Here is a 57,671-nt window from a genome sequence, read left to right as displayed (position 1 = left end):
AATAAAAACCATTGCTAATGCTTGTTGCCATGTATACCCCATCCCAAAAACGACCGTAAACGTAAAGAAAGCATTGAGTCCCATTCCCGGTGCTTGAGCGTAAGGTACATTAGCAAACAGCCCCATAATTAATGTACCGATGATTGAAGCAATAATGGTCGCTAAAAAAACAGCCTGAAAAGGCATCCCTGTTTCTGAAAGAATGGACGGATTAACAAATAAAATATAACTCATTGCAAAAAAAGTCGTGACCCCCGCCATTATTTCAGTCGACACCGTTGTCTTGTTTTCCTTTAATTTGAAAAACGTATTCATAATTGCACTTCTCTCCCTTAAAATCCATGTTTTCGAATAATTACTCTTTGATTATAAGAGAATCGCTATCTTTTTACAACAAAATATTAACTATTATATATATTTTTCTATATAATGTTCGTGTTTTGCGGATATAAAAAAAGAAAAAGCTTTACATTGCTTCTTCTTTTCCTAATAATTGGATTAACCCAAACAACAGCATCTGTAGAAACATCATTAATAAAATAAACATTAATTTTTGAAGGGACCAGTCAAAAAAGATAATTTTCACTGTTTCAATTGGACTCATAAAAAGATAGACACTGTGTAATCGATCAAAACGTCCAACATAAATCGCCAAAGCAGACAAGAAATGAAGGCTGGCTTGAAAGACTACAATTGTTCTATAGCCGCAATAACTTTGCAATTTCTGGCTAACAGTTGTTACTGTTTTCATCCCTAAAAGCCCATATATAACAATCCCGCTGGTTAAGCAAACAAACGCCCACCAATCACCAATTTGGTTTGCAAAAATCGTATTAAAGCCTCGATAAATAGATAGCGTTTCTAAATGAAAAAAATCCGTAAATAGGTACGGCGCATTAGGATAAAAAATTAACCAAGCAAAACCTATCAACCAATCCCTTTTACGTTTTTCTGCGTTTAAAAGATAACTAAGTTCAATTGGAATATAGGCTAACAACACGTTCAACGCCATAAAATGAAAATGCGTAGCAAATAACCACATATAGATACAATAGATTAAGGTGATCACTCGTAAATAATTTCTAGAATTTTTCAAGATGCTCTGCGCTCCTTTTTCAAACGGTTTATTTTAGTGTAGCATACTTCTTAAGCTTTTTTTTAAACCTTATAAATGAACATGCTTCTCCCCTTGATAATCTTCGGTTTTATGCTAGACTGAGTAAAAGGCATTTAGGAGGAATTTTTACTTGAAAAAATTAATTGCTATTGATTTAGACGGCACAACATTAAATGCACAGTCTTTAATCAGTCCAAAAACCGAACAAACACTAAAAAAAGCGATTGACAACGGTCATTACGTCAGTATTGCCACTGGACGTCCCTATAGAATGAGTCATCAATTTTACCAACAACTTGGCCTAACGACCCCTATGGTTAACTTTAACGGTGCTTTAGTCCACATTCCAGAGAAAAAATGGGACTTGGAAAGCGAAGCCAATATTGAGCGTGACCTAGTCTTTGACATTTTGGCACAGAAAAAAGAATTACAATTAGATTTTGTTGCTGCTGAAAACAAAGAAACATTTTATATCGATACGTTAGATGGGTTCGATCCGAAATTTTTTGCTTCCAAAGCAACCTTAGATAATTTACTTACTGCTAAAAATTTACGAACAAATCCTACCTCAATGATGGTTCGGACCACACCAAACCAAGCTGAAAAAGTTGCTGATACATTGACAAAACAATATGGTGATTATATTGATGTCCGCACTTGGGGCGGTCCAATGCCTATTTTAGAAATGGTCGCAAAAGGAATTCAAAAGGCCCATGGCGTTGATCAAGTGGCGAACTTTTTATCTGTCAAACCAGCTGATATCATTGCTTTTGGCGATGAACATAATGACGAAGAAATGTTAAGTTATGCTGGTTGGGGTGTTGCTATGAACAATGCCACGGATAAAATTAAATCCGTAGCCAACGATGTCACTGAAAAAACAAATGATCAAGATGGTTTAGCAGATTACTTAGAAAATTATTTAGATCTATAAAAGGCTAAAATAAAAGTATTTCTTTAAAAAGAACTCACTTTGGTTTAGCTGATAATCTTAAGATTACAAAAGTAGGGCATAAGTCGAAACGACTTATGCCCCACTTCCGTTTTTTTATTCCTTCAATGAATTTTGAAACGTGCTGATTTTTTCAGCCAATCTTTGATAAGTAGTAAAAGACGGATGCTGTAGCTCTTGTTCTTCGTTAACGGATAAAGTTTGTTGTGTCGTAATGGCCTTTGTTAGTGCATCTACAAAATGAATAAAAGAATTGTTGGTTTGTTTATTATATCCTGGTGAATAATATTTCGATTGACGATAAAAAGGCCGCAGAGCTGTTTCTGTGATTTTTTCCTGTTCATCTGAAAAGTATTCATCATAGCTGACATGTTTTATTTTCTGCTCTTCTGTTATCACTTGAAGTCGAGCGATTAGGCCATTGCCTAAATCTTCTGCGTAACCGATATACGTTTCTTTCGATGGCTCTTTTAGCCAAGTGTCCATCTCTGCTGCTAAAGGCATTAATCCTTCACGCGCAGAAGTTGATGAACCGCGTACCGTATAAAAATTACCTGTGACACGATTTTCGTCACGCATTTGTTTTTCTACATAAGTAATACCATTAACAACGGTGACTAACGTATCGTCTGTGCGTGTGTTGCTTGCTTGAAATTCAGGATAATCCGACAGGCGTTTGTTGACACCCGAATAGCGTGTATCATAATAAGGGTCACTAGCAAACTCTGTAAACTCAACATTCAGAATCCTTTGCGTTTCAGGTTCCGTAATAATCTCTACAATGCCGTAATTTCCGCCAGTAAATACACCTTCATTTTTATAATAGTTACCCGTCATTAATCCCAAAGGCGGTTGATTGGACCAAAACATTTTTTCCTTTTTTTCTTCTGGTGTATATTTTGCTGGTGGGGTTGTCCCAAATGTCGTTTGTGTGGCCCCTGTAACCACTTCGTAAGTGTATTCATGAGAATCAAAAGTCAATTGATTAGCAATCAGTTCGTCATTTTTAGCCGGCGCTTGTTTTTCCACCGCAGAAGTCGTTTGATTGGTGACGGTAACTTGCTTCACTTGCTTTGTCTCTTGCGGACCACTTGTTGTTTGTTTCGTTGGCTCTTGATCTGGCGCACAACCAACCAAAATAAATAATCCGATAAAAACCAACATTCCTTTAATATGTTTCATTCACTTCTCTCCTTTTTATAAACGCTTAATTTCCTCTTATCTTCAGTGTAGCAAACATTTATAAACCAAAACTGACGGAAAAATGAATAAATAATAAACAAAAACGCTAAGTCTCCTGCAGCTTAAGAGACTTAGCGTTTTTTTATTTAATTGCTTGGCGCTTTTGGCGCAACCACTCTTCTTTAATGTGTTCAGATAGGCGAATCATTCGTTTACCAACTTCACTATACTGGTTAGTAGCTAAATTGGCTAAAGAAATTCGAACTGACCATTTGTCACTCCCGAAAGCATCCGCTTTTAAAAGCATTAATTTTTCTTTTTCTGCTAAAGAGGTTAATACTTTTGTGATCGTCCACGATTTCGTTAAATAACTTGAAAATTCTGGGCCATAACGTTTTTCTGTCCAATCTCTAAAGTTAATTTCACAATAATATGCTGTATTTAAACTTGCTAAAGGCTCTTCAATGCCTAAGGTGCGGAACAAGAGCTTTTCACGCGTATGACAGATATCCATCACTTCGTCTTTATATGCTTGACCGTCTTTTAACAAAGCATACAAACTAAATAAAGCCATCATTGCTTGCTGAATAGAAGAAAGTCCCGCTGCATGGTTCAACGCAATATCGCGGCTGTCTGCGACTAAGCGGCTGATAAAGTTAATTTGGCTTGTGTCTGCATTCAATGTAGCATAACGTGCCTGTAATTCCATTTTTCGAGCCACTGGCAATTCTTTTAATAATTGGTCAAAGATGTTCTCTTGGCTGACCGCAATGGTCCCCACACGCCAACCGGTAGCGCCAAAGTATTTAGAATAAGAATAGATACAGGCTGTATTGTAAGGTAACTCCGTAAATAGTGAACGAAAAGCTGGCACAAAGGTTCCGTAAACGTCATCTGTTAAAATCATTAGCTTAGGGTTATCCACTGCAACGATTTGTTTGATTTGTTCAATGGTAGGTTTTCCCATAGCATTAGCAGTTGGATTGCTGGGATTTACGACAAAAACCGCTTTGATGGACGGGTCTTTTAGTTTATCAATTTCCTTGTTTGAGTATTGATACGTCGTTTTTCCATCAATGATCATTTGCTCTGCTTTGATTTTAACCACGTCAAAATCATAACGTGGTAGTTCTGGAATTTCTAGATAAGGAGCAAACGTTGGTAATAACAACGCAATACGATCACCTTTTTCTAGTAAATAATTATTTGCCAACGTATCAAACAAGTAACAAATCCCTGCTGTACCACCTTCAACGGCAAAAATATCAAACGGTTGTGCTTCGCTGGAAAATAATTCTTGATTTAAATATGCTTTAATCGGTTGTTCACACGCCTTCAAGCAACGAACAGGATTCGGATAATTATCCCCAATCACATAGTCTAACATGGCATCTAACCACATTTCCTTATCCATCCCAAAATAGTTATGCTCTGCTGTCCAAATTTCTTGTAAAAAGGTTGCCCCTTTGCTAGGATTTTCTGCTAAAAAGTTTAAGAAGCGTTGCGTTCTACCAAAACTTGGCTGAATCATACCAGCCGTTTGTTCGCTCCCCTCTCTTAACGTTTCTTTTGTAGCAAATTGACCTAATAAAAAAAAGGCTTCCCTTGGTGTTGGCGCCGTCCAATTAGGATTGCCTCGCCCTGCATTTAACAATGTTTCTAAATTATGATTTTCTTCATGTAATTTCTTCTCTAAAAATAGACTTAATTCAAACGGACTAAGGTTTTCTGTCAATTCATCACTTGTTATCATTTTATCCTCCTGAAGCACACACAGTCATTTAGTATTTAGTATGTAGTCTATACTACTCTTCTACCTCCAGATGTCAACCATTTAAGCGGAATATTCTGACAATTAATAAAAAAGAAACAATCCTTTATAAAAAATAAAGGATTGCTTCTTTTTTGATGATTAACCAAAGAACCGTTGCATCTCAATTTTTGCTGATTGAACAGAATCAGAAGCATGGATTAAATTTTTGGTGACAGACAACCCATAATCCGCTCGTAAGGTGCCACTTTCAGCATCTAACGGATTCGTTGCTCCAACTAATTTACGCACTTTTTTAACCACATTGTCCCCTACAACGACCATCACAACCACTGGGCCACTTGTCATATAGGCTAATAATTCAGGGAAAAATAGTTCATCTTTTAAATGCTCATAGTGTTCCTTCACTGTTTCTACTGTTAGTCGTTCGAATTTAAGGTGCAATAAGTCAATACCTTTATCTTCAAAACGTTGAATGATTTTGCCAACTAACTTCCGTTCAACGCCATCTGGCTTAATAATTACTAAACTTGTTTCCTTCATTTTTTCCATCCCTTTCAAAACTTCCTTTTGCCCTTTCCCAAGGGGTAGCTACAGAATAAAATGAAAGCGGATACTTTGTCAATGATAAATTTTCTTTTCCTTTTGATTAAATAAAAAATTAAAGATTATTCACAAGATTTGTGAATTGTTCTTTCAGTTCTGTATTGCTTGTTTCTTTTAAAAACAAATAAGGTTGCTCCTCTACTGGCTGTTCTTTACTCACATAGACTTTGGCTTCACCATTCACTAAAGTAAATAAATAGACATGCTTCTGGGCAACTTGTGTCGCACTGTCAGAGTATACTGCCACCAGACAATAACCCCCTTCGCTGCCTGTTTCTGACCAATTTAACCAAATGGGATTGTTCCCAATAGCTGGTTGTATTTTAGGTTCATAACTCAATAAATCATCAGGCACTTGAATCGTGTAAAAAGCTACAGAGTGACCTGGTTGGTACGCTTGATAGTTCTGATTGCGTTCTTGACCCCAGATTTCCATGTATTGTCCTAACTGTTTTGCTTTTTGCTGATTCCAAATCGTCCCTTCTTCTGTAACTAATTCAGTTAATTCTTGTGTTTGCGTTGTTTGCTCTAATTCCAACGCCGTGGTTTGACTAACTTCGGTTGCTGAAATTGCTCTTGTTTCTTCAGTATTTACATTGTTTGTTTGTACGGTTTGTACTTTCTGTGATTCCTCTTTCGATTTTTGCCAACCACAGCTAGATAAAACGCTTCCAACAACCGCTATCATAATAATCCCGTTTAGTTTCATTCCTTAAACTCCTGTTTTTATTTTTATTCTATCGAAATAAACCTAAAATCTCAATCCCTTTCTTTGGATAGTTGAAAACCATTTGGGAACTAGTAATTCTCCACAATTATAGTCCTCTAGTAATTGTTGGTATTGCTGTTCCATAGTCCTGATTTCTTTTTCACCAAAGCTCAGTGCCCAAACTAAAGAATAGAGTCCTGCGTGAAAAGTATAAAGCTTTTGAAACTGCCAAAATAAGGTAGGAACTTTCCCAGCAAAATAACCTTGTAATTGACCATAAGCAAACAATGGCGAAACATTTCTTGAAAAAAATTGTAACTTGTAAAATTCTTCATAAGGATCCCCAAAATCCCATCGATTAAAATCAATCACACCGACCTGCCTAGTTGGCAAGTAAATAAAATTTCCTACATGGAAATCTCCATGCTGATAAACTACAGGCCGTTGTTGCAATAACGGTAATTGTTTTTCTAAATATGAAATTATTGGCTGCTGGTACGGCATACAAAATTGAGATTCCTTATACTTATTTAGTTGGCTCTGCTTTTTTTCGTATAAATTTCGCGCAATCTCTCTTTGACTAATCCTTTCAGGCAACAAAAGCTTATGGATTTTGTTTAAATAGCGGCCTGCCTCTACGCCTAAGTTCAGTTGTCCTTTGGGAGAAAGAGCGGGTAAAACACCGCTTAAGTCTTCACCTTCTAGATACGTTAATAACATGTATCCTTGTTCACTTTCAGGAATAGGTGCACATAAAAAAGGTTTAGAACTGGGAAATCCTAACGCCGCTACTTTTTTGATAAATTGATATTCTTGTTGTTTGGCTAATAACTCTTCTTGTTGAAAAATTCGCAATAAAAAGGTTTCTTGATTTTTGGTAACTTTAAACTTTAAATCAGTTGACCAACCACGGTGAATAGCTTCAACTTTTTGCCATTGCTGAAACGCTGGAATCTTCTCAAACGCCCTCATTACTTTCGCCTCCATTTCCCTATTGGTTTTAGTATACCAAAGAAAAAAGGCTGGAGACAATTGGGGATAAATTGTCTCTAGCCTTCACTGGTTATCATTTTCTAGTTTTCCTTATATAAATCGTTCCACTCGTTACTAAGAAAGCTCCTCCTAAAACAATCCAGAAAGTACTAGGTACTTCTGCACCTGCTTTTGGTAATACTTTTTTGGGAAGCTGTTCTTGTTTCCCAATCATACTTTTATTAGAAAAAGCATGCGTACTTTCTGTTGATTTGGTTCCCTGATTTGCTGATGAATTCAGCGAATTATCTAAGGATGACTCACTAGTAGTTTTTCCAGCTTTGTCTGGATTTTGGTTTTGATCTTTTCCTTCGATTGGTCCTTCACTTGTTTTTGTTTCTTTGTCTTTATCTGGTTTGCCACTTGCATCTGAGTCTTTATCTTTTTCTGGTTCGCCACTTGCATCTGGCTCTTTGTCTTTTTCTGGTTCGCCACTTGCATCTGGTTCTTTGTCTTTATCTGGTTCGCCGCTTGCATTTGGCTCTTTGTCTTTGTCTGCTTCGCCACTTGCATCCGGCTCTTTGTCTTTATCTGGTTCGCCGCTTGCATTTGGGTCTTTGTCTTTGTCTGCTTCGCCACTTGCATCTGGTTCTTTATCCTTATCTGGTTCGCCACTTGCAGCTGGGTCTTTGCCTTTTTCTGGTTCGCCACTTGCATCTGGCTCTTTGTCTTTGTCTGGTTCTTCTACATGTGGTTGATTTATCTTGTGGTTATTTTCAAATAAAGCACCTAATTGTAGCAATGTTCGGTCTTCATTTAATGCACTATTAAATTGAATCCCCAAAGGCAGTCCTTCTTTTGAAACGTAAGTTGGTACACTTAATGCTGGATGTCCAAATAAATTTGCTTGTTGTGTAAACGGTGTATATGTGAACGCCGTCAGCCATTGGTCATAAATCAATTGTTTTTGTTCTGCTGGTGATAATTGGTCAATTTTTTCCATCTGTGCTGCATGTTCTGGTTTTAGTAACGGATTATCAATACTAGGTGCCGTGGCAGCCGTCGTTGGTGTTAATAAGATAGGATACTGTTGATAAAATTCGTCCATCGCTTGTGCTTGTAAAGCAATATCTGTCCAAGCCGCAGTTGTCTCTTCACTCGTTATATTTTTTCCTGTTTGAAAAAGCGCCCATGTTAACAGTTCTACATCATTTCGTTCAAGCGGTCTTTTTAATTTCTGCCGCGCCATAAAATCGGCAATTCCTGCTGAGCCAGCAGCTACAGTATAATAATTTTTCATTAGACGTTCCCCATCAACAGGGTGCTTCACTTCAACCAATGTGTACCCTTGGTCTTTTAAAAAAGCAACAGCTTCAGCGACCGCCTCTTTTGCTTCGGCACTTACAGTCGTTCCGGCAGGGGATTCTGTTGTATAAGCAATGGGTTGCGCTTGACTTAAATGTCCCGCAGGAAGATCTTTTTTGGTTAATAAGGTTTCAAATAATGCATTTGTATCCGCCACGGTTCGACTTAAACCAAAGTGAACAGTTTGACCTTTTGCACTATTAGAATTGCCAATGATTACTCCTCTAGAAGGTTTCAAACCTACGGTGCCTGTCCAAGAAGCAGGGATGCGGATAGAGCCACCAGCATCACTTCCAGAAGCAATGGGAACAAATGCCGCGGCGACACTAGCACCCGCTCCGCCTGAAGAACCACCTGAATAATGGTTAGGATTCCATGGATTGACGGAAACGCCATATAACTTTGAATCTGAAATATTCTTCCATCCTAATTCTGGATAATTCGTTTGACCAATGATTATGAATCCAGCATTTTGTAGTGCTTTGACAAAGGTCGATGTCCCACCAGCTACTTGATCTTGGAGAAAACCAAAACCGTTCGTGTTGCTTTCACCTTTCAAGGATTGTCCTAACCCTTTTAGTAAGAGCGGCACACCTAGAAATGGTTGACCTGTATCTTGTAAAGCTTTTGCTTCTGTCAAAGCCGCTTCTTCTCGTAAAGTAATGACCGCATTTAATGTAGGATTTTCACGTTTAGTGATGGCCAACGCAATTTTTACTAATTCTTCGCTCGTCACCTTTTTTTCTCTTACTAAAGTTGCTAACTCCAGTGCAGTTGCTTGTTTATAATCTGCTTCTGAAAAAACACTCTCTGCAGAAACAGCTTTTCCATCTGTATCACTATTTTGTATCTCATTTGTGGTTTCAGTGGTTACTGCAACCACATTTCGGCTACTGCTTTCGGCGATTGCCGAAGAGGATTCTTTTTCCTGCATCACCGTTTGGCTAGTAGTTTCAGATTCCAAGTTAGCTACAGTCTGACTGGTTTCTGTTGTTACTGATTCCGTCTCTGTTTGAACGGTTGTTTCTAGTATACTTTCTTGTGCCAACATTGGTACCCCTACCAGTGTTTGGCTAATTAATAAAATAATCCCTAACTTTTTGAACAAAATCGACTTCTTCATAAGTCACATCCTTTATCTATTAATACAGTTAAAAAATCTGTATTACTTATAGCATAAATGAAAGCGATTAAAAAGTAAAGTTCTCTTGAAAATTCCCATGTTCAACTTTTAGGCTAGGTTCTTTTTATATGCTAAAATAGAATAGAAACGGAGGTTTTTTAATGGAATGGATTGAAATTAAGCACGCAACACAAAATAATTTGAAGAATATCTCTGTCAATATCCCTAAAAAGCAACTAACTGTTGTTACTGGACTTTCGGGTTCAGGAAAGTCCTCCTTAGTATTTGACACATTAGCCGCTGAATCACGTCGTGAACTAAATGATACATTTAGTTCGTTTGTTCAAAATTACTTACCCAAATATGGTCGTCCAGAAGTTGAAAAAATCGAGAATCTTCCTGTTGCAATTGTCATTGACCAGAAAAAAGTAGCAGGTAATTCTCGTTCGACAGTGGGAACGTACACAGATATTTATACGTTTTTACGTTTGCTGTTTTCACGAGCAGGTTCTCCATTTGTTGGTTATTCAGATACTTTTTCGTTTAATCATCCGGATGGAAAATGTCCAACATGCGATGGCTTAGGAAAGATTACCGAAATCAATCTTCATCAGCTAGTTGATTATGACAAATCATTAAACGAAGGGCCTATCGATTTCCCCACATTTACAGTTGGCAACTGGCGGTGGAAGCGTTATGCCCATAGTGGTCTATTTGATTTGGATAAAAAAATCAAGGACTATTCTCCTGAAGAGTTAGCATTATTTTTATATGCTCCACAACAAAAACTAGCTAATCCACCCAAAGAGTGGCCTCATACAGCTTTGTATGAAGGAATCGTCCCGCGCATGCAACGTAGCATATTGCATACAGACGAAGGCAAACGTCATCAAAAATACCTTAATCACTTTGTTACCGTAAAAAGATGTCCTGATTGTTTAGGAAGTAGAGTCAATGAACGTGTTCGTAGCTGCAAAATTAATCAGAAAAGTATTGCTGATGCTGTTGACATGCCACTCACTGAATTACATTCTTTTATTCGTTCAATGGACCTATCCTTAATAAAAACTATTCAAGAAGAGCTACTTGTACGTCTAGAAGCATTAATTAATATCGGTCTCTCCTACCTCACATTAGGACGAGCAACTGAAACACTTTCTGGTGGTGAAGCACAGCGGATTAAAATTGCTAAGTATGTAAACAGCGCCTTAAATGATATTATGTATATTTTAGATGAACCAAGTGCTGGCTTACATCCAAAGGACATCGAACGGATCAGTCGTGCATTGCTCAATTTAAAAAATAAAGGAAACACCGTGGTTCTCGTGGAACATAATCCACAATTAATTAGAGAAGCTGATTTTATCATCGATATCGGACCTTTCGCAGGCGAAAATGGTGGCCATGTCCAGTTTTCAGGAACGTATGACGCATTTTTAGCCTCCAAAACCTTGACTAGTCAAGCGCTTCAAGAGCCGCTCCCTTTAAACGACCAACCAAGAAAAGCAAGGAAGTCTTTATCAATCGAACATGCGACACTGCATAATTTAAACAATCTATCTGTCGAAGTTCCGTTAGGAGTTTTGACTGTTATTTGTGGGGTCGCTGGTTCAGGTAAATCATCATTAGCGGAAGAAATTTATCAAAAAGCCCAGGCTGATAACCAAGAAATTATTCATCTTTCACAAAAAAGCATTACCGCAAATTTACGATCCACACCTATGACCTATCTTAATATTTTTGATAAGGTCCGCAAACTGTTTGCGGAAGAAAATCATGTTAGTCCAGCTTTATTTAGCTATAATTCCAAAGGCGCCTGTCCTACTTGCAAGGGGAAAGGCATAATTGTCTCCGATATGTCTTTTATGGAGGATGTTACTAGTATTTGCGAAACCTGTCACGGAACGCGTTACAAAGAAGAGGTGCTTCATTATCTGTATAACGGAAAAAATATCGTTGAAGTACTAGCTTTAAGCGTTAAAGATGGCTATGATTTTTTCAAAGACCAGCCTTTTGCTCTTTCATTAAAAAATTTACTGGAAGTTGGCTTAAGCTACCTTAAACTCAATCAATCGCTCTCAACATTATCTGGTGGCGAATTGCAAAGGGTAAAATTAGCAGACACACTTCACCAAAAAAAAGCTATCTATTTAATGGATGAACCTACAGATGGTTTACACTTAATTGATATCCAACAAAGTCTTCAACTTTTCAATCGAATGGTAGAAGAAGGAAACAGCTTGATTTTATTAGAACATCACATTGATGTGATTAAAAGTGCCGACTGGTTGATTGAACTAGGTCCCGAAGGTGGAGAAAATGGCGGACAGCTTCTTTTTACAGGAACCCCAGCAAATATGCTAAATTCCACTCATTCTATTACTAAAGGCTATCTGTAAAATAAAAAGTACAAACGGTGCAAGCAACAAGCACCGTTTGTACTTTTTCTATTTTAACCCAACTTCCATCTTCACAGGTTGGTGATCTGTATATTTAAATTGTTCGTCCTTTGTTTTCACGCTATGAACAGCCACATTATCAGAAACAATAAAACCATCAATTACATACACTTGAGATGTTTCATAAGAGCCAGTGTAAGGCTTATTAAGCACCCGCACAGTCGGTTGTTGATCATCATAAGCAAGTGAAAAATGTTTAGGTAAGTCTGCAGGATCAATTTCTCCTGGTGCCCAACCAGCTTCACCTAGGTTAGGATATCGATGACTGCCTTTGAAAACTTGATTAAAGTCACCTCCAGCAATTACATAGTTTCCTTTAGCGTATTCTTGGGATAATACGTCAGCTAACTTTTTGCTTTGAGCAATCTTCCCATCCCCATTGTCATAGGCTTCCAAATGTAAGTTAAAAACCACTAATTCTTTGTCTGTGCCTTTAATTGAAAAGCGCGTTTCTAGAAGCGCTCGTTTTAAGTTACTAATGCTAACGGGCCAACGAAAGGGATTGGGTAAAGCAATGCGTTTAGCCTCTGTTATTTTTTCATTTGATAATGTTAATAAACCACTTTCTACTCGTCCAATCGGCGGCCAAGGAATGGGCACATAATCTACCTTAAAATTATAAGCAAATGCGCTGTTCAGCTGTAGCTGTTTTTGTAATTCTTCCTCTTGATTGACTTCATAAGAACGTTGCGAGCGACGATCGACTTCTTGGAATAAGTAAATCATCGCTGGTAATTCTTTTAAGGTTCCTTCAATGCCTGTTAAATTCTGTTGGACCATTGCCTTATTAACTGGTTGGACAGTTTTGCCACCGTCCATAAAAAAATCTTCTGTTTGTCCTAGGCCGGCATAGCCTATGTTATACGTGACTAAAGAAATTGATTGCTGTTTTTCGATGGTTTGCTCTGAAAATTGTTTATTTATAGCAACTGGTTCAACCGCTCGTGGTCGAAACTCTCGGAAGGTTAAATATCCTATCAAAATTAAAGCTATGCTTAAAAGAAGGACCATCAAGCTACCGAGATATTTAAAAAACTTTTTCATTGATTCCGATGTTCCTTTCACATTATGTCAAACCAAAAGTAGTAATTATCTTCGTTGCTACTTCTTCTGGTGTCATGTTCGAATTATTTATTTTCGTTATTTTTACATTTGGAAATGTACTTTCTAGTTCACCTTCGTGGCTTACTAATCGATGTTCTTTAAAGGTATTGAGTAATTCTTTTCGAGAAAAGTCGACATCGCGTTTTGAAGGTTTTGCCTCTAGCCGCTCTGGATGAACATTCCGTTCTAGGCGGATTTCTGTTGAAGAGACGAGTTCGACGAAATAAACGGACTCATGTTTATTAAGAAAAATTTCTGATATTTCTTCTAAAAATTGAAAATCCTGTTCTTGATCAAAAGCAATCACCACTGTAAAAATAATATTTTTTGTTGTATTTGTGGCTGGATTTTCGACAAAGGCCTGAAAAAGTCCCTTTCTAACGGAATCAGACAATTGAAATGCACGTTCCGTATACCCAAGATAGTTTGCAAATAAGTCAATGGTTTGATGATTAAATAGTAATTTAGCATCTAACTGCTTTTCTAAAGCCTTGCCAACGGTCATTTTCCCGACAGCTTGGGCACCAATTAAAACGATTAAAGACATCAACTTTCCCTCCTCTAGTCTAATTTTTAGGTGGCTATCTTCTACTATATCACACTATATTACAACACCTTACAAAACTGTTCGGAAAATTTTCTGTTTTTTATTACAAAAAAAAGACAAAAGACTCTATAATGAGAGAGGACTCGATTGATTATAGATGAGATAGGTGACGGAGAATGGCAATAGAAAAATATTTTCAAACAATAGATGGCAGTCAAATTTTTTATCAAATTTTTGGCAAAGAAACAAATTACCCCCTTGTGTTACTTCATGGTAATGGCAATGATCATACTTTTTTTAATTATCAAATTTCTTATTTCTCCAAGGAGTATCAAGTTATTGCGGTGGATACCCGCGGACATGGACGTTCCACCAATACACAAAGTCAATTAACTTTTCCGCTTTTGGCAGAAGATTTAGCTGGTATTATTCAACAAGAACACTTAACAAAAATTAATTTATTGGGCTTTAGTGACGGAGCAAATATTGCCATGGTTTTTACCCATTTATATCCTGATTTCGTCAACAAACTCGTCTTAAATTCTGGAAATGTCACCATGTCTGGTCTGAAAAAATATGTAACGATTGCCACTTATTTTCAATATTGGTTTTGTCGTATTGGCGCTTTTTTTTCAAAAAAATTGCGCACACGGCTCCCTATCGTGGCTCTGTTATTTGAAGATACTGGACTGACAAAACAAGATTTAGAACACATCCCCTGTCCTACTCTTGTTATTACTGGCAGTCGAGATTTAATTGCGCTTTCCCATTCACGGGCGATTGCTGATGCCATTCCTGATGGTAAATTGGTCTTGGTAAATAAACAGGGTCATTTATTTGCCAAAAACTCACCAGATATTTTTAATAAAACAATCGAAAAATTCTTAAAGGAAATGAAGGTGTCTAAATGAAACAAATTATTCATTGGATCAAAACGCATACAGGATTACTAAAAACACTGTTTGTTATTGCGGTCTCAATTATTGTTGTTGCCCAACTTTTATCAATTGGTAAAACGATCTCATTTGAACAGTTAAAACAGATTTTTGATGAGATTCCGCTATGGAAATTGTTATTGATGATGGTTATCGGTTTAGTTTCCGTTACTCCGATGCTAAATTATGACTTAACATTAAATCGCATTTTAAACTTGAAAGTCTCAAAACGGGAACTCCTTGAATCTAGCTGGATTGTCAATACCATCAATAATATTGGTGGATTCGGTGGTTTGGTCAGCATGGGACTTCGTTCTGAATTTTATGGAAATAAAACAGAGGAAAAGAAAATTTTACCTGCGTTAACCCATATTTTACTTTTTGTGTTATCCGGTCTATCTATTTATAGTATTCTTTGCTTTTTCCTTGTTCAGTTTGATCCAAAGATGGCTTATTTACAGCAATATTGGATTTGGTTATTAGGTGGCGGTCTTTATTTCCCGTTACTTTATCTTATTTTACATTTCCAAAAAAATAGTTCCTTTGGTAACCTCGATGCAAAAAATCGCTTATCTTTAGTTGTTTCTTCGTTTTTAGAATGGACAGGTGTTTTAATTACCTTTATCAGTATTGGTTACTTATTAGATGTACCGATTCCTTTAATTGATATTGTTCCTTTATATGTAGCAGCTTCGATTATTGGGATTGCTTCGATGATTCCAGGGGCTTTAGGTAGTTTTGATGTCATGATGATTTTAGGACTAAGCAACTTAGGTGTTGATCGTGAAATTATTGTTTTGTGGTTATTGCTCTATCGTTTATTCTATTATATTATTCCTTTCTTAATTGGCTGTTTGTTCTTTACAAAACACTTAAGCCAAAAGTTGGATACTCATTATCGTCAATTGCTAAAACAAATTACTTTGGAAATTGCCCACAAGCTGGAAGTGGTTTTACTTTATTTTTCAGGAATTATGATGGTGCTCCTAGCCACTATTCCAGAAGCCTTCACTCAAGTGCATTGGTTAAGAGATATTAACCCCTTCCGTTCTCATATTATTATTCAAATTCCGAGTATTGTCTTAGGCTTTGCATTATTAATTATGGGACGTGGGATTGCTGATCGTGTTAAAAGAGCCTATTATCCAACGATTATTTTATTAATTGGTGCTATCTTGTATTCATTTGTTGTTGACTTTAGTATGTTTTCCATTTTCTATTTAGCTATTTTATTATTTATCGTTATTTTTTCAAAATCAGAATTGTACCGTGAACAACTGGTTTACTCTTGGGAGTGGATGACGATTGATGGCTTTATCTTTGGCTTGTTGACTTTGTTATACCTGGTAATTGGTGTTTATAATTTACCGAACTTCCCACACCATCGTCATCATTTTGTGGAATTTTTCTTGTTCCCTTCCGAACGGATCTGGTTGTCAGGATTTATCGCTATCCTCTTAGTTATGAGTTTTAACTTTCTATTTGTTCGCTACCTCCAAGGGAAAAAACACCAAGTGGGTGAGTTTCCAGAAGATAGTATCTTGCATAATATCTTAACAACTTATGGCGGGAATATTGACAGTGAACTTGTCTTTCTTCATGATAAACAGGTTTTCTTATATCCCAAAGAAGAACCGACTGTCTTTTTACAATTCAACACCATTAATAATAAATGCGTTGTGATGGGCAACCCTTCTGGGAACAAAGAAGATTTTCCTGCGGCGATTGATGCATTCCTTAAAGAAACAGATCGTTTCGGCTATGTACCCGTCTTTTACGAAACCAATGAGGACAGCGTGATGTTACTACACGAATATGGCTACGAATTTATCAAAATGGGCGAAGAAGCCTTAGTTAATCTAGAAACATTTACGATGTCTGGGAAAAAATTCAAAGGTACCCGCGCAGTGTTTAATAAAATTACCAAAGCCGGCTATTCATTTGACGTACTCCAACCTCCTTTTAGTACCGAACAAATGCACGAATTAAAAGCTATTTCGGATAGTTGGTTAGACAATCGAAAAGAAAAAGGCTTTTCACTAGGATTTTTCGATGAAGCGTATCTTCAAAGAAACCCAATTGCTGTTGTCCGAAATGCTGAAGGAGAAATGGTCTCTTTCGCTAATATTATTCCTAGTTACACAAATGAAGTTGGTACCATCGACTTGATGCGTCACCATAAAGAAAAAGCCCCTTCTGGAAGTATGGATTTCCTATTTATTCATTTATTTGAATATATGAAAACAGAAAATATTCATTATTTCAATTTAGGGATGGCTCCGTTAGCCAACGTTGGTCAATCAAGAAAAAGTTTTATTCAAGAACGGATTGCTGCGTTAATTTATGAATTTGGTTCAGAAATTTACTCCTTCCAAGGATTACGCGAATACAAGGAAAAATTTGCTAGCAAATGGCAACCCCGCTATACACTTTATTCTAAAAGTAGCTGGATTGTCTACGTGATGATTGCTTTACTCATTGTCGATCAAAAAAATATTGACTAACAAAAAGAATCCCAATTAAGTATAAAAAGCTTGGCAACTTCACTGAAATTTAGTGAGGTTGCCAAGCTTTTTAATTTCTTTCATCTAGTTTTTCTTTAATTAAAAAGGCTGTTTCTTCGACAGATTTTGCGGTTACATCAATCACTGGGATACCATACTTCGCAAAAATTTCTTCGGCATAAGCTAATTCTTGTTCAATCCGTTCAACATTGGTATAACTGGTCTCATTACCTAAACCTAAGGAAGCCAACCGACTGCTACGAATCTGTCCTAATGCTTCTGGCGAACAAACTAAACCAATCATTTTTTGTGGATCCATTTCTTCCAAAATTGGCGGCAATGGAACTTCTGGAATTAATGGTAAGTTAGAAACGCGGTAGCCTTGATTCGCTAAATACATACTGACTGGCGTCTTTGAGGTCCGCGAAACGCCTAACAACAATATATCAGAATCAAGAAACCCTTGAGGATTTTTGCCATCATCATATTTTACAGCAAATTCAATCGCTGAGATTTTATCAAAATAGGCACGATCTAGCTGGTGGCGTCGTCCAGGCTCTTCAATAGGATCTACTCCGGCTTTCGCTTGAATTAATTCAAAAAATGGCGCCATTAAATCTAAATATAACAACCCTGTTCGTTCACTAAATTCTTTCGCCGCTGTGATTAGTTGTTTACTGACTAATGTACTGACAACTAAGGCTTTATCTTTTAAGGCATCTTTTAAAATCTCCAATAATTCTTCTTCTGTTGTGACAAAAGAAAAATTGTATCGATTAAGAAAAGAAATATCTGGATATTGTGCGCTTGCTGCAGCTAACAATTTTTGTGATGTTTCTCCAAGTGAATCGGAAATAGTATAAACAATGATCTCTTTTTTCATAATTAAGCTCCCTTATCTATTTTGTGCGGCTTCTTTCGCTTGTTGCGTAATATAGGTTAAAATTTTCGTTTTCGTAATTTTTCCAATAACTTTTTTAGGATTTTCTTTTTCAACGACTGGCAAAGAATCCACTTCGTATTTTTGCAAAGTGTCAGCAGCTTCAAGAATAGTAAATTCTGGTGTGCAGGTTTTCACATGTGGCACTCTTGTCATACAAACAGCAACAGGTGTGCCATCAATATTTGTATTTAAAGAGGCCCGTAATAAATCTTTTCGTGACAAAACCCCTAATAATTCTTTTGCTTCATCCATGACATAAAGAGAACCGACATCATACATAAACAAGTTGGTAATCGCATCTCGAATTGAGGTGTCTTGGGCAACCATCAATGGTGGACTCATGATCTCCTGAACTTTTGTTTGAAAAACATCAAAAAAGAAAAAAGCCTCCATATTATCACTTTCGTAAGTATAACCAACTTTCGGACTTGCTTTTAAAATTCCTGAAAGTGTTAAAAAAGACAAATCAGAACGCAATGTCGCACGTGAAACGGCTAGTATGTCCGAAATGCGTTCACCACTAACTGGCTGATGCTCTTTTACAACAGCGATAATTTGCTCTTGTCGTTTACTTAATTTCATCATTTCCTCCTCAATTCCTCTTAAACAAATTGTGCATTCGCTTACAATTATACACATATTTATTGTTTTTTCAACATATTGACAAGAAACTTTTTCTATTGACAAACTTATTTCCGTCCATTATGATGTTTATTGAACATATAAGACACATATTAAACGGAGGTCACGCATGAAAAAGTTTATTTATTCTTTTAACGAAACACACAATGAAGGTAAAGAGACTCTTGGTGGTAAAGGGGCGAACTTGGCAGAAATGACACGCTTAGGTTTGCCGATTCCGCAAGGATTCACGATTACAACCCGTTGCTGTATGGACTATTTGGCAGATGCTACTTTCTTTGAAGAACACTTACAATCAGAAATTTTGAAAGCGGTTAAAAATCTAGAAACTGAAACAGGCAAATCTTTTACCGCGGACAATGAGATTCTCTTAGTTTCCGTTCGCAGCGGTGCTGCCTTCTCGATGCCTGGTATGATGGATACTATTTTAAATTTAGGTTTAAATGATCAACGTGTGAAAAAATTTGCGACCTTAACCTCTCCTGGTTTTGCTTTTGACTGTTATCGCCGACTTATTCAAATGTTTGGAGACGTCGTCTATCACATTCCCAAAGAATTATTTGACCAACAAAAAGAGCGCTTGGAACAAGAGCTAAACAAAAAAATTACCGCTTTTCAAGAAGCAGATCATTTCGCCTTGATTGTCCGCTACCAAGAAGTTTTTGAACAACATCAGGTGGTCTTCCCGCAAGACCCTGTCGCACAACTTTTTGAAGCAATCAAAGCTGTTTTTGATTCATGGAATAATCAACGTGCGGTGGTTTATCGGAACTTACATCATATTGCACATGATTTAGGTACAGCTGTCAACATTCAAGAAATGGTTTTCGGCAATCGTGGACTAGACAGTGGCACTGGCGTTGTTTTCACTAGAAATCCGGTCACAGGGGAAAATCAACTGTTTGGAGAGTTTCTTTTGAACGCGCAAGGAGAAGATGTAGTGGCTGGTATTCGGACGCCAGAACCCATTCGTCGTTTACGTTTAACTATGCCAAAAGTTTATCAAGATTTTCGCCATTACGCAGAACTTTTAGAATATCATTATCGTGACATGCAAGATATTGAATTTACCATTGAAAATGAAAAATTATATATTTTACAAACAAGAAACGGGAAACGAACCGCCGCAGCTACGGTTAAAATTGCTTTAGACTTAGCCAAAGAAAATCGCATTACTAAACAAGAAGCACTGTTGCGTGTGACACCTGATACGATTGATCAATTAATTCATCCCGTGTTTGATCAAGAGAAACGACAACACATGGAACGTTTAGCTATGGGACTTCCTGCTAGTCCTGGTGCAGCAAGTGGCCAAATTGTTTTTACAGCAGAAAAAGCCAAAGAACTGACCAATCTAGGAAAGAAAGTCATTCTTGTTCGTCAAGAAACTTCACCAGAAGATATTGAAGGCATGGTTGTAAGCGAAGCAATTGTGACCAGTCGTGGCGGAATGACTTCTCATGCCGCTGTGGTCGCACGAGGAATGGGAACTTGCTGTGTGACTGGTTGTGAAAGTTTAACCGTCAATGAAGAAACCAAACAACTACACTGCGGGCCACAGGTCATCTTAGAAGGAACAATCATTTCCGTCGATGGCTCAACGGGGGAAATTTATCTTGGCGAAATTCCTACAATTTCTGCTGATAATAACGATGACCTTCAAGAGCTCTTGTCTTGGGCAGATGCATATGCTGATTTAACTGTTCGTGCCAATGCAGAAACTACACAAGATTTAGAGACTGCTATCCGTTTTGGCGCAGCGGGGATTGGTTTAGCGCGAACAGAGCATATGTTTTTCGGTGAAGAGCGTGTCTTGGAAATGCGTCGCCTGATTTTAGCAGAGTCTGAAAAGGAAGCAACCTATGCGTTGGAGCAACTTCTTCATTTTCAACAGGAAGACTTTTATCAAATGCTGAAAGTAGTTCAAGACAAGCCCATGGTGGTCCGCTTGTTAGATCCGCCGATGCATGAGTTTTTGCCTCATGAAAAGAATGATATTCAATTATTGGCGAAGCAACTACAACGGTTCCCAGTGACCATCGCCAAACAAATTGAACGGTTACAAGAAACCAATCCAATGTTGGGCCATCGTGGTTGTCGCTTAGGTGTGACCCAACCACAAATATACAAAATGCAAGTTACAGCCTTATTTACTAGTGCCATTCGATTAGTCAAAGAAGGAATTACTGTTTATCCAGAAGTGATGATTCCTCTAATCGCCGAAAAAGAAGAACTTCTCTATCTCAAACGCATTTTAAAAGAAACGATTGACGGTCTCTTTGAAGAACATAAAATGACTCCTTTCCCTTACGAAATCGGGACAATGATTGAACTACCTAGAGCTTGTCTGATTGCGGATCAGTTAGCAGAAGAAGCAGACTTTTTCAGCTTTGGAACAAATGATTTAACACAAATGACCTATGGTTTTTCTCGTGATGATATCGGTAAATTCATTAATACGTATCGGGAAAAGAAAATCATTACCCAAGATCCGTTTCAATCACTAGATCAAACAGGTGTTGGTCAACTGATTCAATTAGCTGTAGAGAAAGCGCGTCGTACTAAACCAAACATGAGTATTGGCGTATGTGGAGAAGTCGGTGGTGATCCGCAATCCATCACGTTTTTCCAAACACTTGGCCTAAACTACATCTCTTGCTCACCTTATCGGGTACCTATTGCGAAACTCGCAGCTGCCCAAGCCAAAATTTTAACCGAACCGGCTGTGACTGAAGAGCAAATGGTCCTTCTTTAATTTAACGTGTGTAACAAATGATTCATCCTTACAAGATAAAAAGTGCTAGGAACATCAGTCGAAACGGCTGATATTCCTAGCACTAAATTTTAAGATCAATGATTGCACTCTAGTTATTTTCTTATAAACGCGGCATCTTTTGTCAAGGGGTCTGTTACATCTGATACATATCTTTCTACTTTCATATGCAAATCATATTTTTCTCTAAGTTCCATAATACGGGTCATCATTGGAGAAGCGTGGTGTTTGTCTAATGCTTCCTGATCTGTCCAACTATCAATCAGCAGAACTGTTTCTTCATCGTCCATTGGAAAAAAGTATTCATAGCGACTATTCCCTTTTTCTGCACGAATTGCCTCTACAATTCCGCTGGCAATCATTTCTTTGGCAAATTCTCTTGCACCTCCATTTGTCCCACTATAATAAATATTTATAGTAATCGCCATCTGTCTTCCCCCCCTAAATTTACTTGCCTTTTTACGTTCCCAACTAAGGTTATTCAGCATTTTACTGTGTTTTTCTGTGTTCGAAATCACTATAATATAGCAATTCTGTTTTGTAAAGAAAAATAGAATTCTAAAATTTTTGGCACATTTTTGGCACAAATAAAACAAAACACCTATCAAATAAACATTTGGAAGGTGTTTTTTACGTTCCCGACTGGAATTGAACCAGCGACCTACCGCTTAGGAGGCGGTTGCTCTATCCTACTGAGCTACGAGAACAATCTGTTTTAATTTTAGAAGTCTTCACTACATCTGTCAATAGACAAAAAGAAAGTATCCCGCATAAACAATTATGCGAGATACTTTCTTTCAGTGAAACACGTCGTTCTTTTATCTATTATTTTTTTTGCCGCCGATCAAGAATCATTTTTCCTAAATAATAAAGTCCTGTCGCAATAGCTATATATTGCCCAATTTTATTATTGCGTGCAACTTTTTCTTGTTTCGTTTTCGCCATTGTCCCCATCACCTTTCTAAAATAATTCTTTTTACATTTTTATTATAGTAGGTTCTGTCATTTTTTGCGAATAAACACACTTTTAAAAATAATCTTCTAAAATTGGCATGCCTTTGACTAAACGTTGGCCTAAACGTTGAACTGTCGTTGCATCTCCTTGCAAGCGTTCATAAAAAGATAACGTTTCTGCTGAACGATAGCCCAAGAATAGTTGCGTCCACGTTTGGATATCTGCTTTCAAAGCAGCAGTCCCTTCTTTTTCCACAGCACCTTTAGTCACTGTTGCTTTTCCTTGTTCGTCAATTGTGATTGTCCAAATGCCTTCATTCCATGGCCCATAGGAATCTTCAATCTCTAAAGAATACGTTTCTTTTTCTCCTGATTGAAATGGATACTTTTCCAGAAATGTTTGTAACTCAACGATTCGTGCCATCATGTAAGGTAAAATTTTTACAGAAGCTGCTGGCGTTGGCATTAAATCATTTAAATCTTTTCCAGCAAAACCATTAATCCAATGGAACGATTGAACGGAACCACTATGTGAGCCAATAAACCCAGCTAAAGCTTTAAAAGCTGTATTAGTTAAATAGTTCCATTCTACGATTTCAAAGGTGCCAGCAGCTATCCGATAAATCACATAGCCTTCCGCTTTCCCTTCTGACGAATAATAAATCGCTTGATTATTTGGTTTACTTGCACGATTCAGCGTATAATCCAGCCACCAAGTTTCACGGATCACACCACCAGAGTGCGCTCTTTGATTTTCAAGGTATACGTCTTTAATGACCTCTTTACCGTCAGCCCAAGAAACTCGTTTAATGGTACCCGGAACTCGTTTAACACGTGGCCAATCTTCCGTTTTAATTGTATACTCTGCTTGTTCAAATGTTTGTTCATAGCCATATTGACGATAAAATGGATATGAAAACGGTGCTAAGTAAGAAAGGGCAACCTTTTGTTTCGCTAAATCAGCCAACATTTCTTTCATAATAGCAGAGATGCCGCCTTCACCACGATATTCTGGATAAGAAGCCACATAGCCAATTCCAGCCATGGGATAGCGGACACCATGGAAATTCACTTGAAAAGGTGTCGCCATCACTTGACTTGTTAATTGCTCATCAATTAGGAAGCCATAGCTTTGCGTATGTGACAACAATTTTTCAAAACGTTCTTGGCGTTCCGCCGTGGGTTCCTGATTAAAAGCATAGATAACAAGATCAAACATCTCTTTCATTTCTTCTTTGCCCATTTTTTTGACTCTTTTAGTTGTCATTTTCTTTCCTCCTCGCACATTGTATCAATTCATTTTATCACAGAAACGATTCTCTTTCTAAAAGCCGTTATTTGCTGTCATTTCTTTGAACCAACGACCGCTTTTCTTAATGGTCCGTTTCGCATCATCATCTAAATCCACAGCGATGAAGCCATAACGATTTTTATAGGCATTGAGCCAAGACCAGTTATCCATACACGTCCACATATGATATCCTTGAACATTACTACCTTCTTGAATCGCTTGGTGCACCCATTTCAAGTGATCTTGCACGAATTCAATCCGATAATCATCTTCAATGATTCCTTGTTCATTGACAAAGCGTTCTTCTCCTTCTACGCCCATGCCATTTTCTGAAATGTAGCAGCGAATGTTGCCATAATTTTCTTTTAAATTCATTAATGTATCATAAATACCTTTTTCGTAGATTTCCCAGCCACGGTAAGGATTCATTTTTTTGCCAGGCATATCGTAGACATCATAAAAATCTTCTGGAAGTAAGCCTTCTGGTCGTGTTTCAACAGGTGTTTCTTTTGCTTTGGCACGACGTGGTTGATAGTAGTTTACTCCTAATAAGTCCACAGTATTTTCAGCAATTATTGCTAAATCTTCTGGCGTTGTTTCTGGCAACAAGTCATTTGCTTTCGCCCAAGCAACCATATCTTCTGGAAAATGACCTTTAACAGCCGGGTCTAAAAACGAACGGTTAAAGAAACCATCGACAAATTTAGCCGCATTTACATCGGCTTCGTTGTGCTCATCACGAGGATAAGTCGGCGTTAAGTTTAAAATAATGCCAATTTCACCTGATAAGTTCATAGAATGATAGACGGCAATCGCTTTGGCACTAGCTAAAGCTTCATGATAGAGTACTTGAATCCCTTCTTTTAGATTCACTTTATCAGGATAATGCCAGCCATAGAGATAACCACCTTCAACTGGTACAATTGGTTCATTGTGCGTAAACCATTTTTTCACGCGATCGCCAAACAATTCAAAACAGGTTTTGGCAAAGTCAACATACAAATCAACCACTTCACGGCTTTCCCAACCGCCTTTTTCTTGAAGTACCATCGGCATATCAAAATGATACAAGTTCATAAAGGGCTCAATCCCGTGTTCTAATAAATCATCAATCACTTGATTATAAAAATCAACTGCTGTTTGATTGACTTTTCCTGTTGTAGGATCTGGAATTAAACGGCTCCATTGAATGGATGTTCGAAAAGAGTTATGTCCCGTTTCTTTCATTAACTGAATATCTTCTTGGTATTTTTTATAAAATTGTGAGGTCTTATCTGGACCGACTTGTTGAAAGAATTTTTCTGGCGCTTCTTGATACCAAAAATCCCAAATGTTTTGACCTTTACCATCACCTTCAAAAACGCCTTCTGTTTGAGGACCGCTGGCTGCAGAACCCCACCAAAAATTTTCTGGAAATTGATATTTCATGTTATTTGCTCCTTTACGATTTAATCATTAAAAAAAGGATTGAACCCTCCGTAAGAGTCCGGACGATTCAATCCTTCGATTTTTTACTCAGCTGCTTCTGCGGCTGCTTCTTGTTTCAAGTATTGATCTGTTGCTACTTTTACGAAAGGCATGTAGATCAAAATAGAAATCAATAAGTTAACAGCTGCTAAAACTCCGCCGGCGATACTCTTCGTTGCTAAAAATCCGCCAATAATTGGTGGTGTTACCCAAGGTGGCATAAAGGTTGCAGCTGGTACTAAACCAGTTGCTGTCGCCACATACGCAACAGTTACAAGAACCATTGGGACTAAAATGAATGGGATAAACATGATTGGGTTTAAAACAATTGGTAAACCGAACATGACTGGTTCATTAATATTAAATAGTCCTGGTGCTAAACTTAAGTTTGTAATGACTTTGTATGGTTTGTTACGACGACCAACGATAAAGATAGCAATTAACAGACCTAATGTTGCCCCTGTTCCACCTAAGTTTACAAATGAATCAAAGAAAGGTTTGTTTACAATATAAGGAATTGCTTTACCTGCTTCTAAAGCTTTAATGTTCGCATCAATCGCTGGTACGTTGATTGTTTGCATTAATGGGTCAACCATGTTGGCACCATGTAAACCAAAGAACCATAAGAATGGTGTAATGAAAGCTAACAATAATGCTGATGGGTAGCTGTTTGCAAGTCCCATAAATGGTTGTTGAACTGCTTCATAGAATGAAATAACGATATTGTCAATTCCTAAAGCAAATAGAATTGATGTAATTAAACTAAATAAACTGATTGTAATCATTGCTGGTAATAATGCCGCAAATGATTTTGCTACTGCTGGTGGTACACCATCAGGCATTTTGATAACTAATTTAGGATTGCCAGATAAACGTTGGAATAGTTCTCCTGAAATAAGTGCAATAATCAAAGCAATAAATAATCCAGTTGCGCCCATGCCTTCTAAGCCGCCAACTGCGAAGAATGAAGCTACAGAAACTGTACCGGCTGCAATGCCGTCTTTTCCATAAGATTTAACTAAATTGTGTGCTACTAAAAAGGCTACTAAAACGGCAAAGATTGCGAATGTACCGTTCCAAATGTTACCACCAAAGCTTTTCCAAATTGGTGCATCGTTATACATCATTGGGAAAATTTTGTTTAAAAAGTCCTCATATCCTGGAATTGGAATATTATTAATTAATACCGCCAAAGCCCCTAAAATCATTAATGGCATCGTTACGACAAACGCGTCACGAATTGCTACCAAGTGCCGTTGCGCTGCGATAACTGACGCTTTCGGCATAAAGTGTTTCTCCATCCATTGAACAAATCCGTCCATTGTTATTCCTCCTAATTAACGCTTTCTCAAGCGCGTTTTTCTTATAAGACGCATTGACAACGAGATTACTCGTTATCAATACGGCGATAAAGATCGATAATTTCTTTTGCTAAATCTGTAAATGCAATCGCAGTCATTAAATGATCTTGACTGTGCACTGTTAACAATGTTACTTGCATGTTATTGCCTTTTGCTTCTTCTGTTAACATTCCTGTTTGCGAATGATGTGCATGTACAAGTGATTCTTCTGCATCTGCAATTTTTTTGTCTGCTAATTCAAAATCCCCCGATTTTGCTGCGGCAATCGCTTCCATTGCATCGCTTTTAGCATTTCCGCCATACATGATTAAACCCATGATTGCTTCTAAGTTCTGTTGTCCGTCCATTACCTCTACCCCATTTTCTGCTCTAGTTTGATGATCCCATTAATGAAATTGCTTGATCTAAAACTTTTTCGCCATTCATCATGCCATAGTCCGCCATGTTAATGACATCTAAAGGAATCCCTTTTGGTTGTAATTTTTGTTCAAATTGCCCTTTCATGAAACGAACTTGTGGACCTAAAAGTAAAACATTCACCTCTTTATTTTCCAAGTTTGTATCTGCTTCAGAAGCCGATACTGCAAAGATGTCTGCTTCCATGCCACGATCTTCTGCTGCTTTTTGCATTTTTGTTACTAATAAACTTGTGCTCATTCCTGCGGAACAAACTAACATAATTGTTTTTTTTGCCATTTTCCTTCATCTCCTAAATTCTCTTTGTTTTGCTTTACACCTTTATATAAGCAAGAAGCGTGCCAAGTTTTAACACATTGAAAACCTTGATATGACAACATTTTCCAACATAGAAAGCGTGTACACACTAAAAATAAAACGATTACACACAGCTTTTTTGTGTGCGTTTCCAAAATAATAGGGCAACAAAAGAAAGTGAGCGATAAGTCGAAACGACTCATCGCTCACTTTCTAAAGCTGAAGAGAATCAACTGGACAAAAGCCACTTTTTCCCTTTAAGCAGTTTCCATCATTTTAAGCATTTTATAAAACTGTTTCTTTTTAAAATAACTTAAAAAGATACCTAATACTGCATCATTCAGTTTTTGTAACGCCCCATAAGAAACCATTGTTTCTGTATAACGCAGTTCACAGCTTTTTTCATCAATTGGCTGGAGCTCATACCGCACCGAGAAATCATTTTTAGTTGTGGATGTTCGAAATTGATAGGTCTTATTTTCTATAGCTTCTTCAATAACTATTTTCGCGCGACTATTTTTACTATATTCTTTGATGTATTCAAACTTACGCAACTGCTTTCTTGTAAGAGTTTTGCCTGTTTGCTTACGGATATCAAAAATAACAGAATTCATTAATTGCGTGTAAAATTCATCTGCTGAAATAGTTAATGTTTTCGTAATTTCCATTACCGTTTCACCTCATCCTTTGTCGCCTCTTCTTCAGCAACTTTTTTTCCTTTAAAAAACAGGTAACCACCAAGTCCAATGAAAAAAATCCCCGTTGTCAGACTTAATAAATCATAGTTTAAGGAGCTGGGATTCAACGAATACAAAACAATCAAGAAGCCAATACTACATAAAAATAATCCATTTCTAATCATTTTCATCCATCCTATCTTTTTAGACTACCGTTGCTTGGAAGTATAAAACGCTACCCCAAGGTTGTTCCTTAATCAGCTGTTTTGCAACTTGTGCAGCAGTTTCAGGGTCTCCTTCAACTTCAAAAAATAACTTAATACCATTTTTTTCTTTAAAAGTAAATGTTTCATTTTCCCCTTGATATGCCTCTAATAAAGTAATAATTTCCTCTTGCTTCATTGCACTTGCAATCGAAATCATGCCGCTCGCTCCTTTCTATACAAGTAATTGCTGTTTTTATTGCTTATTGCTCACTTTCGCCTAATGCAGGATCCATTTTGTTAGCAGCGATAACAAACGGTGTCCAAATCAAGAAAGTGACTACCATACATACCAATGCTACGATTGGTGCGCGCCAGTCGGCACCTGTCGCTAAGAAAGATAATAGCAACGGCGGTGTCACCCATGCGACTTGTTGAGAAACTGGGGCGACTAGCCCAAGATACGTTGCAACCCAGCCAATTGTAGTAGCAACTAATGGCGCAATTACAAATGGAATAAACATAATTGGATTCAGAACAACTGGTAAACCAAACATAATCGGTTCATTGATATTAAAGATCCCAGGTCCTAATGATAATTTACCAACTGTTAAATAATCTGCTCGTTTGGAGAATAACAAGATTGCAATAATTAGGACAATTGTACCGCCTGAACCACCAAACCAAGCAAAAGCATCAAACGAACCACGGACCCACATGTAGGCTTTACCGTCGTCAATAGCGGCTAAAACCGCAGCTGTTCCTGTTTTTCCTTCATAACCTTTTTGGAAAATATCAATATTGATTAATTGTGCTTGTCCCCAAATTCCTTCAAGAACTGGTGCCAAAACGTTTGGCCCATGAATACCAAAGAACCAGAAAATTTGAACAAAAACCGTTACGATTAACACAGCGCCTAGTCCTTGTGATAACCCAAGGAACGGTTCCGCGATATATTTTTGAATTAAGTCAATTAATAATTGACCGCCTGAAAGTTTTGACACCGTAAAGTTAATAATTGCTACGACATACAATGCGATTGTTGCTGGTAAAATTGCCGCAAACGCTTTTGAAACTGCTGGCGGAACAGAATCAGGCATTTTTATTGTTAAATCCGCTTGCATTAATTTACAAAAAATAATGGTTGATAAAGCGCCCATAATCATCACCGTAAAGAAAGCGTTACCATTTAAATGGTTGAGATTTAACCAACCCCATGGATTGACAGTCAATTGATTATTAGCAATTGACGCACCAATTTCTGCCCCATTAATTGCGTTGGCAATCTTTTCTGGCACTTTCACAGCTAATTCAGCTGTGTTATTTGGTGCAAAAGCAACACCTGAAATTAAGGTAGCTAAACTGACAATCCCACCAGCTAGCTCATTCACATTGTATGCTTTCGCTAAGTTATAGCCCCAAGAAAAAGCGAAAATCAAACCAGCGATAGCCAATGTACCATTCCAAACAAAACCATTAATCCCAATGATGACATTCAATACTGCAAAAATACCTTTGTCTGCTTCCAAACTTGCCGCATAAGTTGAGACAAACTCTTGGGGAAGATCTCGAATAATTGCGTTAATCATTACGGCGACTGATCCAGCCATTGTCGCAGGTAATGTACCAATAAAAGCATCCCTTAGTGCCACCAGATGTTTCTGTGCACCAATTTTTGCGGCAGTTGGTAAGATATATTTTTCCATCCATGCCATTAATCCGTTCATTTTTATTCCTCCTGTATCCATTTATATTTATTAAAAAGGCAGCAGCCTCATTAAACGAATGAATCGAGCGTACAAAATAAAACCTTTGGTAACATGCACTATCCTTATTTGCTATTCACTTTTCCTAAACGTTTTAATTCCTTATCCCATTAATGAGATTGCTTGATCTAAAACTTTTTCGCCATTCATCATGCCATAATCTGCCATGTTAATTACATCTAAAGGAATCCCTTTTGGTTGTAATTTTTGTTCAAATTGCCCTTTCATGAAACGAACTTGTGGACCTAAAAGTAAAACATTCACCTCTTTATTTTCCAAGTTTGTATCTGCTTCAGAAGCCGATACTGCAAAGATGTCTGCTTCCATGCCACGATCTTCTGCTGCTTTTTGCATTTTTGTTACTAATAAACTTGTGCTCATTCCTGCGGAACAAACTAACATAATTGTTTTTTTTGCCATTTTTTCTTCATCTCCTTAAAAGTTATGACGTTATACACTTTATTTATAGCAATAATTGTGCCAAGTTTTTTCCTCATTAAAATACTGATATAACAGCTTTTGTCATCGAAAAAAGCGTGCACACACTAAAAGAAAACGCTTACACACATGAAATTGTGTGTAACTTACAAAAAGAAAACATCAAGAAAAAAGAGAGCGTTTTCTCATTTCTTGATGTTTTTTTATTTATTATTGTTTACTTTTAATTTCATTTTCTAAAAACATTTGGGTAACATGCGCAACTTCCGCTTCTGGAATCGTCACACGATACGCCCGTTCAATTAACATAAAATTCGTGCGTACGACATCGATTTCTAAACGATGTGTTTTAACATATTCCGCTAAGTTTGGAAAAGTTCTTGCTTCTTCTCCTTTAATTAAAGCATCTACCAGAAAAGCCAAATGAATCATGATTCCGGCATCCACCCCTGGTTCAACAATAATATGCATGTCTGTTTGTATTTGATGAACTGTTTTTTGTAACATGAGAATTAATTTTTGTAAGGAGTCCACAGAAGTAATGACGCCACTTAGTGAATGAACAATTGTATCAATCGCCACTTCATCACTAGCAATCCGTTTCAGTACATTTAATTTTTCATCATCAAAAATATCATAGACGGAAAAGAAAGGAATATTTTGATATTCAACATCCACAGTTCCCGCAATGGCCTTAATTTCATATTCTTCCATCAAGTTGTCGATATGTTTTTTAAATGTTTCTCGTTCAATAAATTGCATTTGAATCAGTTCCACTTTTGTTTCATCAATAACTGGTAAGATTCGTTGGTATAGTTTTGCGGCAACCCCTTCTCCAGTAAAGCACGTCACGATTACTGCTTTTTTTACGTTTTGACGTTTTTGCAGACTAGAACGAAATTGTTCTCTCACAACGCTTTCAAAAGAAAGTTGAATATTTTGGTAAATGTCCTCTAAACTTCGTCCCACGCTTGCCATTCGAATAGCTTCTAAGACAATCATTGTGCTCGTCATTGTAATCGCCTTTGTTCGGATACCTGTTTCTTCAAACAACATATTTCCAAACGAATTTAATGAACCCATATCCGTCAGTAATAAAATCCCATTATTTAACGATTCTTTTTGCGTAATTACTTGGTTTCGTAATTGTTCATACATTGTTTGAACTTCCATCGTTAACGGCATATTCATCGCTGTTCCGATTGACGTTCCTAAAAGTTCTTGGGCGGTTTTCAACATACTTGAGGCAGTAGAATCCCCATGCATTAAGACGAACACACCAACATTATTTTCTGGAGTTCTTTCTTCTTTACCGACATTAATAGATAAAAACATACTAATAAAGCCAATTTCATCGAAAGGAATCTCTATGTTGTTCTCTTCTTCAATAATAGAAGATAAATCTAAGGCTACTTGAAATTCTTTTTTCATATTTTTACGGACATTATTTAAATCAGGATGGACAATCACGTGACCTTCTTTGACACGTTCAATCGTACTTTGTAAATGAAGCGCAAAGGCAAAGCGCGCAGTTTCGTTGTACGTGTGTTCCAAACGCTCTTCTGCGATATCATAAAGACGATTCGTTAAGTCCCAAATAGCTTCTGGTAATAACTCCTTATGTAAAGAATGTTGGGTTAATTCTTCGACATAATTTTTAAAATACGCATTCATATCTTTGGAAATCAATTCTTCTAAATCAACATTTTCTAAGTCAGCTTCGGACAAGTCAGCGACTTTTTCTTCGATTTCATTGTAAACTTGCATGTCTCTAGCTGGATCTTGTGACCAAACAATTTTGTTGGTGCCTGGCTGGAAAGATAAATAATTACTTTTACTATCGACAAATTGATCCAAGCGCTCAGGTACTTCTTTAATTTTTAATAATCCTTTTTGGACAGGTAACGACAAATCCCGTTTACGGATAACCAAATGTTCTAAATTGTGCGTCCGATAATAAAGGAATGACTTAGCACAAACTAATTTTAAGTCCCGCTTCACCTGACCAATATTTCCTTCTGCATCGTATAACATGAACGCCAAAACTGCTTCGCGTTCGATATCAATTTGTTGGCCCAAACGTGTTGCCTCTTGCTGAATAAATAACGAAATGATGGCATAACGCTCATCTAGCGTCCGTGCATCTAAAGATGGTAATGTAATCGACATCGGAATCCGCCGATTAAAAGTGGTTAAAAAGTTTTCTGAGGATTCCGTTGTCGCACCAATAATTTGAACAGAGGCTTCATAGGTTTGACCACTTTCTCCTAATGGACGGTACACGCCTTTATCAATAAACGTAAAGAGCATTTCTTGACCTTCTGGCGGTAAACGATGAATTTCATCTAAAAAGAGAATCCCGCCATCTGCTTTTGCCATTAAGCCTGGACTATCTTCATTCGCACCAGTATAGGCGCCTTTTTTTACGCCAAAGATATGACCAAATAATAATTGTGGGTTTTGTGCATAATCAGCACAATTAAAAGAGACAAAAGGGGCATCTTCATCTAAGGTTTTTGAATCAATGGCAAAACGGTACATACATTCAGCAAAAAGAGATTTCCCTGTTCCTGTTTTCCCAAAAATAATCGTATGCAAACCTCTTGGTGGATATAAAATAGCCGCCTTAGCCTGCTGAATACTCACTTTTAAAGAATCATTGGCACCTACTAATGTGTCAAAACTAACAGAGGTGGACTCATCTACATGGACTTGTTCTCCTTCATTGATTGTTGGCACTGAATAGATAACAGGACGTCCAGTACTTCTAGTAATTTTCTTTTCTTTGAATAATTCATTTAAATAACGGCTGGCATTACTGCGATCAATCATTAACTGTTCTGCTACCGCTCCTGCCGTTAAGCCAGTTTCATTTTTTTGAAGTAACGCTAAGATTTCTTCCTTCCGAGATTTCATGGAATCCTCCTCGATACAACGTTCTGCTTGAAGCTCGTAAAGCGTTATTTCTTCGCTTTACGAGCTCCTTTGTTTTTCGTGTTTTTCTTTTTGTTTTTCTTCTTTTTGCGTGTTTCTTGTGGTTCTTTGACAACAGAATTTACTGTTTCTGGTTTTCTTTCTTTCGTACTCTTTTTTTCTGAATACGTATCTTTGACTACGTTCTTTTTTTCTAGTTCATCTTTGGCTTTTGGCTGTTCATGAAGTGCACCATCATATAAAAAGATTTCCTGATAAGGAATGGCCAATTGTTTCATCAAACGTTGATAATCCCTTTTGGTGCCATCGTTGATAAACGTAATCACTGCCCCTTGTGCACCCATCCGGCCAACGCGACCAGAACGATGAATATAGCTCTCTTCGGTTAAAGGAACATCTACGTTTACGACGTAAGGGACCCCAGTGAAATCTAAGCCCCGTGCCGCAATATCCGTGGTTAATAACAACTTCACTCGTTCTGCTTTAAATTGATCGATCGCCAATTTACGCAACTGTTTACTTTGATCTGAAGCCAGACCAATAGCCGGAACATTCTCATAAACTAATTTTTCTTCTGCTGCACCTAAATCAGCAACTTGATTGAAAAAGACCATGCTTCTGAATGCTTCTGTATGGGCCAAACGACGTAAGTAATCAGCTTTTTTTCTTGGTGCTAACCGAATAAAGTAGTGGGCGACTTGGCCTGCTGAAGTATCTTCTTCCGTCACATCAATCACCTGTAATTTTTGGCTTAAAGATTGCGCTTGATTCACGACACGATCAGCAGTCGCTGAATAAAAAACAAGTTGGTATTCGGTTGGTGTGTGTGTCAAAATTTGCTTGGTTAAACTTAGCTCTTCCTCTTGGAAAAGTTGATCAACTTCATCCATTACAATTGTTTTTACCAACTGAGCTTTGACTTTTTTATTCTTCATTAACTCTAAAATCCGACCTGGTGTTCCGATTAACACTTCAGGACGTTTTTTTAACTTGTCAATCTGGCGTGAAACATTTGCCCCGCCGATTAACGTTTGAACCGTTAATTGAAGTGGCTTAGCCCAAGTCCGAGCAACTTCAGCAATTTGCATAGCTAATTCTTGAGACGGAGCAATAATCAACAATTGATTTCCCTGTCCTTTTTCAACAGTTAATAGTAAAGGCAGCATGTAAGCAAGTGTTTTTCCAGTTCCTGTCGGCGAAATTCCTAAAACATTTTCTCCTTCGCGAAGGGGCGTAAAACTTTTTTCTTGAATTGTTGATGGTTCGTTAAAGCCAGAAGCTTGCCACTGTTCTTGCCAAGCCTCTGGAAGTTGTTCTAAAAATCTCATATTGTTCCTTTCCTATCGCTTAATTCTTATTTATCAGCATCAAAAATAATGCCGGCACTATGACGTAAATCAGTGACTACTTTATTGACATTTCGAGCAAGCTCAACCCATTCTTCATACTTGGTGCCCCAATACTTATCTGTTGGGTTATTTAAAACTGCTGCAAAATCACGGGCTTCTTCAATCATTGGATTATCGGCTACTTGAATATCTAAGACATCACGTTCTTCATGTGCGCGATCATGGTACTCAGCCGAAGAAATAGCATTGACACTATCTAAAATCAAGGTCCCGTTTTCAAAGTAAATTTCGGATGGCGCAAAAGAATCACTAATTTTCCCAGTGTTTAACGTCACGTCAAACTGATCATATCGTAAAATAATTGTTCCTAAGCCATCGACACCTGTCGCAATTTTACTAGCAAAATAATGGCTTTCGTTTGGTACGCCAAACCAGCCCAAGGCTGCATAAACTAAATAAACGCCTAAATCTGCTAAGGCCCCCCCAGAAAAATGAGGAGAAAAAATATTTGGCTCTTTGCCTTCTAATACTTGATTATAGCGAGAAGAATATTTCATATACGTAAAATTCGCACCTAAAATTTGGTTTTTTAATGGCAATAATTCAGCAATTTTTTGGAAACTTTGCTCATGAATATTACGGGCCGCTTCAAAGAAATACACACGATTTTTATTCGCTAATTCAATAATTTCTGCCATCTCATCAGGTGTTGAAAAAGCTGGTTTTTCAACAATTACATTTTTTTTCGCTAAAATTGCTTGTTTCGCTTGTTCAAAATGTAATGAATTTGGTGAGGCAATATAAACCGTATCCATATGTGCAATACCAAAAAACGTCTCTAAATCAATTGCATATTCCACATCCCCATAGCGAGAACCAAATTCTTGTGCCGTTGCTAGTTTCCGAGAATAAACAGCCGTTAAATCATACGCACCCGTTTCTAAAGCTGCTGCAACAAATTGATGACTAATCCAATTGGTACCAATTACGCCTAAATGTATCATAATCAAAAACCTCCATTTTTTGTTTATTTACTCTCTTTATAATAGTAATCTCTCGTACAAAAGTCACGTAATTACCCTGCCTTAAAGCGCTAGGAGTTCTTCAAGTTATTTATTAGGATCATCAAATGCCTGTAATAAATCAAAGGTTACCTGTGACTTAAGTTCAATCGTTGCTGGTGTTACGTGGCAATTGTAAGCAAGGACTTGCACACCTTGATCAATTGCAGCACCCAGATTTTCAGCAAAGGCGGGTTGCATCTCTTGGTGAATCGTTGCTTGCTTAATTTCTTCAAATTGGACCACAAACAAAACGTAACAGCGGTAACCCGCTTTAGTTGCAGCCATTAGTTCAGTGACATGCTTCAAGCCACGAAGTGTTGGCGCGTCAGGAAAAGCACCGATGCCTTTATTTTCTAAAGTCATGCCTTTCACTTCGACAAAAGCTTGTTCGTCCGCATCCGTTTCCACTAGAAAATCAAATTTTGAATGTGCAAATCGTTGCTCACGTTTAACAGTTTGGATCGTACCAACTAAACCAGGAAGCACAATTTGACCATTTTTTAACGCTTCATTGACTAATGTATTCGGTACTTGGCTATCAATATTAATCCAAAAAGAACCTTTTTTTACTGCAATCAAATCGTAATCTGTTTTTCTTTTAGGCGATGGTTGATAACTAAGCGCCACAACAGCACCTGGTAAAAAAACTTCTTTCCCTCTGCCAGTATTTTTGACATGTGTGATTACTTCTTCATTCGTTTCCATTAAACGACAGTGTGCAATAAACCGATTGGGTCGTTCGATAAAATAAGCAAGTTGGACATTCGGGTACTTCATACACAGACTTCCTTTCTTACACACTATACCATAAAAAAACAAGGAAAAGTATAGACCAAAACCAACAATTTTACTATCTTGTGTCAATCATTAAATATTTGTCAATTCTCAGCGATTTAGTCGAATATTTTAGACAAGTTCTATATAATAAAGGTAACGAAGACGAATAAATGAAAATGAAGGTTAGGAGGAATTTCTTTGAAAAAACATTGGACTTTCTTAGTTGGCGCATCTTTACTTACTGGATTAGCAGGCTCTATCCTCTGGAAAAAAAATAAACAGCTCCCTTCCCCACAGGAGCTTCAACACAACTATACTGGGCATTGGTGGTTTGTGGACGTGAAGAAAGCCACGCAACACACCTTAGAAATCACCTCATCTTTCAATGTTTTCATTGATGGCAAACAAACGCATGCCTTGCTTGTTGAATTAACCCCTAAACGCTTAGTTATCTTAGACAAGTTAGGTTACCATTTAATCATTCAATGTGAAAATGGTGTCCCTGCGACGCTTTACGATGAAGCCGACGACGAAACCTACACACTAGAACGGGCTATCTACAATTAATAAATCACCCACGACACATAAAATGAAGTATGTGCGGTGGGTGATTTATTTTTTTACATCCCTTGCAAAAGCATTCAGAAAGTTTTCTTACAACTTGAATATTATTAAATAGTCAAATGCGCCTTTTTCTGATAAACTTAGGATGATGTTTTTTTGAAAGGATGAGCCCCTATGACACCAAATCGCGAAGACTATTTAAAATTAATTTTTGAATTAGGTGGCGACGAAGTTAAAGTGAATAATAAACAAATTGTTTCTGGACTCGATGTTTCGGCAGCTTCGGTTAGTGAGATGATTTCAAAGTTAGTAAAAGAAGATTTGGTTGAGCATTCTCCTTATCAAGGGGTACAATTAACTGAAAAAGGCTTAAAAAAAGCGAGTACGTTAATTCGCAAACACCGAATCTGGGAAGTCTTTTTAGTAGAGCACTTAAATTACACTTGGAATGATGTGCACGAAGAGGCAGAAGTTTTAGAACATGTTACTTCACAGACGCTTGTGAACCGTTTAGCGGATTATTTAAATCATCCAGAATTTTGTCCACACGGTGGTGTTATTCCCGAAGATAATCAACCCATTCATGAGGAGAAACGCCAAACGTTAACAGACTACCCTGTTGGCACAAAAATTCGGATTGCACGTGTCTTAGACGAAAAAGAATTACTGGATTATTTAGTTTCCATTGATTTAAATATTCAAGAAGAATATACGATTAAAGAAATTGCTGCATATGAAGGACCGATCACCATTTATAATGAAAATAAAGAATTATCCGTCAGCTTTAAAGCAGCAAACACAATTTTTGTTGAGCCGTTGATTAGAGAAAGTGAGGAAAACTAATGAATGAAAAAGTAGCATTATTTACTATTTTCGGGGGGACAGGTGATCTTGCCAAACGCAAATTGTATCCTTCCCTGTTCCGCTTATATAAAAAAGGATTATTAGCTGAGCGTTTTGCGGTGATTGGTACCGCACGTCGGGAATGGACAGACGAATACTATCGTGAAATCGTTCGTGAAACCATTCAAGACTTAAATCCCACGGCCGAAGAGGCAACTGAATTTTCTAGTCATTTCTATTACCAATCACATAATGTGAATGATACGGAACATTATAATACCTTAAAAGAATTATCTGATCGCCTAAATGAACAATACCACTTAGAAGGCAATCATGTTTACTATTTAGCTATGGCCCCTCAATTCTTTGGAACCATTGTTAATCACTTGAAATCACAACATATTATTTCGGAAGAAGGCTTTGATCGTCTAATTATCGAAAAGCCATTTGGTTCTGATTATGAATCTGCCTACGAATTAAATGAAGAAATTCGTGCTGCATTTCCTGAACAAGATATTTTCCGAATTGACCATTACTTAGGCAAAGAAATGATCCAAAATATTTCAGCCATTCGTTTTGCCAATAATATTTTTGAATCACAATGGAACAATCGTTACATTGATAATGTCCAAATCACCTTCGCTGAAAGCTTAGGTGTCGAGGATCGTGGCGGCTATTATGACCACAGTGGCGCACTAAAAGATATGGTTCAAAATCATATTTTACAAGTCGTTGCATTGCTTTCTATGGAGCCTCCTGTTGCTTTTTCTGAAAAAGAAATTCGGACTGAAAAAGTAAAAGCTTTACGTGCCATCCGCCTTTATTCTGAAGAAGAAGCCCTTCAAAATTTCGTGCGTGGCCAATACGGCGAAGGTCAGCTAGCTGATCAAACATTTGCAGCCTATCGTGATGAACCGAATGTGGCAGAAACTTCATCTACTGAAACTTTTGTTGCTGGTAAATTTTTAATTGATAATTTCCGTTGGTCTGGCGTCCCTTTCTATGTTCGCACAGGTAAACGATTAACTGAAAAAGGCACACGCATTAACATCGTCTTTAAACAAGTACCTATTAATGTCTTCAAAGATGATACGTGTGAAGAATGCGATAAAACCGATTTACCACCGAATGTTTTAACTATCTATATCCAACCAACTGAAGGATTTTCATTAACCTTAAATGGAAAAGAAATCGGTCAAGGGTTCAATACAACTCCAGTGAAACTTGATTTCCGTCAAAGTGCTGAAATGACTGAAAATAGTCCAGAAGCATACGAAAAACTTCTATTAGACTGCCTAAATGGCGATAGTACAAACTTCTCTCATTGGGACGAAGTTGCCCAATCTTGGCGCATTGTTGACATTATTCGACATGCTTGGGATAAAACAGACGTTTCTTTCCCTAATTATGCCGCTGGCACAATGGGCCCGCAAGCTGCCTTCGACTTATTAGAAAAAGATGGCTTTACTTGGGAATGGCAACCAGATAACTGGTACCGTGACCGCGGTCAACTTGATCAATAAATAAGCCAAAAAAGATCCGCTAGTTAACAACTAGCGGATCTTTTTTCTTGTTTATTCGAATCCTTCAGCAACCGCTTCTGGATAATTTTCTTCAACAATGTGTGCACAACGGCCACAAAGTGTTGGTAATTTTTCATCTGAGCCGACATCTTGACGAACGGAACGACAACGGTCACACGTTTCGCCTTCTGCTTTTTCAACTAAAATAGCCATGTCTTCAAATTGAACAGCTTCACTAGGTGCTACTTCTTTTGATACTTCAAAGTCGGAAACAATTAGTAATTGAGCAATATCTGCATCAACAGCTGTCATTAATTGACGAATTTGTTCATTTGGATAAACGGTCACTTTGGCTTCTAACGATTTACCGATTAATTTAGAATGACGAGCTTCTTCCAACGCTTTTAAGACATTGTCACGGAAATCCATAAAGGCTGCCCATGTATCCATCAATTCTTCTTCATTAGTAAACGTTTCGTAACCTGGGAATTCAGCTAATTGCACATACTCTTCTTCTTCTTGTAAGAAACTCCAAATTTCTTCCGCTGTATGTGGAATAATTGGTGTCAATAGTTTTGTTAATGAAACCAATGTTTGATAGAAAACAGTCTGCATACAACGACGTTGATAATCGTTTTCAGCTTCAATATAAACGACATCTTTCGCAAAGTCTAAATAGAAAGAAGATAGATCCACAGTTAAGAAGTTCATAACTGTCCGATAAATATGCATGAAATTATATTTTTCATAACCATTTTCACGGATTTCTTGAATGACTTGATTTAAACGAACCGTCATGTATTTATCTACAGAACGTAAATCAGCATAAGCTACAGTATGCTCAGCTGGATTAAAATCACTCGTATTCGCTAACAAGAAACGCATAGTATTACGGATTTTCCGGTACACTTCAGATACTTGGTTTAAGATATCCATTGAGACACGCACATCGGCTTCCGCGTCAACACTACTTACCCACAAGCGTAAGATATCTGCCCCCATTTGATTGATAACTTTTTCAGGTAAGATAGTATTGCCTAACGATTTACTCATCTTACGGCCTTCGCCATCGAGAACCATCCCTTGAGAAATGATTGATTTATAAGGCGCTACCCCATTGATAGCAACACTTGTTGTAATACTTGAGTTAAACCAACCACGATATTGGTCAGAACCTTCTAAATACATATCTGCTGGGAAAGTTAACTCTTCTCTTTCTCGTAAAACTCCTTCATGTGAAGAACCTGAGTCAAACCAAACGTCCATGATATCTGTTTCTTTGGTAAACTCGCCATTTGGTGAACCTGGATGTGTAAAGCCTGCTGGTAGTAACTCTTTTGCTTCACGCATAAACCAGATATTTGATCCATGTTCTGCAAATAAATTCGCTACATGTTCAATTGTTTCTGGCGTAATGATGGCTTCCCCATTTTCAGCATAGAAGATCGGTAATGGTACACCCCACGCTCTTTGGCGAGAAATTACCCAATCACCACGGTCACGAATCATATTATACAAACGTGTTTTTCCCCAAGGAATTAGCCAGTCAACTTTCTCAACTTCATCTAAAATATCTTGACGGAATTTAGAGATTGAAGCAAACCATTGTGGCGTTGCACGGTAGATAACTGGTTTTTTGGTACGCCAATCATGTGGATAACTATGCGTAAAGAAATCTAATTTTAATAACGCGCCTTTTTCTTCTAATAACTCAGTAATCATTGGATTCGCTTTGTCATAGAAAATTCCTTCAAAACCAGGTGCTTCATCTGTAAAGACCCCACGGCTGTCAACAGGAGAAATAACAGGTAAATCATATTTACGGCTGACAATATAATCATCTTCCCCATGTCCTGGTGCGGTATGAACTAAGCCAGTCCCGGCATCTAGCGTCACGTGGTCGCCTAGCATAACAAGTGATGTTCGATCATAGAATGGATGTTGAGCTGTCATACGATCTAATTTTTCACCAGAAAATTCTCGCAAGACTTCTACTTCTTCCCAACCAACCGCTTCTTTAACTGTTGCTAATAAATCTTTAGCAATTACAAATTTACGACCGTCTGCCTTCACTTCAACATACGTAAAATCAGGATTAACTGAAATACCTAAGTTGGCTGGTAATGTCCAAGGGGTTGTCGTCCAGATGACGAAGGCTGTCTCGTTATCTAAAAGACCTTTACCATCGGCCACATTAAAAGCTACGTAAATAGAAGGTGATTTTACATCTTTGTATTCAATTTCTGCTTCTGCTAAAGAAGATTCACTTGAAGGAGACCAATAAATTGGTTTTAAGCCTTTATAAATATAGCCTTTTTCTGCCATCTTACCAAAAACACGAATTTCTGCTGCTTCATACTCTGGATCTAACGTAATGTATGGATGTTCCCAATCGCCTGACACACCTAAACGTTTAAAATCGTTACGTTGTTTATCGACTTGTGATAAGGCATACTCTTTACATTTTTCGCGATACTCAGCGACAGTCATTTCTTTACGTTTAACCCCTTTATTGGTTAACACTTGCTCAATTGGTAAACCATGGGTATCCCAACCAGGCACATAAGGAGAACGGAAACCAGACATTGATTTTGAACGAATAATAATATCTTTACTGATTTTATTCAAAGAATGTCCTAAATGAATATTTCCGTTTGCATACGGAGGGCCATCATGTAAAACAAAGGTTGGTTTTCCTTCGTTTAATTTTTGACGTTGTTCATATAAGCCTTTTTCTTCCCAGTCTTTTTGCCATTCTGCTTCACGGTTTGGCAAGTTCCCACGCATTGGAAAAGCTGTTTTTCCTAATTGCAATGTTTCTTTCATTTTCATATGCATTTGCCTCGCTTTCATTTTATCGATTTAATTGTGTTAGTTCATACTAAAGATGAACGATAGCTGATAAAAGTAGATAAAAAAAGAGTACTCCATCCCAAGGGACGAAGTACTCGTGTTACCACCCAAATTCAAAGTAGAGTTGCCCCTACTTTCTCTGAAATTGATAACGGTAATTATCCGGCAGTTCCTACTCAAGTGTTCAGAACTGCATCTAGGATAGAGGATCTGTTTAATGCCAGTGTCTGTCAAACTTTCACTATCATTGACTCGCTGCTAAGAATAAACATTAAACGTTCTGTTCTATCTATTTTGATTCTTCTTCAATTGTTTCTTCAGTGACTTCAATTACAGGCTTTTTTTCTACTACAGCATCTGTGTTCTCTTCAGAGTTTACAACAGTTTCATTTTCGTTGTCAAGGTCTTGTTCATCAAGAATTTCCTTAACTGCTGTATGTTTGTCTCCGACATAACTAGAAAAAGGCTTTAAAATCTCTTCCCACTCTTCACTCTTCACTTGCTCTAATTGAGTTTCAAGCATTAAGCTTAAGCGTTGATGGAAGACACGTGTTTTCTTCTTCAAGTCTTCTGTTTCCCCAGCTAATTGGCGAGCACGTTCAATTGCTTCTGCTAAGATTTGTGTTGATTTCGCTTCAGCATCTGCAATCATTGCATTTGATTTACGTTCAGCTTCTACCAAGGTTTCTTTGGCTTGGTTATCTGCCGAAGTGATAATCATTTCTGATTCTTTGTTGGCACTTGATTTCACTTTATCAGCGGTATCTTGTGCAACAATAATTGATTGGTTCAATGCATCTTTCAATTCATTGAAGTATTGTAATTTTTCTTCTGCGTGTTTTAATGATTTCTCAAGTTCACGATTTTTTTGTAATGCATCTTCATAATCACGTGTGACTTGATCTAAAAAGTCATCTACATCGTCTTGGTTATAGCCTCTCATTTTTGTTGAGAAGTCTTTGTTTTGAATATCTAATGGAGTTAATGCCATATTCCTTCACCTCTTTGGATTATTTTTGTAAAACCCCTTATGAACACATTCTCATACTAATCCTGAAATAGCAAATATCTTACTTTTTTTATTATACACAACTTCGTCTGAATGAACAGCCAAAATGGTTTTCTTAAACAAAAGTTCGAGATTATTTTCTCAATACCCCTAAGAGGACACGAAATTTTTCTTTCTTTGTTTTTCCTTCTAATTCTTGAATCTGAAGGCGCCCAAATCCCCGTATCGAAACAATATCTAATAAGTCTAAAGCAAAATCTGGTCGTGTCGTTTCTGTCCAATTGACTTTTACTTTACCAGATTCGATCAATTGTTTTGATCGCTGCCTTGAAATATTAAATACGGCGGAAATCACACTATCCAGCCGCAAAGAGCTCATAGTCGTTCGCTCTTCCTGCCAACCATCCTTCGGTATCAAAATTTGTGTATAATCCCGCTCTTCTAAACGAACAGTAATTTTACCAATTTTGTCGACTTGGTTAACAACGAAGCCAGCTACTTCTTGTGCTATAAAAACCTGCCACTTATCACCATCGGAAATAATATCTCCAAAGGCTTCCCTACGAACCCCAACATTCATCAAGGTGCCTAAAATTTTCCCATGAGATAATGTCGCAAATTTAGATGGATAAATAATTTCAAATAATACAACACCAAAATCTGTCTCTTCTGGTATGTAATACGCTGGATAAATCAAGCAGCGTTTTCGTTCTGCTTGCTCATAACCACCATAAAAAGTAAACGATAAATCACTGTTTTGTCGAATCAACGTTTCCAAAATATACGCCTGTCTAGGATCAAGAAAGTCTGTCAAATAAGGCGCGTATTGCATCTCCACTTGCTCTAGCCAATCCCCGACAGTGTCAATAAAAGGATGTTCATCTTTGCGGAAATGTTGATACACATTTGCGTTCATAGATAAATCATCCTTTCTAAAAGTTATTAATAAACAATAGCTCGTAAAATGACTGCTAAGCCACCCGCTGCTAGGTTAAGGACAATAATCCCTACCATTACGTTAAATCCAACCATTCCAATCCTTAAATTCAAACGGTCAAACAAACTTAAGTATGGTTCACAAATTCTAGAGAGCAAACGCCCGAAAGCAGAATCATATGCTCCTGGAAACCATGAAAGTAGCGCGTAAATCACTAGTAATCCTGAATAGATTTGAACGCCTTTGTATAATAGAGTAATCAGTGTTGCGATAATAACACCTCCCTAAGGCTTAGAAATCAAAGAATTGTTTGTTGGCTAAAGATTGTGCTGTCGCACTATCAATTTCCATATTCGCTGGTGTGCATAAGAAGATTTCATTGCCAACGCGCTGAATATCTCCGTCTAAAGCATACACAGTACCAGTTAAGAAATCAACGATGCGTCGTGCTTGGTCTTCTTCTACTAATGTAAAATTAACTAGCACAGCTTCTTCAGCAAATAAATGTTTCGCAATGCTCATTGCTTCTGAATACACACGTGGTTCAATAATAGTAATTTTATGTGTTTTTGCATTGGCGGTGCTTTCTTGTGCTCGTCTTGTATTCGTAGTCGCTGATTGATTAGAACTACGCATAGAAACCACTTTTTTCTCTGTGTAAGCAGCTTGTTGTGTGTCTCTTTCTTGATGCGCTTCAGCAGAACGATAGCGTGCAGAAGGTTTTTCAACTACAGGCTCACTTTGTTGTGTATAAGCTGGCTGATTGTAACTTTCCTGTTGTTGAACAGGGCGTTGTGGTTTAGGCCGAGCTGCACGACGCGGTGGTTCATTAACTGCTTTGCGCTCTTCATATTCTTCGTAGTTATCATAATAATCATCTTCTTCGCCAGATAAGCCAAAAAAGCTCGATAACGCATCCTTGTTAAAAATTGACATAAATTCCTCTCCTTTACGCATCTCTGAATAACGCTGTTCCGATTCGTATAAAAGTTGCACCTTCTTCAACTGCGATTGGGAAATCGTTACTCATTCCCATGCTAAGTTCTGTACAAGGAGCAAAAGATAAATGTTTCTCATTTACGGTCATTTGCAGCTCTTTTAATTCTCTGAATGTTGCATGTAATACTTCTTCACTTGCCCCAAAAGGTGCCATAGTCATTAGACCGACGATTTGAATTTTGTCCAAATCAGCAAGTTCTTGAATGAAAGGTAAGACGTCTTCTTTACGAAAGCCGTGCTTGCTTTCTTCCCCAGTTATATTCACTTCAACAAAACAACGAATAACTTTCGTTGCTCTTTTTTGAATTTCTTTGGCTAGACTCAGACTATCTAATGCATGAAAATAATCTATCTCATTAATAATTAATTTTACCTTCCTACGTTGTAAATTACCAATTAAATGCCACTGAATATCATTAAATTTTTCCAATCCAGCTTTCTTTTCTAGTAACTTATCTACTCGGTTTTCAGCTAAATTCTGGACACCAAGCTGAACAAGCTCTGCTGCTTCCTCAATTCCTACTGATTTAGTGACGCCAATCATTGTCACATCAGCAACAGAGCGCTGTGAGCTTTTGCATGCTAGCTGAAGTTGATTATTAATATTTGTTAAGTTTTCAGCTATCATTTCTAATCGATGCTCCTTATCGTTTTCTGCGGAAAAATGGTGGCGTACTTAATTCGTCATCATTGTGATTTGGTTCTTCACGGTGGAATGTGTCAAATTCTTTTTTGTCTACTTGTTCTAATGAAGATTCATCAACTTTTGGACGTGTATTTTGTTCTCTGCGAATATCCCAATCGCCAAAAGCACTTGCTTCTTCTTGTGATTTTGGTTGATCCATTTCCACAGATTGAGTTGTTTGTTGCATTGGTTGAACCGCTTGTCTTGTTTGACGGTGCGGTTTTCTATCCTTTTTTGATTCATCAATACCTGTAGCGATTACTGTTACACGAATTTCGTCGCCTAAATCTTCGTTGATTGATGTACCTAGGATGATGTTCACATCACCTGAAGCAGCATTTGTCACGATATCTGAAGCATCTTGCGCTTCAAACAAGGTCATATCTAAGCCACCAGTAATGTTTAATAAGACTTGTTCCGCACCATCGATTGATGTTTCTAACAATGGTGAAGAAATAGCTTTTTTCGTTGCTTCAATTACGCGTTCTTCGCCGCTCGCTACACCAATTCCCATTAAAGCTGTTCCTTGGTTTTCCATCACTGTTTTCACGTCAGCAAAGTCCAAGTTTACGTAACCTGGTGCAGTGATTAAATCTGAAATCCCTTGAACACCTTGACGTAATACATTATCAGCTTCTCTAAATGCTTCAAGCATTGGCGTTTTCTTGTCAACGACTTCTAATAAGCGGTTGTTTGAGATAATTAATAGTGTATCAACGTTTTCTTTTAATAAGGCAATTCCTTCAGCAGCAAAACGACCACGTTTTGGACCTTCAAAACTAAATGGACGAGTTACTACACCAACTGTTAAAGCGCCTAATTCTTTAGCGATTTTTGCAACTACTGGCGCAGCACCTGTACCAGTTCCGCCACCCATACCAGCAGTAATGAAAATCATATCCGCGCCTTGTAATGATTCTGAAATCACTTGTTCACTTTCTTCTGCAGCTTTTTGGCCAACTTCAGGTTGTGAACCGGCACCTAAACCACGAGTGTATTTAGGGCCTAATTGAATCACTGTTTCTGCTTTTGAATGTTTTAATGCTTGAACGTCTGTATTGGCTGTGATAAATTCCACGCCTTTAACGTTTTCTTCGATCATACGGTTTACAGCGTTTCCGCCGCCGCCACCTACACCGATAACTTTAATGACTGCACCGTTGTTAATGTTATTGTCTAATGAAAATTCCATGATATCGTATCCTCCTGTTTGTGTGATTAGTCGAAAATGTTCGAGAAGAAGTCTTTGATTTTGCCTGTCACTTTTTCACCAGACTCACGTTCGTTGAATTCTTCGTATTCTTCTTGAGGCTGTTCAGCATATGTGTCATAGCGAACTTCTTGTTGGACAGCGACTGATTGTGCTGGTTTCGATTTTTCACCAGGGATTGCATATTTGGCAATGTGATAAATATCGTTTAGTTGCGCTGAATATTCCACAATGCTAATGACATTAGCAAAGACTGGGTTACGTAAGCCCATGTGATTTGGTACGTATAGTTTTACGTTGGCTTCAAAAATTTCTTGCGCCAAATCGACAATACCTGGCATACTAGCGGCGCCACCAGTTAACACAACGCCTCCAGGTAATTCAAACGCATCAATTTCATCCAGAACTTCTTTTGATTTTCTCAAAATTTGTTCCACACGCGCTTCAATAATTTCTGAAAGGTAACGTTCGTCCACTCTTACAGGCTCTGACTTACCGATAACATCAACAGGAAACTCTTCGTTTGCTGAAGTTCTTTCTGGATAAGCATCCCCATAATTAATTTTTAAGGCTTCGGCGTTGTTAAAAGAAGTATTCAATACGATTGAGATATCTTTCGTGATGAACTCGCCGCCTTCTTGGTTAACATGAGTAAATTTCAATTGTTTGTCGTGGATAACAGATGTCGTTGTTTGACCGCCACCCATATCAATGACAATTGTTCCAAAGTCTTTTTCGCCATCTGTTAAAATTGTTTCTGTTAAAGCAAGCGGTGTAATCACTAATTCGTTAATTCCTAAGCCAGCTTTTTCAACACATTTACGGATGTTATGGATGATTGTTTTTGGTCCAGTATAGACAACGCCAAACATCTCCATGCGAACGCCAAGCATTCCACGTGGGTCTTTGATGCCTTCAAAGCCGTCGACGGTAAAGTCTTGCGGTAAGATTGCAACAATTTGACGTTCAGGAGGAGTTGAACGAACCAAAGCTGCAGATGCGACGTTGCGCACATCCTCATCTGTAATTTCTTTTGATTCACTGCTAACAGCTATCATTCCTTGACAGCTTTCTACTTCTAATAAATTCGCTGGTAATCCAACATTTACGCTTTTAATTTGAATGCCGGCTTTTTCTTCGGCTTGTCGAACGGCCCGTTGGATTGCTTGAACTGTTTGATCAATATCGACGACAATCCCTCGATTCAAACCGTCTGATTTTGCATTTCCAACGCCGATGATGTTCATTTGACCTTCAATATATTCAGCGACAACTACTTTGACAGAAGTTGTACCAATATCGAGGCCTACATACATTCCTGTTTTTGCCATGAACGGAATTCCTCCTCCTATTAATTCCAATATCTAAGCGGACAAAGGCGTCCGTTTAACTATCTCTTTTTTAGTATTATTCACTTCTTCCAATTTTACCATAAAAATGGGGGTTTTAGAAAGCAGATTATACGAATTTGTTCGTTAATTTTTGAAACATTTTTGTAAAAAACTTATTCTGCTTGTTGCACTTCTTGATTTTCTCCATTTGTCGGCGTACCGTTATTCGCTTCATCCGTTGCTACGCCTGCATTTGGGTCCTCAACTTCTTGATTTTCAACCGCTGAATCTTCGGAAACTTCACTGCCCGTTTCTTCACTTTCTTTTTCATACGGATAAGAAAAAATGCCGACTTCCATATCAACGATTCCAGGTTTGTCCATTTGCTCGGCTACTTGTGAATAATAAGCCATTTTTTCACTTAAATCAGAAATATTAACAATCACTCGATTTCCATCATTCATATAGACATTAATCAAGTCTTTATTGGTTTTGGATGGTGCATATTTAATTTCTGAAATTCCTTGTTTAATTTCTTGAGGTAATTTGTTGTAAGAGGCCATTAATTCAGGGATTAATTTATCCTCTTTGAAATTCTCAAAAATTGGTTTGCCACTTTCAGCAGCTTTGGTGGTTTCCGCCAAAGTTTTACCATTCTCTAAAATCGGATGATAGCCGCCTTTAGTCGCAGCAAGAGCGACAATTTGATACTCTTGAATATCAATTTTAAATGAATTAATACCATTTAACTTAATGTTCGCCTTTTTTATAATTGGAAACTTTTTCTGAATATTTGCAGAAAAATAATTTCTATTTGAATACTGCTCCCATAAGCCACTGCCCGTTTCAAGTTTTGACTGCTGAATAATCGCTTGACTCTCCACACTTTTGTTGCCTGAAACTGTTACTTCACTCAATCGACTAAGAGGCGAAACAAAATACAATGCCACTAAAATGGCTGTCCCTAAACAAGTTAAAATAAAGGCTAAACGCCTGTATAAGCGCTTGTTCCGTGTTTTCTTAACGTTCGGTAAACGATCTGCAAAATGCTCCTCTTCTTCCACTGTTTCTTGTGGAAGATGTTGTTGAGGCTCTTCTTGACTTTGTTCTTGTAAAGTGATGGTGACTTCTGCTTGTTCGTTTTCACCTTTTAAAGCAGCTTCTTCCGCTTGCTTCTTCAAATATTCTTGGTTTTGTTTTTGCCAAGGTGTCAGTTCAGGTTGAGACTCTTCCGATTTTTTTGGAGGTAATGGTTTTCTTTTTTTGAATATATCGTTCTCGTTACTAATCTTCCACACCTCCTATCTCAGACTAACGTTTTCACAACTTGATACAAACGATCACTTGCATCTGGGATGCCTTCCCCTTTGGACGCCGTTGCCATCTGTTGTCTTTTTTCATTGTTTAATAAAATATCATCAATTGCCGCAACTAAACGAGCGCCGGTCAATTCTGCATCTGGAATCATTTCAACAGCACCAACTTTTACTAAGCTTTGCGCGTTTTTCGTTTGATGATCATTCGTGACGTAAGGACTCGGAATTAAAATTGCTGGTAATCCTAATGCGGTGAACTCCGCAATTGAGGTTGCTCCTGCACGTCCCACCATTAAATCGGTATTAGCCATCACTTCAACCATTTTATCAATATACGGTTGCACACTTATGTTTGTCAATTTCTTTTCAGAAAGCTTTAGACTTTCTTGAAGTTCCTGATAATATCTTTCTCCTGAAGCGTATAAAACTTGATACTCTCTCTCTTCAAACAAAGGAAAGGCCTGTTCAAACGCTTGATTGATTTTCAAGGCGCCACGACTTCCGCCAAATAAAACCACCGTTTTCTTTGCTGGATCCAAGCCAAACTCTGATAAAATAGCTGACTTTTTCACCGTTACGACTTCTTGTCCCCGCGGGTTCCCTGTTAAAATTGTTTTTTCTTTCGGGAAAAAACTAGCGACATCTGGAAAACAAATCGCAATTTTATCCACATAACGACTTAAAAATTTATTTGTCATTCCGGGGATACTATTTTGTTCATGAATAATTGTCGGTATTTTTAATTGGTGGGCCGCATAAACTACTGCACCAGAAACATAACCGCCTGTACCAATGACCACATCTGGTTGAAATTCACGAATAATTTTTTTTGCTTTATTAATGCTTGTTAAAAATAAATAAATTGTTTTAAAATTTTGAGGACTTAGCGAACGCTTGAATCCTTGAATTTTAATCGTTTTAAATGGAATTTTCGCCTTTGGCACAATTTGACTTTCTAAACCATTTTCTGTTCCCACATACAAGAATTCTGTTGCAGGTGCTTCTTTTTTGACGTGTTCGACGAAGGATAACGCAGGATAGATATGCCCACCTGTGCCACCACCAGTTACTAGTATCTTCATTTTCTCACATTTCACTTTCTTTTAATTGTTGAACAGCTTGCATAAAGGCTTCCCCGCGTACTTCAAAATTCGGGTATTGGTCCCAACTTGCGCAAGCAGGTGATAGTAAAATAGTATCATCTTTTTCCGAATAATCAAAGGCAATGGTAACCGCCGTTTGAACATTTTCAGCAAATAAAATTGTTTCAATGTTCGCTTTTTTAGCAGCTTCCGCCAATTTTTCTTTAGTTTCTCCAAATAAAACAATTGCTTTGAGTCCCAGCAGAGCAGGAACCAATTCATCAAATGAGTTACCGCGATCCAAGCCACCCGCAAGTAAAAGTAGCTTTTGGTTGTCAAACCCACTTAACGCCATCTCTGTAGCTAAAATATTGGTTGCTTTTGAATCGTTATAAAAACGTCTTTGCTGAACTTCGCCAACAAATTGCGTTCGATGGGGAACGCCCGAAAAGTTTTTCAAAGTTTGTCTAATCTGAACATTCGATACATTTTTTAATTTAGCTACACAAATCGCTGCGAGTGCATTTTCAATATTGTGACTGCCAGGAATACCTAACTCATCGGCGGGCATAATATATTCTTCATTAAAATATAATTTCCCATCTAAAAGATAAGCCCCTTCTACTGCTTCTTTCGTTGAAAAAGGCAATACGTTGGCAGCTGTGGTTTTGGCTAACGTTTGAAGCTCTACTTGATTCCAATTTAAAATCAAGGTGTCCTCTGCGGTCATGTTTTTTTGAATGGCCCATTTTGCAGCAACATATTCTTTCCGCGAACCATGATAATCCAAGTGTGCCTCAAAAATATTTGTAATTACTGCAATTTGTGGGTGAAACGTCTCAATTCCCATTAACTGAAAACTAGAAAGTTCCATCACAAGATCATCCTTGGCTGTTGCTTCTTGAGCCACCGTACTCGCTGGAAAACCAATATTTCCCGCCAAACGTGCCTCACCAGCCGTTCTGTCAGCGTTTAGCAATAAACCAATCATCGTGGTCGTGGTTGTTTTGCCATTGGTGCCCGTAATGCCGACAATTGGACATTCGGCAATTTGACCTGCTAATTCCACCTCAGTTATGATAGGAATTTTCCGAGTTAGTGCTTCTGCCACAAGTGGATTTGTATAAGGAATACCAGGATTTTTAACGATTAGTTCAAATTCTTCATCCAACAATTCAATTGGATGCCCCCCTGTAACAACACGAATACCCAAGGTTAATAAATCTTGGGCGTCAGGGTTTTGATCAAATTGTTTTGCGTCATTAACGGTAACGAGCGCACCTAACTCATGTAAGAGTTTCGCTGCGCTGACACCACTTTTAGCTAGTCCTAAAACCAACACTTTTTTGTTTTGATAGGTTGTTATTTTTTTCATTGTCAATTTCCCCTTTGATAGATTAGAAAAGAATCCATAATGTGATTCCTGAACAGATTAAACCGACAGACCAAAAGACAAAATCAATTTTCCATTCAGACCAACCACACATTTCAAAATGGTGATGAATTGGTGACATTTTAAAAATCCGTCGACCAAATAATTTAAATGAAGCAACTTGTAAAATAACACTTGCTGTTTCACAAACGTAGACAAGTCCAATTAAAAGTAGCGTCCATTCTTGATGCAAAATAATTGAAATTGCTGCTAACAATCCACCTAATGCTAATGAACCAACATCACCCATGAAGATTTTTGCTGGTTTTCTATTATAAGGGAAAAAGCCAATCAGCCCACCAATCACACTTAGGCAGATAATCACAACATCAAATTGTTGTTGTTTCCAGGCAATAATTGCATAAGTACCAAATGAAATTGTTCCTAAACCAGCAACCAAACCATCAATTCCATCTGTCAAGTTCACGGCATTAGAAAAACCGACTAACCAAAAAATAATAAACACGCCATAAAAAATACCTAACGGAACTTCTGCTACTCCAAACAAATCTAAGGTGTCTGAAAAGCCTTCACTTCGATAAACAAAGTAGAAAACCAACCCACCAAAAATTTGACCAATTAATTTTTGACGAGAATTCAAGCCCATATTCCGTTTTTTAAAGACTTTAATGAAATCATCCAAATAACCTAGCAAACCGTATAATACTAAAATAAATAGAATAATTAGTAGAGACGGCGTAAATTGGTGGAAAAACAACCCCATTGCTAATGAAGTAATCAAGCTGGCTACAAGGAAAACGACTCCCCCCATTGTAGGGGTACCTGTTTTCACGCTATGCCAAGTCGGGCCATCTTCACGAGTAACCTGCCCTTGTTTTTTCATTTGAAAATAGCCAATGAATAGTGGCATTACGCTCACTGTAATGGCAAAACTCACCACTATGGGAATAAAAATCTGTGTCCACTCCATGTTATCTCTCCTAATTATTCTACGTTATTATTCTGTGCCTTCTAAAGTCACGGTTAATTTTTTCTCCGTAATTTCAGTTTCAGCAGCGATACTTTGTTTCGTCACATAGCCTTCACCTTTAAACTCGACAGTCAAACCTAATAGATCACCAAACTTGGTAACATCGCTCTTCGACCAGCCGGTTAAATCAGGCATATAGTTCGTTCCATTTGTAATCAAAATCAATTTCTGATTAGGCATTAATGTTTGACCAGACGGTGTTGATTGTTTCTTGATTTTTTCACCATCACCGATAATCACAGGATCCACCCCGTTCACTTTGGCATTGGCCAACGCTTCCGCTGGTGTCATGTTTTTATAATCAGCAACTGTGACTTTATCAGAAGCTACTTTCGTTGTTTCCGGATCTGTCTCTTTAATGTCTAACGCTAATTTCATTAATGGGTTTGCAATTGCCGCCATTGCTTCTGAAGGCGAACCTGATTTTGCTTGTCTAAGTGTAATATACAAAACATATTCAGGATTATCCGCTGGGACCATTTCCACTACAGAAGACAAGACTTGACTTGCTCCATCAACGTACCCTTTACCATCTGAAATCTGGGCAGTTCCTGTTTTGGCAGCAACATGATAGCCTGGTACTTTATAAATATCATACGCAATCCCGTAAGTCGGGTCTTCAACAGTATCAATCATGTACGTACGAATCTGTTGAGCTGTTTGCGCTTTGATTGGGGTTCCTACGATTTGTGGTTCCGTAATCGTTTCTTTTCCTGTATTTTTGTCAACAATTTTGCTGATGTAATGAGGTTGCAACATTGAACCGTCATTTGCAATAGCTGAGAAACCTTTCATCATTTGGAAATTAGTAACCGTAATTGCTTGACCAAATGCCGACATTGCTCTATCTACAAAGTTTGTTCCTGGCAATTTACCAGCAGATTCACCACTTAAACCTGAATGCGTGCTCGTACCAAAACCAAATTTTTTCAAATACTCCATCCATTTTTCATCACCCATTTTTTGTTCTAGTTTTACCATACCAATATTACTAGACCAAGAAATGGCTTGACGATAATTCAAATATTCTTTGCCGTTCAACCGAGTGTAGTCATGGTCATTCACAGTTACATCCCCAACCTGAATTCCACCAACACGATTGAATAATTCATTAGGATTAAACTGTCCTTGTTCCATAGAAGCAGCTGTTGTAAATAATTTGATTGTTGAGCCTGGTTCATAAGGACTTTCAACTAATAGGTTCTGCCACGTGCCATTATCGTCTAACCCTTGTTTCGTTTCAGGATTAAATGTTGGCCGTTGAGACATGGCAACAATTTCGCCTGTTTTTGCTTCCATTAACATGGCAGTCATAGAAACTGGTTCATATTTTTCATTAACTTGCGTCATTAAATCTTCTAAGGTATTTTGCAAGCGACTATCTAGCGTCGTGTAAATATCTTGACCATCCACTGCTTTTTTCTCTTCCGCCACAGTTCCTGGTAAGGCATTGCCATAAATATCTTTTTCAAAATACACACGGCCATCGGTTCCACTTAAAATATCATTATAGGTCTGTTCTAGTCCCATTGCGCCTACTAAGCCTTCTTTATCATCATCTGGATTGGCTGCTTTTGTATAGCCAATAAAGTGAGAAGCAAACTGACCATTGGGATATAATCTGGCTGGATGTTCATTGAAATAAACACCTGAAATTTTTTTCTTTTTCAAATCTGCTTCAATTTTTTGGCGTGTTTCCAAGGTGATGTTTTGACCACCCGTACCAAATTCCACTTGATATTGTGTTGACCCATCTTCATGGATCCCATTATTCAAGTATTTCAATGCTGTTTTTTTGTCTAGTTTGGTATATTTCGCTAAAATTTCAGCAATATCATCGAAGTCTTTTTTCTCCGCATATAGCTTTTCATTATTTTGTCCCGTATATTTTTTTGATAATACGACATATAACGAATAGGAAGTAGCATCTTCTGCGATTGGATTACCATATCGATCTAAAATTGATCCTCGCTTAGCTTTTACCACTTGGCTTCCTTCATATAGAGAAGCTGTTTTTTCCTTTAGTGATACACCGGCTACTTTGCCTGTTGCCACAATGTATGTCGTTCTAAAGGCAAATAAAAAGAACAATCCAATACTCGTAGCGAATAAAATGATGCCTACTTTTTTACGATTGTTCATCGGATTTAAGTTTTTCTTTTTCATGAATTGTTTAAATTTATGTCTTTTACTCATTATTTAACAGTCCTAACATTGTCGCCGTTATTTTCTAGTCCTTGTTTTTTAGCGACATCTTTGATTCGATCTGATTTAGAAAGTTCGCTTCTTTCTTGTTCCAATTTCAAAGCGTTATCTTCCTTTTCTTTAATGACTGCTTGTGTTTCTGTAATATCGTTCATGGTTTGGACAATTGTCGTTCTTACTTGAATTGTCGCAATTGCAATACCAATCGTTGCACAAACTAATACAACACCGATTAATTTTTCTAGTAAAGAGACATTTTTTAGTTTCTTTTTGGGTAATAGAGTGGGGACAGGTAGTGTTTCCTCTTGCATTTTTCTGTCTTGCTCTGTTGCCACAGTTGGCTGATCCATTTCTGGTGCTTCATAATGGAAATCATTTACTTTCTTCAATTCAGCCATGTGTCTACCCCTCTCTCTATCTAGATTTTATTTTTTCGGCAATGCGTAACTTCGCACTTCGTGAACGATTATTCTCAGATAACTCACTGTCACTTGGTAAAATTGGTTTTCTGGTAATTACTTTTAATTCTGGTTGAAATTCTTCTGGTACCACTGGAATGCCTGGTGGCAAATCTTGTACCGTACTGTATTCTTTAAACATTGTTTTAACGATACGATCTTCTAACGAATGGAACGTAATCACACTGATTCTGCCATTTTTCGCTAGCAAATCAATTGCTTGTTCTAGCGACTCTTCAACTGCCCCTAATTCATCATTAACGGCAATGCGAATTGCCTGGAAAATTCGTTTTGCAGGATGTCCACCTTTGCGTCTTGCTGGAGCTGGAATCGCCGTCTTAATAATCTCAACGAGTTCACCTGTTGTTTCAATTGGTTGCTTTTCGCGAACACGTTCAATTTCTCGAGCAATCTGTTTCGAAAATTTCTCTTCCCCATAACGAAAGAAAATTTTTACTAACTCACTATAGCTATACGTATTCACCACTTCGCGAGCCGTCAAGGGTGCGTCTTGATCCATGCGCATATCTAAGGGTGCGTCTTGATGATAGCTAAAACCACGTTCTGCTTCATCTAATTGTGGTGAAGAAACACCTAGATCGTATAGAATCCCATCAACATGGAACACCCCGTGTTCTGCCAATTCTTCTTTAATATTTCTAAAATTTGATTTGATGAAGGTCACTTGACCTTTGTCTACATATTTCTGCAAACGAGTCTTAGCATGTGCCAACGCTTTTTGGTCTTGATCAAAGGCATATAAATGACCGTGCTCATTCAATTGTGTCAGTAAGTATTCACTATGTCCGGCACCACCGAGTGTGCAATCTACGTATACGCCATCCGGCTTCACTTGTAATCCATCCACTGTTTCTTTTAAAAGAACGGTGTAATGGCGAAATTCTTCAGTCATCATTTGCCTCATTCCTAAAATCCAAAATCAATCATTGTTTCTGCTAATTCATCAAAGTTTTCTTCAGCTTCATCAGAGAATGCATGCCAACGTTCGTCACTCCAAATTTCAATTCGGTTAGAGACGCCGATAACAACACAGCCTTTTTCTAAACTGGCATGTGTTCGTAAATTCGCCGGAATATTGATACGACCTTGCTTATCAATCTCACATTCTGTTGCAGCGGAATAAAAGAATCGTACAAAGGTACGTGCATCTTTCTTAGCTAAGGGCATTTCTTGAAGTTTTGCTTCAAGTTGTGACCATTCATTTAAAGGATAACCAAATAAACAGCCATCCATCCCTCTCGTTACCACAAATTTTTCACCAAGTTCCTCACGAAACTTTGATGGAACGATTAGGCGGCCTTTGGCATCGATATTATGTTGGTATTCACCCATAAGCATAGCCAATACACCCGCTTTTCCACTTGATAGAACAAGTCTACCACATCCCACCACTTTCTACCACTATAAATCTAAAAACTTCTATTTTTTAACTGTTATTTAAAATTTCTGTAATATTTACAGGGTTTTATGTAACAAGCATCACCCAACAAAAAATGTTATTATAACAAGGTTT

The 57,671-nt window shown here is 37.7% G+C and carries 51 protein-coding genes and 1 tRNA gene (1 of these 52 cut by a window edge); 8 read left to right on the top strand and 44 right to left on the bottom strand.

Annotated features, from left to right (window positions below; genetic code table 11):
- Both IGL13_RS04015 and IGL13_RS04010 read right to left on the bottom strand, forming a co-directional pair.
- A protein-coding gene (locus IGL13_RS04015) for an NCS2 family permease (protein WP_002355943.1) crosses the window boundary here: on the bottom strand, positions 1-315 show its beginning. It extends 1,092 nt beyond the left edge of the window; the window shows 315 of its 1,407 coding nt (coding positions 1-315); the start codon lies at positions 313-315; its stop codon lies off the left edge, out of view.
- A gap of 151 nt (positions 316-466) precedes the next feature.
- Complete coding sequence (locus IGL13_RS04010; RefSeq protein WP_002385113.1) at positions 467-1,042, bottom strand: DUF1361 domain-containing protein; 576 nt, start codon at positions 1,040-1,042, stop codon at positions 467-469.
- A 205-nt stretch (positions 1,043-1,247) separates the two neighbouring features.
- On the opposite strand from IGL13_RS04010, the gene IGL13_RS04005 reads away from it, so the two are divergent.
- On the top strand, positions 1,248-2,051 hold the full coding sequence (locus IGL13_RS04005; RefSeq protein ID WP_002355941.1) for a Cof-type HAD-IIB family hydrolase: 804 nt from the start codon (positions 1,248-1,250) through the stop codon (positions 2,049-2,051).
- A 114-nt stretch (positions 2,052-2,165) separates the two neighbouring features.
- Here the strand turns inward: IGL13_RS04005 and IGL13_RS04000 are convergent, their stop codons facing one another.
- From IGL13_RS04000 to IGL13_RS03975, 6 genes are all read right to left on the bottom strand, one after another.
- Positions 2,166-3,251: a hypothetical protein gene (locus IGL13_RS04000; protein WP_002401568.1), complete on the bottom strand. Its 1,086-nt coding sequence runs from the start codon at positions 3,249-3,251 to the stop codon at positions 2,166-2,168.
- A 142-nt stretch (positions 3,252-3,393) separates the two neighbouring features.
- Positions 3,394-5,004 carry an aspartate 4-decarboxylase gene (aspD, locus tag IGL13_RS03995; protein WP_002355939.1) on the bottom strand — a complete coding sequence of 537 codons (1,611 nt, stop codon included), beginning with the start codon at positions 5,002-5,004 and terminating at the stop codon, positions 3,394-3,396.
- A gap of 159 nt (positions 5,005-5,163) precedes the next feature.
- Positions 5,164-5,574 carry a nucleoside-diphosphate kinase gene (gene ndk / locus IGL13_RS03990; RefSeq protein ID WP_002381321.1) on the bottom strand — a complete coding sequence of 137 codons (411 nt, stop codon included), beginning with the start codon at positions 5,572-5,574 and terminating at the stop codon, positions 5,164-5,166.
- A gap of 109 nt (positions 5,575-5,683) precedes the next feature.
- Entirely contained in the window at positions 5,684-6,337 is a 654-nt protein-coding gene (locus tag IGL13_RS03985) for a DUF4767 domain-containing protein (protein WP_002363425.1), read from the bottom strand.
- A 42-nt stretch (positions 6,338-6,379) separates the two neighbouring features.
- Complete coding sequence (locus IGL13_RS03980; RefSeq protein ID WP_002386204.1) at positions 6,380-7,324, bottom strand: aminoglycoside phosphotransferase family protein; 945 nt, start codon at positions 7,322-7,324, stop codon at positions 6,380-6,382.
- A gap of 79 nt (positions 7,325-7,403) precedes the next feature.
- Entirely contained in the window at positions 7,404-9,797 is a 2,394-nt protein-coding gene (locus IGL13_RS03975) for an amidase family protein (protein ID WP_002401567.1), read from the bottom strand.
- Positions 9,798-9,958: 161 nt separating this feature from the next.
- On the opposite strand from IGL13_RS03975, the gene IGL13_RS03970 reads away from it, so the two are divergent.
- Positions 9,959-12,196, top strand: coding sequence for an ATP-binding cassette domain-containing protein (locus IGL13_RS03970; RefSeq protein ID WP_002378147.1), 2,238 nt, complete (start codon positions 9,959-9,961; stop codon positions 12,194-12,196).
- 48 nt (positions 12,197-12,244) lie between these two features.
- Here the strand turns inward: IGL13_RS03970 and IGL13_RS03965 are convergent, their stop codons facing one another.
- Together IGL13_RS03965 and IGL13_RS03960 are read right to left on the bottom strand one after the other, a co-directional pair.
- Positions 12,245-13,300 carry an endonuclease subunit UvrC gene (locus tag IGL13_RS03965; protein WP_002401566.1) on the bottom strand — a complete coding sequence of 352 codons (1,056 nt, stop codon included), beginning with the start codon at positions 13,298-13,300 and terminating at the stop codon, positions 12,245-12,247.
- Positions 13,301-13,322: 22 nt separating this feature from the next.
- A complete protein-coding gene (locus tag IGL13_RS03960) occupies positions 13,323-13,907 on the bottom strand; it encodes a hypothetical protein (RefSeq protein ID WP_002378145.1) in 585 nt (194 codons plus the stop codon).
- A 176-nt stretch (positions 13,908-14,083) separates the two neighbouring features.
- Between IGL13_RS03960 and IGL13_RS03955 the strand changes: the two genes are divergently transcribed.
- The gene (locus IGL13_RS03955; protein ID WP_002355929.1) at positions 14,084-14,818 is read left to right on the top strand and encodes an alpha/beta fold hydrolase; all 735 of its coding nucleotides are present in this window, start codon (positions 14,084-14,086) and stop codon (positions 14,816-14,818) included.
- Entirely contained in the window at positions 14,815-17,346 is a 2,532-nt protein-coding gene (gene mprF, locus IGL13_RS03950) for a bifunctional lysylphosphatidylglycerol flippase/synthetase MprF (protein WP_002355928.1), read from the top strand. Before IGL13_RS03955 ends, mprF begins: the two co-directional genes overlap by 4 nt.
- 70 nt (positions 17,347-17,416) lie before the next feature.
- Here the strand turns inward: mprF and IGL13_RS03945 are convergent, their stop codons facing one another.
- The gene (locus IGL13_RS03945) at positions 17,417-18,229 is read right to left on the bottom strand and encodes a pyruvate, water dikinase regulatory protein (RefSeq protein WP_002378144.1); all 813 of its coding nucleotides are present in this window, start codon (positions 18,227-18,229) and stop codon (positions 17,417-17,419) included.
- A 12-nt stretch (positions 18,230-18,241) separates the two neighbouring features.
- Positions 18,242-18,871, bottom strand: a complete 630-nt coding sequence (locus tag IGL13_RS03940; protein ID WP_002355926.1) for a helix-turn-helix transcriptional regulator — start codon at positions 18,869-18,871, stop codon at positions 18,242-18,244.
- A gap of 169 nt (positions 18,872-19,040) precedes the next feature.
- Between IGL13_RS03940 and ppdK the strand changes: the two genes are divergently transcribed.
- On the top strand, positions 19,041-21,686 hold the full coding sequence (ppdK, locus tag IGL13_RS03935) for a pyruvate, phosphate dikinase (RefSeq protein WP_002363418.1): 2,646 nt from the start codon (positions 19,041-19,043) through the stop codon (positions 21,684-21,686).
- 113 nt (positions 21,687-21,799) lie between these two features.
- On the opposite strand, the gene IGL13_RS03930 is transcribed toward ppdK, so the two are convergent.
- The 16 genes from IGL13_RS03930 to sfsA all read right to left on the bottom strand — a co-directional run bounded on the left by IGL13_RS03930 (position 21,800) and on the right by sfsA (position 36,699).
- Positions 21,800-22,132, bottom strand: coding sequence for a putative quinol monooxygenase (locus IGL13_RS03930; protein ID WP_002378143.1), 333 nt, complete (start codon positions 22,130-22,132; stop codon positions 21,800-21,802).
- A gap of 205 nt (positions 22,133-22,337) precedes the next feature.
- A tRNA-Arg gene (locus IGL13_RS03925) sits at positions 22,338-22,411 on the bottom strand.
- 320 nt (positions 22,412-22,731) lie between these two features.
- Positions 22,732-23,925, bottom strand: coding sequence for a GNAT family N-acetyltransferase (locus tag IGL13_RS03920; protein WP_002378142.1), 1,194 nt, complete (start codon positions 23,923-23,925; stop codon positions 22,732-22,734).
- A gap of 57 nt (positions 23,926-23,982) precedes the next feature.
- Positions 23,983-25,377: a glycoside hydrolase family 1 protein gene (locus IGL13_RS03915; protein WP_002378141.1), complete on the bottom strand. Its 1,395-nt coding sequence runs from the start codon at positions 25,375-25,377 to the stop codon at positions 23,983-23,985.
- Between the two features lie 83 nt (positions 25,378-25,460).
- Entirely contained in the window at positions 25,461-26,738 is a 1,278-nt protein-coding gene (locus IGL13_RS03910) for a PTS sugar transporter subunit IIC (protein ID WP_002355920.1), read from the bottom strand.
- Positions 26,739-26,803: 65 nt separating this feature from the next.
- Complete coding sequence (locus IGL13_RS03905) at positions 26,804-27,124, bottom strand: PTS lactose/cellobiose transporter subunit IIA (RefSeq protein ID WP_002355919.1); 321 nt, start codon at positions 27,122-27,124, stop codon at positions 26,804-26,806.
- A 22-nt stretch (positions 27,125-27,146) separates the two neighbouring features.
- Positions 27,147-27,473, bottom strand: a complete 327-nt coding sequence (locus IGL13_RS03900; RefSeq protein ID WP_002355918.1) for a PTS sugar transporter subunit IIB — start codon at positions 27,471-27,473, stop codon at positions 27,147-27,149.
- 275 nt (positions 27,474-27,748) lie between these two features.
- Complete coding sequence (locus tag IGL13_RS03895; protein WP_002378140.1) at positions 27,749-28,159, bottom strand: DUF3284 domain-containing protein; 411 nt, start codon at positions 28,157-28,159, stop codon at positions 27,749-27,751.
- Positions 28,159-28,359, bottom strand: a complete 201-nt coding sequence (locus tag IGL13_RS03890) for a DUF3188 domain-containing protein (RefSeq protein WP_002355916.1) — start codon at positions 28,357-28,359, stop codon at positions 28,159-28,161. Before IGL13_RS03890 ends, IGL13_RS03895 begins: the two co-directional genes overlap by 1 nt.
- Positions 28,360-28,372: 13 nt before the next feature.
- Complete coding sequence (locus tag IGL13_RS03885) at positions 28,373-28,591, bottom strand: hypothetical protein (protein ID WP_002378139.1); 219 nt, start codon at positions 28,589-28,591, stop codon at positions 28,373-28,375.
- 43 nt (positions 28,592-28,634) lie between these two features.
- Entirely contained in the window at positions 28,635-30,098 is a 1,464-nt protein-coding gene (locus IGL13_RS03880; protein WP_002364646.1) for a PTS sugar transporter subunit IIC, read from the bottom strand.
- A 141-nt stretch (positions 30,099-30,239) separates the two neighbouring features.
- A complete protein-coding gene (locus IGL13_RS03875; protein WP_002355913.1) occupies positions 30,240-30,557 on the bottom strand; it encodes a PTS sugar transporter subunit IIB in 318 nt (105 codons plus the stop codon).
- Positions 30,558-30,785: 228 nt separating this feature from the next.
- Positions 30,786-33,491 (bottom strand): sigma 54-interacting transcriptional regulator, encoded by a 2,706-nt coding sequence (locus tag IGL13_RS03870; RefSeq protein ID WP_002355912.1) that lies wholly within the window; start codon positions 33,489-33,491, stop codon positions 30,786-30,788.
- A 44-nt stretch (positions 33,492-33,535) separates the two neighbouring features.
- Positions 33,536-34,837 carry a DEAD/DEAH box helicase gene (locus tag IGL13_RS03865; protein ID WP_002378138.1) on the bottom strand — a complete coding sequence of 434 codons (1,302 nt, stop codon included), beginning with the start codon at positions 34,835-34,837 and terminating at the stop codon, positions 33,536-33,538.
- Between the two features lie 26 nt (positions 34,838-34,863).
- The gene (locus IGL13_RS03860) at positions 34,864-35,862 is read right to left on the bottom strand and encodes a Gfo/Idh/MocA family protein (protein WP_002378137.1); all 999 of its coding nucleotides are present in this window, start codon (positions 35,860-35,862) and stop codon (positions 34,864-34,866) included.
- A 105-nt stretch (positions 35,863-35,967) separates the two neighbouring features.
- Positions 35,968-36,699, bottom strand: a complete 732-nt coding sequence (gene sfsA / locus IGL13_RS03855) for a DNA/RNA nuclease SfsA (RefSeq protein WP_002378135.1) — start codon at positions 36,697-36,699, stop codon at positions 35,968-35,970.
- A gap of 198 nt (positions 36,700-36,897) precedes the next feature.
- Here sfsA and IGL13_RS03850 point away from each other — a divergent pair, with 198 nt between their 5' ends.
- The 3 genes from IGL13_RS03850 to zwf all read left to right on the top strand — a co-directional run bounded on the left by IGL13_RS03850 (position 36,898) and on the right by zwf (position 39,629).
- The gene (locus IGL13_RS03850) at positions 36,898-37,266 is read left to right on the top strand and encodes a DUF4828 domain-containing protein (protein ID WP_002355908.1); all 369 of its coding nucleotides are present in this window, start codon (positions 36,898-36,900) and stop codon (positions 37,264-37,266) included.
- A 171-nt stretch (positions 37,267-37,437) separates the two neighbouring features.
- Positions 37,438-38,106: a metal-dependent transcriptional regulator gene (locus IGL13_RS03845; protein ID WP_002358896.1), complete on the top strand. Its 669-nt coding sequence runs from the start codon at positions 37,438-37,440 to the stop codon at positions 38,104-38,106.
- A complete protein-coding gene (gene zwf / locus IGL13_RS03840) occupies positions 38,106-39,629 on the top strand; it encodes a glucose-6-phosphate dehydrogenase (protein WP_002355906.1) in 1,524 nt (507 codons plus the stop codon). Before IGL13_RS03845 ends, zwf begins: the two co-directional genes overlap by 1 nt.
- A gap of 51 nt (positions 39,630-39,680) precedes the next feature.
- On the opposite strand, the gene ileS is transcribed toward zwf, so the two are convergent.
- The 16 genes from ileS to mraZ all read right to left on the bottom strand — a co-directional run bounded on the left by ileS (position 39,681) and on the right by mraZ (position 57,550).
- Positions 39,681-42,461 (bottom strand): isoleucine--tRNA ligase, encoded by a 2,781-nt coding sequence (ileS, locus tag IGL13_RS03835; RefSeq protein ID WP_002387984.1) that lies wholly within the window; start codon positions 42,459-42,461, stop codon positions 39,681-39,683.
- 310 nt (positions 42,462-42,771) lie between these two features.
- On the bottom strand, positions 42,772-43,473 hold the full coding sequence (gene divIVA, locus IGL13_RS03830; RefSeq protein WP_002355904.1) for a cell division protein DivIVA: 702 nt from the start codon (positions 43,471-43,473) through the stop codon (positions 42,772-42,774).
- Positions 43,474-43,624: 151 nt separating this feature from the next.
- A complete protein-coding gene (locus IGL13_RS03825; protein WP_002355903.1) occupies positions 43,625-44,407 on the bottom strand; it encodes an RNA-binding protein in 783 nt (260 codons plus the stop codon).
- Positions 44,408-44,433: 26 nt separating this feature from the next.
- Entirely contained in the window at positions 44,434-44,691 is a 258-nt protein-coding gene (locus IGL13_RS03820) for a YggT family protein (protein ID WP_002355902.1), read from the bottom strand.
- A 28-nt stretch (positions 44,692-44,719) separates the two neighbouring features.
- Positions 44,720-45,364, bottom strand: a complete 645-nt coding sequence (locus tag IGL13_RS03815; RefSeq protein WP_002358891.1) for a cell division protein SepF — start codon at positions 45,362-45,364, stop codon at positions 44,720-44,722.
- A gap of 13 nt (positions 45,365-45,377) precedes the next feature.
- Entirely contained in the window at positions 45,378-46,055 is a 678-nt protein-coding gene (locus tag IGL13_RS03810; protein WP_002358890.1) for a YggS family pyridoxal phosphate-dependent enzyme, read from the bottom strand.
- 16 nt (positions 46,056-46,071) lie between these two features.
- Positions 46,072-47,304, bottom strand: a complete 1,233-nt coding sequence (ftsZ, locus tag IGL13_RS03805; RefSeq protein WP_002355899.1) for a cell division protein FtsZ — start codon at positions 47,302-47,304, stop codon at positions 46,072-46,074.
- 26 nt (positions 47,305-47,330) lie between these two features.
- The gene (ftsA, locus tag IGL13_RS03800) at positions 47,331-48,653 is read right to left on the bottom strand and encodes a cell division protein FtsA (protein ID WP_002355898.1); all 1,323 of its coding nucleotides are present in this window, start codon (positions 48,651-48,653) and stop codon (positions 47,331-47,333) included.
- A 173-nt stretch (positions 48,654-48,826) separates the two neighbouring features.
- Positions 48,827-49,951 (bottom strand): cell division protein FtsQ/DivIB, encoded by a 1,125-nt coding sequence (locus tag IGL13_RS03795; protein WP_010818305.1) that lies wholly within the window; start codon positions 49,949-49,951, stop codon positions 48,827-48,829.
- Positions 49,952-49,959: 8 nt separating this feature from the next.
- The gene (gene murG, locus IGL13_RS03790; protein ID WP_002378131.1) at positions 49,960-51,051 is read right to left on the bottom strand and encodes an undecaprenyldiphospho-muramoylpentapeptide beta-N-acetylglucosaminyltransferase; all 1,092 of its coding nucleotides are present in this window, start codon (positions 51,049-51,051) and stop codon (positions 49,960-49,962) included.
- 4 nt (positions 51,052-51,055) lie between these two features.
- Entirely contained in the window at positions 51,056-52,426 is a 1,371-nt protein-coding gene (gene murD / locus IGL13_RS03785) for a UDP-N-acetylmuramoyl-L-alanine--D-glutamate ligase (protein ID WP_002415087.1), read from the bottom strand.
- A gap of 22 nt (positions 52,427-52,448) precedes the next feature.
- Positions 52,449-53,414: a phospho-N-acetylmuramoyl-pentapeptide-transferase gene (gene mraY, locus IGL13_RS03780; RefSeq protein ID WP_002355894.1), complete on the bottom strand. Its 966-nt coding sequence runs from the start codon at positions 53,412-53,414 to the stop codon at positions 52,449-52,451.
- 27 nt (positions 53,415-53,441) lie between these two features.
- The gene (locus IGL13_RS03775; RefSeq protein ID WP_002381310.1) at positions 53,442-55,670 is read right to left on the bottom strand and encodes a penicillin-binding protein; all 2,229 of its coding nucleotides are present in this window, start codon (positions 55,668-55,670) and stop codon (positions 53,442-53,444) included.
- A complete protein-coding gene (ftsL, locus tag IGL13_RS03770) occupies positions 55,670-56,077 on the bottom strand; it encodes a cell division protein FtsL (RefSeq protein WP_002358883.1) in 408 nt (135 codons plus the stop codon). Before ftsL ends, IGL13_RS03775 begins: the two co-directional genes overlap by 1 nt.
- A 16-nt stretch (positions 56,078-56,093) precedes the next feature.
- Positions 56,094-57,050, bottom strand: coding sequence for a 16S rRNA (cytosine(1402)-N(4))-methyltransferase RsmH (rsmH, locus tag IGL13_RS03765; RefSeq protein WP_002355891.1), 957 nt, complete (start codon positions 57,048-57,050; stop codon positions 56,094-56,096).
- Between the two features lie 14 nt (positions 57,051-57,064).
- Complete coding sequence (gene mraZ / locus IGL13_RS03760) at positions 57,065-57,550, bottom strand: division/cell wall cluster transcriptional repressor MraZ (RefSeq protein WP_002383402.1); 486 nt, start codon at positions 57,548-57,550, stop codon at positions 57,065-57,067.
- Positions 57,551-57,671: the final 121 nt, after the last annotated feature.

The sequence above is a fragment of the Enterococcus sp. DIV1937 genome (genome assembly GCF_050535975.1).
GTDB classification, from domain to species: domain Bacteria; phylum Bacillota; class Bacilli; order Lactobacillales; family Enterococcaceae; genus Enterococcus; species Enterococcus faecalis.
Note: the sequence above shows the minus strand (reverse complement) of the source record. Positions and strands in the feature narration are given on the sequence as shown.

Excerpts from the sequence above, each read along its gene's own strand:
- IGL13_RS03965 (WP_002401566.1), bottom strand. The coding sequence starts at position 13,300 with ATGAAAAAGTTTTTTAAATATCTCGGTAGCTTGATGGTCCTTCTTTTA.
- IGL13_RS03930 (WP_002378143.1), bottom strand. The coding sequence starts at position 22,132 with ATGGCGATTACTATAAATATTTATTATAGTGGGACAAATGGAGGTGCA.
- IGL13_RS03860 (WP_002378137.1), bottom strand. The coding sequence starts at position 35,862 with ATGATACATTTAGGCGTAATTGGTACCAATTGGATTAGTCATCAATTT.
- ndk (WP_002381321.1), bottom strand. The coding sequence starts at position 5,574 with ATGGAAAAAATGAAGGAAACAAGTTTAGTAATTATTAAGCCAGATGGC.
- IGL13_RS03940 (WP_002355926.1), bottom strand. The coding sequence starts at position 18,871 with ATGAAATTAAGTAAACGACAAGAGCAAATTATCGCTGTTGTAAAAGAG.
- IGL13_RS03900 (WP_002355918.1), bottom strand. The coding sequence starts at position 27,473 with ATGGCAAAAAAAACAATTATGTTAGTTTGTTCCGCAGGAATGAGCACA.
- IGL13_RS03880 (WP_002364646.1), bottom strand. The coding sequence starts at position 30,098 with ATGAACGGATTAATGGCATGGATGGAAAAATATATCTTACCAACTGCC.
- IGL13_RS03970 (WP_002378147.1), top strand. The coding sequence starts at position 9,959 with ATGGAATGGATTGAAATTAAGCACGCAACACAAAATAATTTGAAGAAT.
- IGL13_RS03810 (WP_002358890.1), bottom strand. The coding sequence starts at position 46,055 with ATGATAGCTGAAAACTTAACAAATATTAATAATCAACTTCAGCTAGCA.
- zwf (WP_002355906.1), top strand. The coding sequence starts at position 38,106 with ATGAATGAAAAAGTAGCATTATTTACTATTTTCGGGGGGACAGGTGAT.
- IGL13_RS03915 (WP_002378141.1), bottom strand. The coding sequence starts at position 25,377 with ATGAAATATCAATTTCCAGAAAATTTTTGGTGGGGTTCTGCAGCCAGC.
- IGL13_RS03845 (WP_002358896.1), top strand. The coding sequence starts at position 37,438 with ATGACACCAAATCGCGAAGACTATTTAAAATTAATTTTTGAATTAGGT.
- IGL13_RS03865 (WP_002378138.1), bottom strand. The coding sequence starts at position 34,837 with ATGAGATTTTTAGAACAACTTCCAGAGGCTTGGCAAGAACAGTGGCAA.
- IGL13_RS03910 (WP_002355920.1), bottom strand. The coding sequence starts at position 26,738 with ATGGACGGATTTGTTCAATGGATGGAGAAACACTTTATGCCGAAAGCG.
- mraY (WP_002355894.1), bottom strand. The coding sequence starts at position 53,414 with ATGGAGTGGACACAGATTTTTATTCCCATAGTGGTGAGTTTTGCCATT.
- IGL13_RS03945 (WP_002378144.1), bottom strand. The coding sequence starts at position 18,229 with ATGAAAAAAGAGATCATTGTTTATACTATTTCCGATTCACTTGGAGAA.
- murG (WP_002378131.1), bottom strand. The coding sequence starts at position 51,051 with ATGAAGATACTAGTAACTGGTGGTGGCACAGGTGGGCATATCTATCCT.
- mprF (WP_002355928.1), top strand. The coding sequence starts at position 14,815 with ATGAAACAAATTATTCATTGGATCAAAACGCATACAGGATTACTAAAA.
- IGL13_RS03775 (WP_002381310.1), bottom strand. The coding sequence starts at position 55,670 with ATGAGTAAAAGACATAAATTTAAACAATTCATGAAAAAGAAAAACTTA.
- sfsA (WP_002378135.1), bottom strand. The coding sequence starts at position 36,699 with ATGAAGTACCCGAATGTCCAACTTGCTTATTTTATCGAACGACCCAAT.
- IGL13_RS03885 (WP_002378139.1), bottom strand. The coding sequence starts at position 28,591 with ATGATTTCGATTGCAAGTGCAATGAAGCAAGAGGAAATTATTACTTTA.
- murD (WP_002415087.1), bottom strand. The coding sequence starts at position 52,426 with ATGAAAAAAATAACAACCTATCAAAACAAAAAAGTGTTGGTTTTAGGA.
- rsmH (WP_002355891.1), bottom strand. The coding sequence starts at position 57,050 with ATGACTGAAGAATTTCGCCATTACACCGTTCTTTTAAAAGAAACAGTG.
- IGL13_RS03815 (WP_002358891.1), bottom strand. The coding sequence starts at position 45,364 with ATGTCAATTTTTAACAAGGATGCGTTATCGAGCTTTTTTGGCTTATCT.
- IGL13_RS03985 (WP_002363425.1), bottom strand. The coding sequence starts at position 6,337 with ATGAAACTAAACGGGATTATTATGATAGCGGTTGTTGGAAGCGTTTTA.
- IGL13_RS04000 (WP_002401568.1), bottom strand. The coding sequence starts at position 3,251 with ATGAAACATATTAAAGGAATGTTGGTTTTTATCGGATTATTTATTTTG.
- IGL13_RS03975 (WP_002401567.1), bottom strand. The coding sequence starts at position 9,797 with ATGAAGAAGTCGATTTTGTTCAAAAAGTTAGGGATTATTTTATTAATT.
- aspD (WP_002355939.1), bottom strand. The coding sequence starts at position 5,004 with ATGATAACAAGTGATGAATTGACAGAAAACCTTAGTCCGTTTGAATTA.
- IGL13_RS03905 (WP_002355919.1), bottom strand. The coding sequence starts at position 27,124 with ATGGACGGACAACAGAACTTAGAAGCAATCATGGGTTTAATCATGTAT.
- divIVA (WP_002355904.1), bottom strand. The coding sequence starts at position 43,473 with ATGGCATTAACTCCATTAGATATTCAAAACAAAGACTTCTCAACAAAA.
- IGL13_RS03980 (WP_002386204.1), bottom strand. The coding sequence starts at position 7,324 with ATGGAGGCGAAAGTAATGAGGGCGTTTGAGAAGATTCCAGCGTTTCAG.
- IGL13_RS03825 (WP_002355903.1), bottom strand. The coding sequence starts at position 44,407 with ATGAACGCAAATGTGTATCAACATTTCCGCAAAGATGAACATCCTTTT.
- ftsL (WP_002358883.1), bottom strand. The coding sequence starts at position 56,077 with ATGGCTGAATTGAAGAAAGTAAATGATTTCCATTATGAAGCACCAGAA.
- IGL13_RS03920 (WP_002378142.1), bottom strand. The coding sequence starts at position 23,925 with ATGACAACTAAAAGAGTCAAAAAAATGGGCAAAGAAGAAATGAAAGAG.
- IGL13_RS03895 (WP_002378140.1), bottom strand. The coding sequence starts at position 28,159 with ATGGAAATTACGAAAACATTAACTATTTCAGCAGATGAATTTTACACG.
- ftsA (WP_002355898.1), bottom strand. The coding sequence starts at position 48,653 with ATGGCAAAAACAGGAATGTATGTAGGCCTCGATATTGGTACAACTTCT.
- ileS (WP_002387984.1), bottom strand. The coding sequence starts at position 42,461 with ATGAAAATGAAAGAAACATTGCAATTAGGAAAAACAGCTTTTCCAATG.
- ftsZ (WP_002355899.1), bottom strand. The coding sequence starts at position 47,304 with ATGGAATTTTCATTAGACAATAACATTAACAACGGTGCAGTCATTAAA.
- IGL13_RS03960 (WP_002378145.1), bottom strand. The coding sequence starts at position 13,907 with ATGTCTTTAATCGTTTTAATTGGTGCCCAAGCTGTCGGGAAAATGACC.
- ppdK (WP_002363418.1), top strand. The coding sequence starts at position 19,041 with ATGAAAAAGTTTATTTATTCTTTTAACGAAACACACAATGAAGGTAAA.
- IGL13_RS03890 (WP_002355916.1), bottom strand. The coding sequence starts at position 28,359 with ATGAAAATGATTAGAAATGGATTATTTTTATGTAGTATTGGCTTCTTG.
- IGL13_RS03955 (WP_002355929.1), top strand. The coding sequence starts at position 14,084 with ATGGCAATAGAAAAATATTTTCAAACAATAGATGGCAGTCAAATTTTT.
- IGL13_RS04010 (WP_002385113.1), bottom strand. The coding sequence starts at position 1,042 with ATGTGGTTATTTGCTACGCATTTTCATTTTATGGCGTTGAACGTGTTG.
- IGL13_RS03870 (WP_002355912.1), bottom strand. The coding sequence starts at position 33,491 with ATGAAATCTCGGAAGGAAGAAATCTTAGCGTTACTTCAAAAAAATGAA.
- IGL13_RS03875 (WP_002355913.1), bottom strand. The coding sequence starts at position 30,557 with ATGGCAAAAAAAACAATTATGTTAGTTTGTTCCGCAGGAATGAGCACA.